Below are 56048 nucleotides of genomic sequence, written 5' to 3'. Positions count from 1 at the left end.
CTGGTGTTCACCGTGATCGACAACTTCTTTGGTGGCGACGGGCGTTTCCACGCGCGCATCGAAGGCCGCGACTTCACGCCGACCGAAAACCGCGTGATCCAGATCATGCTGACCGAGCTGTTCGCCTCGATGGTGGAAGCGTGGGCGCCGGTGCTGCCGCTCAACTTCGAATACCTCAATTCCGAAATCAACCCGCAGTTCGCCAACATCGTGAGCCCCACCGAAACGGTGGTGGTGTCCAAGTTCCATATCGAACTCGATGGCGGTGGCGGCGAAGTGCACCTGACCTTGCCGTACGCGATGGTCGAGCCGATCCGCACCCTGCTCGATGCCGGCGTGCAGAGCGACCGCGTCGACCGCGATCACCGCTGGGCCGAGACTCTGCAGGACGAAGTGCTCGATGCGGAAGTGGAGCTCAGTTCGCTGCTGCTGGAAACGCGCCTGAGCATCGGTGAGTTCCTGCGACTTCGCCCCGGCGATGTGCTGCCGATCCAGCTGCCGGAATTCAGCACCGTGTTTGCCGAAGACGTGCCGGTGTTCCGTGGCCGCTACGGCCAGCACAACGGCCGCAACGCCGTCCGCTTCCATGCCCAGACAGGGCGCCGCGAAATGCGCCTGTCGACCGAAACCACCCTGGAGATTGACCTCGCATGACCCCCAATGACGCCGCCAGCGCTACCCAGCGCGTCGAGTTCGATCAGCTGAGCGCCCCGCTGGGCGAAGGCGCCGAAGTCAATCTCGACATGATTCTTGATGTCCCGGTCACGCTCGCCATGGAAGTGGGCCGCACCCGCATCAGCATCCGCAACCTGCTTCAGCTCAACCAGGGCTCCGTGGTGGAACTGGATCGCTCCGCCGGCGAACCGCTGGACGTGTTCGTCAACGGCACGCTGGTGGCACACGGTGAAGTGGTGGTGATCAACGACCGCTTCGGCATCCGTCTCACCGACGTGATCAGCCCGGCCGAACGCGTGCGCAAGCTGCGGTGAGTTCGATGATCGCCTTGGTCCTTCCTGTTGCCGCCGCGCCCGAGATCAATGTCGGTGGCGAGCTGGTGCGCGTGGTGCTGAGCCTCGCGGCGATCATCGCGCTGATCTTCGTGGCCGGCTGGTTCAGCCGCCGGCTGCAGGCGCGCACGACGCCGGGTGGGCGTCGCCTGCGCTGCGTGGAAACCATGGCCGTGGGTGCGCGCGATCGCCTGATGCTGGTCGATGCGGACGGCAAGCGTCTGCTGATCGGCATGGGGCAAGGCGGCATGCGCACGCTGCACGTTTACGAAGGCGCGGCACCCGCGCCGGAAGCCAGTCCGCAACCGCCGATCGCGCCGTTTGGCGACGTGCTGGCCCGCTGGAAACGCAAGTGATGAAGCACGCTCGTTGGTTTCTCCTGGTCTTGCTGATGCTGTGCCCGGTGCTGCTGTGGGCCGCGCCGGCCATGCCCGCCATGCCCGCCATGCCGCAAATGCCGTCGTCGCCTGCCGGCATCCCTGTGCTGACGGTGCAGAACGCCCCAGGCGGTGCGCAGAACTGGACGTTGTCGCTGCAGTTGCTGGCGCTGATGACCGTGCTGACGCTGCTGCCTGCGGTGTTGCTGATGATGACCTCGTTCACGCGCATCATGATCGTGCTGAGCTTCCTGCGTCAGGCCTTGGGCACGAGTTCCACGCCGTCCAACCAGATCCTGTTGGGCCTGTCGCTGTTCCTCACGCTGTTTGTGATGTCACCGGTGCTCAACCACGCTTATGCCGACGGCGTGAAACCCTATATGGACGGCCAGATGACCGCGGAGCAGGCAGTTCCCGCCGCCGCCGCACCGTTCAAGCATTTCATGCTCGACCAGACGCGCGATGCGGATCTGCAGCTGTTCACCCACCTGGCCAACGAGCAGCCGTACGCCAGCAAAGAGGACGTTCCGTTCCGCGTGGCCATGCCGGCCTTCGTCACCAGCGAGCTGAAGACCGCGTTCCAGATGGGATTCCTGCTGTTCATTCCGTTCCTGATCATCGACCTGGTGGTGGCCAGCGTGTTGATGTCGATGGGCATGATGATGGTGTCGCCTACGATCATCTCGCTGCCGTTCAAGATCATGCTGTTTGTGCTGGTGGATGGGTGGACCTTGCTGCTGGGCACGCTGGCGGGGAGCTTTTACTCATGAGCACACCGCACGCTTTGACTCCCTCTCCCCTCCGGGGGGGGGGCGGGTGCTCGCGAAAGCCCTGCCTATGCTCGCGTCCAAAGAGCACAAGCCCGGCGGTGAGGGCGACAAGCGCTTTCTCGAGCACCCGCCCCTCACCCCAACCCTCTCCCCGAAGGGGAGAGGGGGCAGGAGCGCATGCCATGACGCCTGAGTCAGTCATCGAATTCGGCCAGCACGCGCTCTACGTCGCCATGATGGTGGCCGCGCCCTTGCTGCTCACCGCGCTGCTGGTGGGCCTGATCATCGGCGTGGTGCAAGCCGCCACGCAGATCAACGAAATGACGTTGAGCTTCATCCCCAAGGTGGTCGCCATGGCCGCGGTCGCGCTGATCGCTGGCCCCTGGATGCTGCGCACGCTGGTGCAGTTCACGCGTCAGCTCATCGAGAGTCTGCCTGGGGCGGTGAAGTGACCACGGTGCAGCTCGCTCAATTGCAGGGGCTGATCGGCTCGCTGTTGTGGGCGATGGGCCGCGTCGGTGGGCTGTGCCTGGTCGCGCCGGTGTTCGGTGATTCCGTGCTGCCGCAGCGCTTTCGTCTCGCCATCATGCTGATGCTGACCGTGGTGTTGGCGCCGCTTGCGCCCACCACGATCGATCCGATGACGGCCGACGGCATCACGACCATGGTGGCGCAGCTGCTGATGGGCGCATCGATCGGTTTCGTGTTGAAGCTCGCCTTTGAAGCGGTGTCGCTGGGCGGCCAATTGGTTGGCCAGAGTATGAGCCTGGGCTTCGCCGAAACCGTGGACCCGCGCGGCGGCGGCAGTTCGCCGGTGCTCAGCCAGTTCTACCTGTTGATGACGATGCTGCTGTTCCTGGCCATGAACGGCCATCTGCGCTTGATTTCGCTGCTGGCCGATAGTTTCCATAGCCTGCCGCCGGGGCAGGCGGTGATCGATCCCAAGGGTTTGTATGCCGTGGTTGCGTTCGCCACGCATTTGTTTGGCGGCGCGGTGCGCGTGGCCTTGCCGGCGATGACCTCGCTGCTGATGGTCAATATCGGCTTTGCCGCGATCAGTCGCGCGGCGCCATCGATGAACCTGTTCGCAGTGGGTTTTCCGATCACGGTGACCCTGGGTTTTGTCGCGCTGTGGCTGTCGCTGCGTACGGTGCCGGGTGCCTTCGAGTCCCTGCAGTACACCGCATGGACGCTGATGCACGAACTGGCGGGCGGTTGAGGGATACGCCATGGCCGAGAACGACGATCAGGAACGCACCGAACAACCATCAGAAAAACGCCTGCGCGAATCACGCGAAAAGGGCGATGTTCCCCGCTCGCGCGATTTGTCGGGTGCGGTGGTCGTGCTCGCCGGCGTATCCGCGCTGATGAACGGCGGCGCGGCGGCAATGGAACACGTCAGGCGCATCTATGGGCTGGGACTGACCTACGACCGCGCGGCGCTGTTCTCCGAGCAATTGCCCGGACGCGTGCTCTCGATGGCGATGCACGAGGCGATGTCGCTGTTTGCCCCGGTGGCCCTGGCCACCATGCTGGCCGCGCTCGCTGCACCGCTGCTGCTGGGTGGACTCAATTTCAGCGCCGAAGCGCTGGAGCCCAAGTTCGAGCGCCTCGATCCGATCAAGGGCCTGGGCCGCATCTTTGCCATGCGCGGCCTGGTGGAGCTGGCCAAGTCGCTGCTCAAGCTGCTGCTGATCGGCGGCATCCTGGTGATGGTGCTGAAGAACTGGCAGGACGACCTGATGGCCACCGGCGTCGGCGAAGTGCGCGCCGGCACCTTCAAGGCCATGAGCCTGCTGGGCCACGGTGCGCTGTTGTTCGGCTCCATTCTCGCGCTGATCGGCGGCGCCGATGCGCTGTACCAGAAGTTCGACCACAACAAGCGCCTGCGCATGACGCGCCAGGAGCTGAAAGACGAGTCGAAGGAAAGCGACGGCAATCCCGAGCTGAAGGGCCGCATCCGCCAGCTGCAGTTCCAGATGGCGCGCAAGCGCATGATGCAGGAGCTGCCCAAGGCGGACGTGCTGATCACCAACCCTTCGCACTTTGCCGTGGCTCTGCGTTACGACGAAGGCCGCATGGGCGCGCCACGCGTGATCGCCAAGGGTATGGACGAACTCGCGCTGCAGATTCGCCTGGTTGCCTCCAGCCATCGCATCCCCACCGTGGAAGCGCCGCCGCTGGCGCGCGCGCTGTATGCGACCACCCAGATCGACCGCGAGATTCCCTCGGCGCTGTATGTCGCCGTGGCGCAGGTGCTCGCCTATGTCTTCCAGCTCAAGCAGGCGGTGTCGCGCGGTGATGCACCGCCGTCGGCGCCGCAACCCGATGTTGATCCGGACCTGATGGGTCCCTACAAGTTCTGATGGAACAGTGATGGCAAACGCTACTGCCCTAGGCAATCTCAAGTCGCTTGGACGCCGCGGACTCGGCGCGCCGGTGATCATGCTCGCCGCGCTGGCGATGCTGATGCTGCCGCTGCCGCCGTTCCTGCTCGATATGCTGTTCAGCTTCAACATCGCGTTGTCGCTGGTGATCCTGCTGGCGGTGATTTATGTGATGCGGCCGCTGGAATTCGCCGCGTTTCCCACCGTGGTGCTGATGGCGACCTTGCTGCGCCTGGCGCTCAACATCGCCTCGACGCGCGTGGTGCTGCTGAATGGCCACGACGGCCCTGGCGCCGCGGGCAAGGTGATCGAAGCGTTCGGCGAGTTCGTCATTGGCGGCAATTTCGCCGTGGGCCTGGTGGTGTTCGCCATCCTCACCATCATCAACTTCGTGGTGGTGACCAAGGGCGCGACCCGCGTGTCGGAAGTGACGGCGCGCTTCACCCTCGATGCGATGCCCGGCAAGCAGATGGCAATCGACGCCGATCTCAACGCCGGCCTGCTCAACCAGGAACAGGCGCGCGACCGTCGCCAGGAAGTACGCGAGGAAGCAGACTTTTACGGCTCGATGGACGGTGCCTCCAAGTTCGTGCGTGGCGACGCAACGGCCGGCATCCTGATCCTGATCATCAACATCGTCGGCGGCTTCTTCGTCGGCATCTTCCAGCACGGATTGTCCGCCGGCGAAGCCGCCAAGACTTACACCCTGCTCACCATCGGTGACGGCCTGGTGGCGCAGGTGCCGTCGCTGATGCTGTCCATCGCTACCGCGGTGATCGTGACGCGCGTGTCCAAGTCCACTGACATGGGCAAGCAGCTGGTCGGCCAGCTGTTCGGACAACCGCGCGCGCTCGCCGTGGCCGGCGTGGTGCTGGGCGTGATGGGCCTGATCCCGGGCATGCCGAACATCGCGTTCCTGTTGCTGGGCGGTACCTGCGGTGGTGCGGCGTGGCTGATGATCAAGCGCGATCGCGAAGCGGTCGAGCGCGTGGCCAAGGCCGCCGCCGAAGTGCCGCCGCCGGCCGCGCCGACGGAGCGTCTCGAGCTGGGTTGGGAAGATGTCGCCAGCGTCGATCCGCTGGGCCTTGAGGTGGGCTATCGACTGATTCCGCTGGTGGACACGCACCAGGGCGGCGAGCTGATGGGCCGCATCAAGTCGGTGCGCCGCAAGCTCTCGCAGGAGCTGGGTTTCCTGGTGCCCCCGGTGCATATCCGCGACAACCTGGATCTGGGGCCCAACACCTATCGCATCAGCTTGATGGGCGTGCCGATGGGCGAATCCGAAGTGCACAACGATCGCCTGCTGGCGATCAATCCCGGCCGCGTGCAGGAAGGCTTGCAGGGCATCGCCACGCGCGATCCGGCGTTCGGCCTCGAAGCGTTGTGGATCGAGCCGGGCCAGCGCGAAACGGCGCAGAGCCTGGGCTATACCGTGGTCGATCCGGCCACCGTGGTCGCCACGCATCTGTCGCACATCCTGCAGAGCCACGCGCACGAACTGCTCGGCCACCAGGACGTGCAGCAGCTGCTCGACCGCCTCGCGCAGACCACGCCCAAGCTGGTCGAAGACCTGGTGCCCAAGCGCCTGTCGCTGGGCGTGGTGGTCAAGGTCATGCAGAACCTGCTGGCCGAGCGGGTGCCGATCCGCAACATGCGCTCCATCGTCGAATCCTTGGCGGAGCACGCGGGCCAGAGTCAGGATCCCGGCGCGCTCAGTGCCGCCGTGCGCGTGGCGCTGGGGCGTCAGATCGTCCAGGAGATTTCCGGGCTCGGTACCGAGATCCCGGTCATCACGCTGGCGCCGGAGCTGGAGCAGATCCTGCTGGGATCGCTCGCAAATGGCGGTGTGGCGGGCGCGGCGGTGGAACCGGGGCTCGCCGACCGCCTGCAGCAGGGCGTCGCAGACGCTGCGCGCAAGCAGGAAATGAGCGGCGAACCGGCTGTCTTGCTGGTCGCGCCGCAGCTGCGTCCGTGGCTCGCGCGCTTCACTCGCCATGTGGCACAGAACCTGCACGTACTGGCTTACAACGAGGTGCCGGACAACCGCCGAGTGCGTTTGGTGCAGGCATTGGGTCGCTGAATTTAAGCAGACGAGAGAGGGAAGAGGGATGAGTAGCGAGGGCGCAAACATCGAGTCGTTGGCGAATGGGCAGCACATGCCGCGAGGCATGGCAGCGCACCTTCGCCGCTCGTCCCTCGTCCCTGTTTCACGGAGCAGCAAGGCATGAAGATCAAGCGTTTCGTGGCCCCGGATATGCGCCAGGCCATGCGTGAAGTGCGCGAGGACCAGGGGCCGGATGCGGTGATCCTGTCCACGCGCCGGATGGACGACGGCATCGAGATCATCGCGGCCGTGGATTTCGACGAAGCCCTGGTGCGCGAAGCCGCACGCCACGGTGCGCCGCTGGAAGTGGAAAACCGCGCACCTTCCGCCGCCGCGTCGAGCCGCGATGTGGAAGCCACCGCTGCACGCCGTGCCGACGTCATGCCGCCGCCGCTGCCGACGGCGAGCCGTCGCGAGGACGATGGCGTGATGGTGTCGCTCTCGCGCCGCACCGCCACGACGCCGCGCATGGAGCCGACGATCGAAGCGCCGGTGGCCCGCAAGGCGGCCGTATCGCAGGCCAAGGCGCTGGAAGAAAAAGCTGCGCCGGTTGAATCTGCGCAGTCCAACGTGGCCGGTGAGGTCTCCGCCTCCATCCATCCCTTGCTCGAACGCGCCATGCAGGACACCGCACGCGTGCGCGCCGAACTGGGCAGCCTGCGCGACCTGCTGGAAACACAGCTGTCCAGCCTGATCTGGAACGACCTGGAGCGCCGTCAGCCGATGCGCGCCCGCGTGCTGCGCGAAATGACGCGGCTCGGTATCGAGCCGGATGTGGCTCGTCAGCTCGTCGGTGAGCTGCCGGTTGAAATCAACGCCGAACAGGCGCGCTATCTGCCGCTGGGCGTGCTCAGCCGCAGCCTGTCGATCAGCCCGCGCGATCATTCGGAGCGTCGCGGCGTGACCGCGCTGGTCGGTCCCACCGGCGTGGGCAAGACCACCACCATCGCCAAGCTCGCCGCGCGTGCGGTGATGCGCAACGGCGCCTCGCAGGTCGCGCTGGTCAGCACCGATCACTATCGCATCGGCGCCGCAGCGCAGCTGGAACACTACGGCCGCCTGCTCGGCGTGCGCGTGTATCCCGCCTACGACGCCGACAGCCTGCGCCATGTACTGGAATTGCTGCGCGGCCATCACACCGTGCTGGTGGACACCGCGGGCCTGGCCGGCGGCGATCCGCGCCTGGCGGAACAACTTGAAGTGCTGGGCAATGGCGGCGATCTGCGCGCCTGCCTGGTGATGGCGGCCAATGCACACGCGTCGTCGCTCGACGAAGCGGTGCGTGCCTACCTGCCGGTCAAACCGCACGCCTGCATTCTCACCAAACTCGACGAGGCTCCCAGCCTCGGCGGCGCGCTGTCGGTGCTGATCCGTCACCGACTCGCGCTGGACTACGTCACCGATGGACAGCGCGTGCCCGAAGACATCGCCACGGCGGATGCGCGGGTGCTGGTGTGCCGTGCCGCGCAGGTGCTCAAGGGCACCGCGCCGGCCGATGACGTGGTGATGGCGGATCGTTTCGGACTAGCGGTGGCAAGCGCATGAGCGGTGTCTTTGCAATGAACCAGGCGATGGGGTTGGAAAGCATGCTGCGTGCGCTGACCGAACGACATAGCCGACAGGCGCCGGTCCAGGACCAGGCGTATGGGCTGAGCGGCGGTGCGCCGCGCAAGCGTTGCCGCGCGATCGCGGTGGCCGGCGGCAAGGGCGGCGTGGGCAAGACCACGGTGTCGGTGAACCTGGGCATGGCGCTCGCCGTGCAGGGCCACCAGGTGATCCTGCTCGACGCGGACATGAGCCTGGCCAATATCGACGTGCTGCTCGGCCTCACGCCGACGCGCCATATCGGGCATCTGCTCGACGGCGTCTGCTCGATCGAGGATCTGCTGATGACCGCGCCGCACGGCCTCAAAGTGGTGCCGGCTGGATCGGGCACGCGCCGGCTGGCCCAGCTGGGCGCGGGCGAACACGCGGCGGTGATCCGCGCGTTTGACGATCTGGTCTCGCCGCCTGACTACCTGGTGGTGGATACCGCCGCCGGACTCTCTGACAACGTGGCGATGTTTGCAGCCGCCGCCGACGACGTCGTGGTGGTGGTGTGCGACGAGCCCGCCTCGCTCACCGATGCGTACGCCTTGCTCAAGGTGCTCAGCCGCGATTTCGGCGTGCGCCGCTTCCGCATGGTGGCGAACATGGTGCGCAACCTGGGCGAGGCCAGGCAGCTGCATCAGAAACTCGCACGAGTTTGCGATCGCTTCCTGGATGTGGCGCTGGAATTCATGGGCCATGTCCCGCACGACGAGCGACTGCGTCAGGCCATCCGCCGCCAGAGCGCGGTGGTGGACCTGTGGCCGTCGAGCCGGTCGGGATTGGCATTCAAGCAATTGGCGGGTGCGGTCGATACATGGGGTGAACCCGAGCGACTGGGCCTGGATCGCATCGCCTTTTTCAGCAGGCAGGCCGCAGTAGCAACGGGGTGGTGACATGAGTGTGGCTTCCGAATATCTGCAGCTGCAGCGGCAGAGTGCCGACGAACTGGTTCGCCAGCACGCTCCCTTGGTGCGACGTATCGCCTATCACCTGATGGGTCGATTGCCGCCCAGCGTGGACGTGAGCGACCTGATTCAGGCCGGCATGATCGGTTTGCTGGAGGCCGCGCGCAATTTCACCACCGGCAAGAATGCGAGCTTCGAGACGTTTGCGGGTATCCGCATCCGTGGCGCGATGCTCGACGAATTGCGGCGCACCGACTGGACCCCACGGTCGGTGCATCGAAAAGTGCGCGAAATGGCGGAGGTTGTTCGTCAGATTGAAATCGAAACCGGTTCTGATGCCGATGACGCCGAAGTGATGCGGCGACTGGGCATGGGCGCCGAGGAATATCACCAGGTGCTGGCCGACGCGGCGAGTGCACGCCTGCTCAGCCTTTCCGCACCGGACGATGCGGACGGCGGCGCGGCGTTCGACGTGGCCGATGGCGACAGTCTGAGCCCGGCGGACAGTGTCGAGCACGAAGGCATGCGCGAGGCGTTGGTGGAAGCCATCGGCGGCCTGCCCGAACGCGAGCAGCTGGTGATGTCCCTGTACTACGAGGAAGAACTGAACCTCAAGGAGATTGGTGCGGTGCTCGGCGTGACCGAATCGCGCGTGTGCCAGATCCACGGCCAGGCCATCGTGCGCTTGCGGGCGCGCATGAGCGGTTGGCATGAGGGGCAGGAAAAGAAGGCAGCAAAACGTAAAGGGGCGAGGGGCGAGTAAGACGGGCGCTGCGCCGACCAGGATCGAACCGACGTCCGGTCGTTGCGCCACCGCAACTCGACCCTGTTCAACAAAAGTCACACTACGCGCAGCGGAGAAAGCGTTTGGACAAGAATATGAAGATCCTCGTGGTGGACGACTTCTCCACCATGCGGCGCATCGTTCGCAACCTGCTGGTCGAACTGGGCTTCAGCAACGGCCTGATCCAGGAAGCCGACGATGGCGAAAACGCGCTGACCATGTTGCGCAACAACGCCTTCGACATGGTCGTGACCGACTGGAACATGCCCAATATGACCGGCATCGACCTGTTGCGCGCGATCCGCGCCGAGCCCTCGCTGAAGGGCCTGCCGGTGCTGATGGTGACCGCCGAGAACAACCGCGACCAGATCATTGCCGCCGCCCAGGCCGGCGTGAACGGCTACATCGTCAAGCCCTTCACCGCCGTCACCCTGCAGGAAAAGCTGAGCAAGATCTTCGAACGCCTGGCCGCCAGCGGAGCCACCGCATGAACGCACAAGTTTCCTTGATGGCCGGCGAAGCCATGCCGCCCGAACTGCACGACCTGCTCAACAGCGCCGATGGTGCCGCTTTTGAGAAGGCCCTCGATGCGCTGGTGCGCGAGCGCGAACAGCGCGTGTTCCGCGCGCTTGGCCTGCTGGCCCGCGACCTGCACGACGCCGTGCGCCGCCTCGGCGGCGACCTCGCGCAGGAAGGCGTGCCGGGCAGCGTCGCCGATGCGCGCAAGCACCTGGAAGACGTGCTGGAGATGAGTTCGCAGGCGGCCCATCGCTCGCTGGACTTCGTCGAGCGCATGCGTCCGCAGGCCGAAGCACTGGCCGAGAACGCCAGCGCCGTGATCGATGGCACCACGGAAGGCGAAGTCGCGCACGTGCTGGCCAAGCAGTCGCAGGCCTTCGCTCATGCCTGCCGCGATGGTCTGGCCGATTTCGTGGTGGCGCAGTCGTGGCAGGACCTGTCGGGTCAGCGCATCAAGAAAGTGGTGAATTTCATCGGCAGCGTGGAGCACTCGCTGCTGGAACTGGTGAGCCTCACCGGCGCGCTGGCGTCGGGCGAAGCGGCCGCCGGCCCGGTCAAGGTCACCAGTCAGGACGAGGCCGATCGCCTGCTCAGCGAATTCGGTTTCTAAGGGACGGACGGCCGAATGGATCCCACGTTGGACAGCGAGCTGCGCAATGATTTCCTGGTGGAAGCCGGGGAACTGGTGCAGCGCCTGGGCGATCAGCTGATCGGGCTGGAGGCCTCGCCGCGCGACGCCGAACTGTTGAACGCGGTGTTCCGCGCGTTCCACACGGTGAAGGGCGGCGCGGGCTTCCTCGCCATCGAGCCGATGGTGCAGCTGTGCCATCACGCCGAGGATCTGCTCAACGTGGCGCGCAACGGGCAGCTGCTGATCGATGCCAGCCGCATGGATGCGCTGCTGGAAGCGCTGGACCTGCTCAACGACATGATGGCGGCACTGGCCAGCGGCAGCGCGATGGCGATGCCGCCCGCTGGCCTGCTGCAGCGCCTGACGCCGGGCAAGGGCGCGGCGCCCGCGCCGGCACCCAAGCCGGTGGCTGCGCCGGTCGCGCCGCCGCCCAGCGACGGCACCATCGACGATTCCGAATTCGAGGCTCTGCTCGACAGCCTTTACGGCAGCAGCGGCGCACCGGGTGCGCCCGCGGCGGCGGTGGAATCGGGCAGCATTTCGGACGACGAGTTCGAAGCCCTGCTGGACAACCTGCATGGCAAGGGCGGCCAGCCGGGCGCGACGAGTGCGCCCGCCGCATCCGCAACCTCGGGCACGATCTCGGACGACGAGTTCGAATCGCTGCTCGACAATCTTCATGGCAAGGGCGGACTGCCGGGCGCCAGTGCACCGGCCCCCGCACCCACGCCTGCTCCCGCCGCCGCACCGGCCAAGCAAGCCGCGCCCGCACCGGAAAACACCGTGCGCGTGGACACCGCCCGCCTCGATGCCCTGGTGCATCGCGCCGGCGAGCTGGTGCTGGTACGAAACCGGCTGCTCAGCCTCGCGGCCAAGACCGGCGATGAATCGCTGGAACTGGCCGCCACCGAACTCGATCGCGTGGCCGATGCCTTGCAGAACGCCGTGCTCGGCATGCGCATGCAGCCGGTAGGCCGTTTGTTCCAGCGCTTTCCGCGCATCGTGCGCGATCTCTCGCGCCAGCTCGGCAAGGAAGTGGAACTGATCCAGGAAGGCGAGGGCACCGATCTGGACCGCAGTCTGGTCGAAGCACTCGCCGATCCGATGGTGCACCTGATCCGCAACGCGCTCGATCACGGCCTGGAAATGCCGGACGAACGCGAACGCGCCGGCAAGCCGCGCAAGGGCAAGGTCACGCTGGGCGCGAGCCAGCGCGGCGAGCGCATCGTGATCACCGTGTCCGACGACGGACGCGGCATGAATCCGGAAATCCTTCGCCGCAAGGCGGTGGAGAAGGGTTTGATGGACGAGGCGCAGGCATCGCGCCTCACCGAGAACGAATGCTACGAAATCATCTTCCGCCCCGGCTTCAGCACCGCCGCCACCGTCTCCGACATCTCCGGTCGCGGCGTGGGCATGGACGTGGTGAAGACGCGCGTGGTGGAACTGGGCGGCACCTTGTCGGTGCGCTCGCAGCTGGGCAAGGGCAGCACGCTGGAGCTGGCCGTGCCGCTGACGCTGGCGATCCAGCGCGTGCTGATGGTGCGCGTTGGCGCGCGTCTGCTCGCGCTGCCGTTGAGCAATGTCGATGAAGTATTCGAACTGGCGCCTGGACAGCAGCAGCTGCTCGATGGTCGCGTGGTGGCTTCGCACCGCGGTCGTGCGCTGGCCCTGGCCGATCTTGGCGGCTGGGTGGGTGTGGAAGGTCTGCCGGGTAGCCACGTGGTGGTGCTGCACATCGGCCATATGCGCCTGGGTTGCCTGGTGCACGAAGTGCTCGGTCGTGAGGACGTGATGGTCAAGCCGCTCGGCCCGCTGTTCGAAGGCGTGCCCGCCGTGGCCGGCGCCACGGTCACCGGCGACGGGCGTCTGGCGCTGGTGATGGATCTGGCCGGCCTGTCCGACCAGGACGGTCAACTTCTTTCTACTCTGCGGATGAGCGGCTGACATGGATCTGGTAAGTCTCATCGGCACGATCCTGGCCTTCGTGGTCGTGATCGTCGGTACCATCCTCAAGGGTTCCAGCGTGGAAGCGCTGTGGAATCCGGCGGCGTTCGTCATCGTGTTCATGGGCACGATTGCCGCGCTGCTGGTGCAGAACTCCGGCAAGGTGCTCAAGCATGCGATGTCGATGTTCCCGCTGGTGTACAAGCCGCCGCAGCACCAGCCATCGGATCTGATCAGCCGCATCGTCGGCTGGAGCGAGATCTCGCGTCGCCAGGGCCTGCTGGGCCTGGAGCCGCAGATCGACGCAGAAAGCGATACCTTCGTGCGCAAGGGCCTGCAGCTGCTGGTGGATGGCAGCGAACCCGAGGCCATTCGCGGCGTGTTGGAAGTCGAAGTCGGCGCGCGCGAACACCACGATCTGGCCGGCGCGAAAGTATTCGAACAGGCCGGCATCTTCTCGCCGACCATGGGCATCATCGGCGCGGTGATGGGCCTGATGGCGGTGATGCAAAACCTCGCCGACCCGAGCAAGCTCGGCCATGGCATTGCCGCGGCGTTCGTGGCGACGATCTACGGCGTGGCGCTGGCCAACCTGTGGATGCTGCCGATGTCGGCGCGTCTGAAGGCGCTGATCCACAAGCAGACGCAGATGCGCGAAATCCTTATCGAAGGCCTCGTCTCCATCGCCGAGGGTGCCAATCCTCGCCAGATCGAAGCGAAGCTCCAGGGTTACCTGGCGTAACGGAGGCGCAGCGTTGTGGCCAGGAAGAAGAAACACCACGAAGACCACGTCAATCACGAGGCCTGGGCGATTCCCTATGCCGACCTGATGACGCTGCTGCTTGCCTTCTTCGTGGTGATGTACGCGGTCTCGGTGGTGAACGAGGGCAAGTACCGCGTGATGTCCAATTCCATCATCGAGGCCTTCAACGGCTCCAGCCACGTGATTGCGCCGATGCCGCAGACGCGTGCGCAGCCACATAACGTCGATCCGGCGATCGCCTCGCCGGGGAGCCAGCCGGGCGCCGCAACCATCCCGGTCAGCGTGCCGATACCGGGGCGTCCGCAGATGGTGCGTGCGGTGGACAATCGCACCGCCTCGCCGGCGGAAGAGAAACGCAATCTCGAAGTGATCCGCGACCAGGTCGTGCGCGCGCTGCAGCCCTTGATCGACAAGCAGATGGTGATCGTGCGCAAGACCACCTCGTGGCTGGAAGTGGAGCTGCGCACCGACATCCTGTTCCCCAGCGGCGTGGCGAAGCTGTCGCCGGAGGCCAACGAGGTGCTCAACAGCATGGCCTCGATCCTCAAACCGTTCCCCAATACCGTGCGCATCGAGGGCTATACCGACGATCGCCCAATCAACACCGCGCTGTATCCGTCCAACTGGGAACTGTCCGCGGCCCGTGCGGCGAGCGTGGCGCGCCTGTTTACGGAGCAGGGCGTGGACCCGACCCGCTTGGGCATCATGGGCTGGGGCGAATACCACCCCAATGCCGACAACGCGACGGAAGACGGCCGCAACCGCAATCGCCGCGTGCTGATCGTGGTGCTCAGCGAAGAAGGGGAGCCCAAGCGTCTGGAAAACAATGCGCCAGGCGCAGGCCAGCTCACCGCCGACCAACAGGCTGCTCCGGCGCCGGCGACCACTGCCGCACCGGCACCCAGTGCCGTTGCCACGGCCAGCGCGAAACCCGCCACGCCCGTGCCCACGGTGGAAGTGGTGGCGCCCCGATTGACCGACGAGGTGCCGGTGAACCAGGTGATCCTCGCCAAACCCCAGCGCAGCGCGCCGGAGGACGTCGACACCGGTCCGGAAGTGACGCCACGCGCCAGTCTGCCCAACGTCGCGGCGGGCGCGATCACCGTGGGATCGGCCCACGTGGCCGCGCCCGAGCATGGCCCGTGATTTGCAAGACATGATTTGCAAGCCGGTTGTACCGAACACCCAGGCCACCGCAACGGAGCCATCGCCATGAAACATGTACAGAACGCCCAGCACTGGCTGTCCTTCCGCATTGGCGGGCAGCTCTACGCCGCGCCGCTGACGCAGGTGAGCGAAGTGCTGCGCGATGGCGAACTGACGCCGGTGCCGGGTTCGGCGCGCGACGTGCTGGGCATTCGCCACCTGCGCGGCCGCATCGTGCCGGTGCTCGATGGGCGTCGGCGCCTGGGGCTGTCCGATGAAACTCGCACGGACCCGTTCCAGGTGCGTCAGGTGATGCTCTCGCACGGTACGCATCTGGTCGGTATCCGCGTGGATGCGGTGGGTGATCTGCTGGACGCGGCCGCCGCCGATATCGCACCGCCGCTGCCGGGCGCCATGGCGCGCGACGACGATCCCGTGCACGGCGTGCTGCCCTCGCAGGGTGGTTTCGTGGCCTTGCTGGACGTGCGCCGTCTGTGCCGCCTGCCGCTGGAACACGAAGCGGCCTGACCCAACCGGCATCGGCAAGGCTATCCTTGCGGCTCCGGGGCGACGTCGTCGTTCCGGGGATGCCGCGGTGGAAAGGAGATGCCCATGTCGTCGCAAGCCCCCACTTTGCCCGCCGTGACGGCGAGCCAGCGCGCGGTCGTGATCATTGCCGCGGCATCGGTGCTGGCGCTGCTGTACTTCGGGCGTGAGGTGCTGGTGCCGATCATCCTGGCGCTCTTCCTCAGCCTGCTGATGGCGCCGTGGGTGCGCCTGTATCGCCGCATCGGCCTGGGCCACGGCATGTCGGTGATGATCGCGGTGTTGGCGCTGGTGGTGATCGTGACCGGCACGACCGCGATGATGGGGACGCAGGTGGTGCATGTGGCGCGCAGCCTGCCGCAGTACGAGGCCACCATCCACACCAAGGTGCAGTCGCTGCGCGAACAGACCCTGGGACGCCTGGATATCCTGAGCGGCGAACTGGGCAAGGTGATCGACGAAACCGGGCAGGGTGCGGCACCCGCCGCGACCGTCGTCGCCCCGCCTTACCTGACCAATGCACCGGCCACGCCCAAGCCCGTCTCGACGCCGACCAAGCTGCCCAGCGCGCCGGTGACGGTGATCACCCGGGTGCTGTCCACCGCGTGGGTACCGGTGGAAACCGCGGGCATCGTGCTGGTGGTGTTGATCTTCGTGCTGCTGGAACACGAAGCCCTGCGCGACCGCTTCATCCGCCTCGCCGGCGGCTCGGATCTGCGCGCCACCACCGCGGCGATCAATGATGCAGGCGAGCGGCTCTCGCGCTTTTTCATCTCCACTTTCTCGGTCAACTTTGGCGTGGGCGTGGCGATCTGGCTGGGACTGTTCCTGATTGGCGTGCCCAGTGCGCTGCTGTGGGGCCTGCTGACGGCGGTGCTGCGCTTCGTGCCTTATATCGGCGTGTGGCTGGTGGCCGCCGTGGTGAGCCTGTTCGCGGCGGCGGTGGCGCCGGGTTGGTCGCTGCTGCTGATGACGGTGGCGTTGTACCTGGTGGTCGAGATCATCGTGTCGCAGCTGATCGAGCCGTTTCTGTACGGGCACACGACCGGCCTTTCACCGCTTGCAGTGGTGGTGGCGGCGATCTTCTGGAGCTGGTTGTGGGGGCCGGTGGGCCTGCTCATGTCCACGCCGCTGACGCTTTGCCTGGTGGTCGCGGGCCGTCACGTGCAGGCCTTGAACCTGCTCAATATCCTGCTTGGCGACACGCCCGCGCTGACCATGCCGCAGCGCGTGTATCAGCGCGCCTTGTCGGGCGATGCGAGCGAGATTTTGAGCGAGGCGCGCGAATTCCTGAAACGCAAAAGCTTCGCGGCGTATTGCGACTCGGTGCTGTTGCCTGCGCTGCAGCTGGCGCGCATCGACCTGGCGGCCGGCGCGATCAGCACCGAGCAGCAGACTGCGGTCAAGCGCGCCATCGTGACCGTGGTGGAGACGCTGGACAGCCACGAGAGCAAGTGGGCGCGCTGGCGCCGCCGTAGCTCGGTGCTCGAGAGCGTGAGCATCGGCCGCAGCCTGCGCCAGCATCGCGAAGATGCGTTTGGTCGCTGGCAGGGGCCGCTCGCCGTGGCGCCGCGCTCGGTGGTGCTCTGCCTGGGCCTGGGTTCGGTGGCCAGCGACTTTGCCACCGAACTGCTCACCCGCATCCTGCGCGACCTGAATATCGATGCGCGCCATCTTTCCGTCGAGGATTTCGCCGCCTTCGACGCCGAGCCGCATCCGGAAGCCACGCCCAATGCAGTGTCGATGGTGTACATCGTCAGCACCCATCCGACCAAGGAGCGCGAGAGCTTCGATGAGGCCGTTGCGCTGACCCGCCGTGGGATTCCCGAGGCCTGCCTGGTGGGCGTGTTCTTTCCCGAGCCCTTGGCGGCGACGGAAGTGGAGCCGCCGGTCAATGCCGAGCTCAACGAAGTCGTCACCTCGCTGGAACAGGCGGCGCAGCAGGCGATTGCGCGCTTCCCGGAAGGTGGCGTGGAGCGCGAGCAGCGCAGCGCGACGATCTGAAGCGGCGCCCGCACCACACGCTGGAGCCGCCGCGCGGCGCCTGTCGCAAGATCATGACGCGGTTTTTTGATACGCGGCCGGGGGCGCCGTTCTGCGTATTTCTACGTAGATCGAGTAGGTGGAATTTCGCTTGTCCGGCTCCCGTGATCCGTAGAGGCTGAGGCCGTGCGGGCAGTCCAGCTGCCGCACGAAACGCGCATGCATACGCGCCATGCCTGGAGCTGCCATGAAACGAGTTGCGCTGTATTGCGCCCTGCTGGCTGCGCTGTTTGCCTTGCCACTGCATGCCACGGAAACCGGCGTCGGTCGCTCCATCACGGGCATGCAGGCGACGTCGTACTCGGGTCTGATTCCCCCTGCGCCCGGCCTGACCTGGCAATACGGCTACGCCTATTACGACGGCTCGATCAGCGCTTCCAAGCAGGTGCCTGTCGCTGGCGGCGGCTCGGCGCTCGGCCTCAAGGCGGAGTTCCAATTGGCCACGATCACCGGGCTGTACATCTGGAAGACGGCACCTTCGTCGTGGAACTTCGCCTCGATGATGACCATGCCTTTTGCCTACGTCGACGCCAACGTCAACGCTAGGCTCGGCGGTTTCAGCGCGAGCAAGTCCTCTCACGTGCTTGGCCCGTACGATCTGTTCTTCGCGCCCGTCATCGCCAGCCATCATTTCAGCCAGACGCAGCACATCTCGTTTTCGCTCTACATCTACGCACCCACCGGCGATTACAAAGACGGGCGACTGGCCAATGCCAGCCTCAACACCTGGACCTTCTCGCCCACCATTGGCTACACGGCCTTGTTCGACCAGGGCTCGCTGGAATGGAGCGCCACCACCGCGGTGGACTTCTATACCAAGGACAAGGCGACCAACTACCAGAACGGTTCGGTGTATCGACTCGACACCCTGCTGGTAAAGCGCTTTCCCACCGGGTGGGGCGTGGGCGCTGTCGGTGGCTGGATCTATCAGCTGGAGAACGACACGGGACCGACGGCCGATCTCCTGGGTGGCTTCAAGGGACACGCGCTGGCGCTTGGCCCGATGGTGAACTACCTCAAGAAGTGGCAGGGCGGCCAGGTCGAATTCTCCTTGCGCTGGCTGCACGAATTCGATGTCACCAACCGCCTGCAGGGCAACCCGGCGATGTTGTCGGCGACGATTACGCTGTGACTTTCCTGCGCACGATTCAGGCCTGGCCACCCACGTAACGGCGACAGTGGTCCAGATAGTCGCGCTCGTGCATCGACAGCAGGCCCGTCACGGCCTGCCACAGCCATGACGGTGCATCGAGCGTGCGCGAATGATTGCGCCGCAGTTCCTGACACCAGGATCTGCGTGTAGCGGCATCCATCTGGCGCGCATGGGCATGGCCCACCACGTGAGCGAGAAAGGCCGCCACCCGCCGCGCCTGTTTGCGGTGCAGGCGTGCGATGTCGATTTTCAGATCCTGCGGCAGCAGTTCGCGCACAAACACCGGCTTGTCCAGCAGATGGGCGGGACGCATGCGATTGCCCAGCGCCGGCGACAGATGTTGTGCCGCGAGTACGACGCGCTCGGCATGATCGCGCGGCATCCGGACGTGTTTGGCGCGGGGTGCGATGGAAGCTGCCGCCTCCTTGATGTCGATCAGGCACAGATCATCGCCTTCCACCGCATTGCCATCCACATCCAGCAGGGCGGCATAACGCAGCTTGCCGAGCGAGCTGCAGCCCTTGCGCCAGTACGCGGCATCGAGCACGTTCACATCGCCGGTGGGATCGCGCTGCCGCCACTGTTTGGCGAGTGCGTCCAACTCAGGCTGCCGGAAGATGGCCTGGATGGCTTTGCGCTCTTTGGCGACGATCGGCCAGAACTCCTTGCCCAGGGGCAGCTCGAGCCCGGCCCCGTTGGTGCGCTCGTTGGCGAGCGATTTCCAGCTGCGCTTTGCCGCCTGTTTCATCACCAGCTTGATGGTGCCGGGCATGCCGGGCTCGGCATCGTCTGTTTCCGGAAACGCGGCTTCGTAGCCGTCGAGCATGGCCTCCATCATGTTGGCCGTCGTGATGCCAGGCAGGTCCGAGCCGCGTGCCGCCATGGCCAGCGAGAGTGCGAGCCGCACCAGGTCATGCGCGGGATTGCCGATCACGCTCTGGTCGAAATCGCGTATCTGGATATGCAGCTGACCCTGGTCGTCCGCCACCGGGCCGATGTTGCCGATATGGCAGTCGCCGCAGATCCAGATGGCCGGCCCCACCGGCAGGCGCGGCGCCGCACGCGAATCCAGCCATGCATAGAACTGTGCCGTGTTGCCGCGCACATAGGCATGCGCCGAGCGGGCCATCTTGGTGTTGCGTCGTTGGATCAGTGCGTCCTGGCGCTGCGCTGGCGACACGCTGGACTGGCGGGAACGGGGCATGGGCAATCCTGTGTATGCAGGATCACTGTTGCGGACCAAACATGAAGGACGTGTCGTGTTTTCAGGCGTCGCGCATCTGCGCGCATCGTTCGCAAAAACGTGCGCTCAGTGCGGTGCGTCGGCCGCGTCGTAGATGCAGGACAACACCGCTGCCGCGGCGGCATACAGCGTGGCAGGCACTTCCTTGCGCAAGCGGAGCGAGGCGAGCAGCGCCGCCATCTGCGGATCCTGGTGCAACGGAATGCCGAGCGCACGTGCACGCGCCAGCAAAGTCTCCAGCGATTCCGGCGGGAGACTCACCGGCGTGGCTGGTGCATCGTTGGGGCCGCCGGATAGACGCAGGGTGACGCGACGACGAGCGGGCGGCAGTGCGTTGCTCATGCCATGGTCCTCAGCAGGATCGCGCTGTGCTGATGGGTGGATTGCGGCAGCCCCTGCTGGCAGGAGAGCTGATCGAGGATCAGACCGGTCGCCGACAAGGCCTGGCGCAATGGCCCGAACTGTTGTTCGAGTCGATGCACCGTATCGGCGCGCTCCGCCCACAGGCGCACCGACAGACGCACATCGCGCAATTGCAGTTCACCCTGCAACGGGCCCAGGCCTGGCAGGTCGATGGCGAAGCCGAAGGTCCACGAGGAACCGGTGCCGCCTTCAGCGTTCTGCTGCAGCTGGACCTGCAGGATGTCGCGACCATCTTCGCCCTGCAGCGGAATCTCGATCATCCAGGCAGATGCAGTGGTGGCTTCGAGCTGGGCCACTTCCACGCGCGCCAGGGCCGCATGCACTTCGCCATGCAGGCGACTGAGCAGGGCATCGACATCGTCATCGAGCAGCGACAGCGGCAGCAGCGCGCGTGGCTGTGCCTGCAGGCCGCGTTGTTGCAGTGGCGGTGGCGTCTCGCTGGACGAGCTGCTCGCGCGTCGCGCCGGCAGGTAGTCGTCGAGCAGGCTGGCCAGCCGCAGCAGTGCACCCTTCCAGTCTTCCTGGCTGAGCCCGGCCATATCCAGGTTGGGCTCGGCCAGTTGGGATTCCAGGAACAGGCCGCTGCGCTTGATCGCTTCTTCCAGCCCTTCGCCGCGGGTGATTTCGGTGGGCGTGCGCACCACGTGTTCCAGCGCGGCGAGGGCCGGGCGCAGGTACGCCGGCAGCTGCCGCAACGCCGGGCGCTGGGCCAGCGCGTCGAGCGTGGCCAGCAAGGGTGCATAGCCGTTCTGCTGCGGCAGGCGTTCGCGCATGGCCACTTGTGCCGCCGGCGCGGCGGTCTGCGGCAGCATCAGCTCAAGCTGCGGCTGTGCGCCCAGGGTGAGCACGCGAACCTGGAACTGGGCCGGCAGCTGCTGGCCGGTGGGCGCTTCGGTCTCCACGGCGACGGCGCCGATCTGCAGCACCATCATGCCGTCCGGATTGATCCCCAGCGGACGCGCGGACAGCACCGTGCCGATGCGCCAGCTCTCCGCGGCACTGCCGGAAGCAGCGCCGGCCCAGGCGAGGGCTGCGAGACTGGTGGGTTGGATGATCAATCGTAGCTCCTTGCGAACAAAGCGACGTGCGCGCCCGTCCGTGCCCTAGGCATCGGCGGCCTTCGAGAAAACTTGAGGGCTCATTTTGCGCGGATCGGCGATGCCCCGACGGGACAAAGATCGCTAAAGCGAACAACGGCATGGCCGATAAACCACCCGTAGACGCCCAACGGGCAGGCACAGGATCACACCATGGGCAAGACGACGGGTGAGGCAAAGGCCAAGGCGCGCGTGATCGCGCTGCCGGCCGATTTCCGCCTCGGCAGCGTGGCGGACGTAAAGGCCGAACTGATCGAAGCGTTCGACGCCGCCGCGCAGCTCGATGGCGCGGGCGTGGAGCGGGTGGACACCGCCGCACTGCAGCTGCTGGTGGCGTTCCGCCGCGAGGCGGCGGCGCGCGGCCAGTCGCCGACCTGGCTGGGTGTGAGCGAAGTGATGCGTGACGCGGCCGGCGTGCTCGGCCTCGCACAGGCTTTGGAACTGCCGGCACCGATGCCGGCCTGAAACTGAGGTGGAAGATGGCAAAGATTCTTGCGGTTGACGATTCGGCTTCGATGCGCGGCATGGTGGCCTTCACCCTGCGCAACGCCGGCCATGATGTGAGCGAGGCGGAGAACGGCCAGCTCGCGCTCGATGCGGCCAAGGGCAGCAGCTTCGACCTGGTGCTGGCGGACGTGAACATGCCGGTGATGGACGGCCTGAGCATGGTGCGCGAGCTGCGCACGATGCCGGCGTACAAGGGCGTGCCGATCCTGATGCTGACCACCGAGTCGCACACGGACAAGAAGATGGAAGGCAAGGCCGCCGGCGCGACCGGTTGGCTGGTGAAGCCGTTCGATCCCGAGCAGCTGCTGGCGACCGTCAAGCGCGTGCTGGGTTGATGCCCCTCACCGTCATTCCGGCGAAAGCCGGAATCCAGTGCCTTCTTTTGCCGGTCTAAAGCAATGTCACTGGATCCCTGCTTTCGCAGGGATGACGGTCAAGAGCGACGTTTCTAAAGAGTAGAGATCCCCATGAGCAAGGCCGGTCTGGCGCAGTTTCAACAGGTGTTCATCGAAGAGAGTCTGGAAGGACTCGATACGATGGAGTCGTCGCTGCTTGCGCTGGACGAGGGCGGCGACGGCGAGCTGGTGCACACCATCTTCCGCGCTGCGCACTCGATCAAGGGCGGCGCGGCCACCTTCGGTTTTCCGGAGATGTCCTCGTTCACCCACGAGGCCGAGTCCCTGCTGGATGAAGTGCGCAGCGGCAAGCGCGCCATCGACGGCTCCATCATCGAACTGCTGCTGCGCACGGTGGATTGCCTGCGCGGCATGTTCGCCCGCGCCCAGGTCGGCGAGCCGCTCAACGACACCGTGGCCGAAGGGCTGCGCAACGAGCTGGCCGCCGCGATGGGACGCGGCACGCCGGCTGCTGCCGTGCAGGCGCGCCGCGATGTGGATCAGGCTGATGCCTGGACGGTTCGCTTCCGTCCGCATGCCGGCATGCTCGCCAGCGGCAACGAGCCGCTGCGACTGATCCGCGAGCTGGCCGGCCTCGGCAAGCTTCAGGTCACGCCCGAGTTCGACAAGTTGCCGGCCTTCGCCGCGCTGGAACCGACCGAGTGCCATATCGGCTGGACCATCGAGCTGACCGGTCCGGTCAAGCGCGCCGATATCAAGGGCGTGTTCGATTGGGTCGAGGACGAATGCGATCTAGTCATTGAGGCGAAGCACGTCGTAGCCGAGGTGGCCGCCGCACCGGCGGCACCTGTCGCTGCACCGGCTGCACCCGCTGCGGTGGCCGACGCCGGCGCCGCGCGTGCGCAACGCGAAACCAGCGCCGAGTCCAGTTCGGTGCGCGTATCGATCGACAAGATCGATGGACTGATCAACCTGGTGGGCGAGCTGGTGATCACTCAGTCCATGCTCGACACCTTCCGCGAAGGCGACATCGACGCCGCGCGACTGGCCGTGCTCGAACAAGGCCTGGCCCAGCTGGCGCGCCACACGCGCGAGCTGCAGGAAAGCGTGATGGGCATCCGCATGCTGCCGATCGCCTCCGTGTTCAACCGCTTCCCGCGCATGGTGCGCGACATCAGCCAGAAGCTCGGCAAGCAGGTGAAGCTGGAGCTGATCGGCGAACAGACCGAGCTGGACAAGACGGTGCTGGAGAAGATCGGCGATCCGATGGTGCACCTGGTGCGCAACGCCATCGACCACGGCCTGGAAACGCCGGACAAGCGCCGCGCGGCAGGCAAGGGTGATACCGGCACGCTCACGCTCAAGGCTTCCCATCGCGGTGGCAACATCGTGGTGGAAGTATCCGACGACGGCGCCGGCCTCAATCGCGACGCGATCGTGGCCAAGGCGATCCAGCGCGGCATCATCAGCAGCAGCGAAGGCATGAGCGACGACGCCGTGGCCGAGCTGATCTTCCAGCCCGGCTTCTCCACTGCCGCCGTCACCACCGATCTTTCCGGGCGTGGCGTGGGCATGGACGTGGTCCGCCGCAACGTGTCCGATCTGGGCGGCACCGTGGCGATCCGCAGCACGCAGGGCAACGGCAGCGTGTTCACCATCACCTTGCCGCTGACCCTGGCGATCATCGACGGCCTGACCGCCGCGGTGGGCGAAGAGCGCTACATCGTGCCGCTGGTCTCCATCGTGGAGTCGGTGCAGCTGAAGGCCGACGCGGTGCGCAGCGTGGTGGGTGGCGGCGAGCTGTTCCGCTTCCGCGGCGAATACCTGCCGGTGATCCGCCTGCATGACGCATTCGCTTGCGAGGGCGCGGTGCACGCCATCGACGAAGGCCTGATGGTGGTGGTGGAAGGCGATGGTTCGCGCGTGGGTTTGTTCGTCGACGGCTTGATCGGCCAGCAACAGGCGGTTGTGAAGTCGCTGGAAGCGAACTATCGGCGCGTGCAGGGCGTCTCCGGCGCAACCATTCTCGCCGACGGCTCGGTCGCGCTGATTGTCGACATCGCCGGACTGGTGCGCATGCAGGGTCGCCGGAAAGCGGCCTGATTCACCGACTCGTCATGCCTGCGTGACCAGCTTCGCTGTTGTGAAGCTGCTCGCAGGGATGACGGGAAAAAACCACGACACGTTGATTCCAAGCCGCGACAGGAAGCCGCGGCGCGCTGGCCTGCGGCCCGCGTCAGGGCAGTGCAGGGCATGAATTCGGGCTATCGCAATCCGCCCGTGGCAAAGAAGGTCGCCCCCCATGAAGTCTCCCATCAAGTACATCGATCAACTGAGTCTGGCCGCCAAGGTATGGCTGGTCATCGCCTTTGTGGTGGCGGGCCTGGCGACGCTGACCCTGGTCTCCGCGCTGGATAGCCGCCGCCTGCAGATGGCCTCGCGCGTAAGTGCGCTCGGCGACGAAGTGAATACGGCCATCTCGCTGATCGAGAGCTATCACGCGCGTGCCGTGGCCGGTCAGCTCAGCGACGAAGATGCGAAGAAGCAGGCGCTGGCGGCGGTGTCCGCGCTGCGCTGGAACAAGGGCGCGGGTTACGTGTTCGCGTTCGATTCCAACTTCGTGATGCGCATGCATCCGATCATGCCCAAGCGCGTGGGCATGAGCATCAAGGACGAGGCGGACAGCCAGGGCACCTTCATGTATCGCCACATGATGGATGCCGACCAGCGTGAGGGTTTCGGCGCCACCGAATACATGTGGCCGATGCCGGGCGGCAAGCAGGACGAACACAAGATCACCTACACCAGCTGGTACAAGCCGTGGGACCTGCATGTGGCGTCGGGTGCCTATTTCGTCGACATCAACGAACAGTTCCGCCACGCCTTGATGGTGAGCCTGCTGGAGGCCGGCCTGGTCGGTCTGCTGGTGATCGGCGTGGTGTGGCAGTCGATGCGCAGCATCCGCCGCAGCATCGGCGGCGAGCCCGCGTTTGCCCTGGCCATGGCGGCGCGCATCGCCGACGGCGACCTGGCCGGTCACGGCGAGCTTCGCTTCTCGCCCGACAGCATGCTCGATGCACTGGAACGCATGCGTACCAAGCTGGTGGGCATCGTGCGCGAGGTACAGCAAGGTTCGCAGGTCGTGTCGAGTGCCGCGCAGCAGATCTCGCGTGGCAATGACGACCTGTCGCATCGCACGCAGGAGCAAGCCTCGAGCCTGGAAGAAACCGCCGCGTCGATGGAAGAGATGACCTCGATCGTGCGCCAGAGCGCGGACAACGCCGGCCATGCCGACCAGCTGGCGCGCAGCGCGCGCATGCAGGCCGAGCGCGGTGGCGAAGTGGCGACACGCACCAGTCACGCCATGCGCGAGATCGAAGGCGCCAGTCGCCAGATCACCGACATCGTGCAGTTGATCGACGAGATCGCCTTCCAGACGAATCTGCTTGCGCTCAATGCCGCCGTAGAGGCTGCACGCGCTGGCGAACAAGGCCGCGGGTTCGCGGTCGTGGCTGGCGAAGTGCGCAACCTCGCGCAGCGCAGTGCGTCGGCAGCCAAGCAGATCAAGCTGCTGATCGGCGACACGGTGGAGAAGGTGCAGGCTGGCTCCACCCTGGTGGCCGAATCCGGCCAGGTGCTTGCGGGCATCGTGGACAGCGTCAAGCGCGTCACCGACATCGTGGCCGAGATCGCCGCCGCCGCGCAGGAGCAATCCTCGGGCATCGATCAGGTGAACCGCGCCGTGATGCAGATGGACGAAGTCACCCAGCAGAATGCGGCCCTGGTGGAAGAGGCGGCGGCCGCCGCACGCGCCATGCAAGAGCAGGCCGATGAGCTGGAACGCCAGATCCGCTATTTCCGCCTGCAGGGCGAAGCGCGTGTCGCGACGCGTCCCGCGGTCCCCGCGCGACAGCCGGCACCGACTGTGCCGAAGCCGCAGCTCGCCTCGGCGAGCGCGGGCTGGACCGAGTTCTAAAAAACCGTCGACGGCCGGCATGGCGCCAGCCGTCGGCAGGGTGTTCTTGCGGCGAAGGATTCCAAGGGGCGCCGTTCGCAACATCAACCACAGCTGCGACAGGAAGCCGCGGCGCGCGGGCCGCTGGCCTGCGTCAGAGCAATGCAGGGAATGAATCCGGGCAATCGCAGAACCGTCCTTTTCATTCTGAAGGTCAGTGTCATGAAGTCTCCGTTGAAATTCGTCGATCGCCTGAGCCTGGCGGCCAAGGTGTGGTTGGTCATCGCCTTTGTGGTGGCCGGCCTGATGGCGCTTACCGTGGTATCCGCCATCGACAGCCGTCGCCTGCAGATGGCGGCGCGCGTGCATGCCTTGCAGGACCACGTCGCCAGCGCTACTGCCGTTGCGCAAAGCTTCCACGATCGTGCCAAGGCGGGCGAGTTCAGCGAGGAAGAGGCGCAGCACCGAGCTTTCGAGGTCATCCGCACGATGCGCTGGGGCCAGGGTTCCGGCTACGTCTTTGCGTTCGATTCCAACTTTGTCATGCACCTTCATCCGATCTTCCCGGAGAAGGAAGGCAAGAATGTACGCGAGGACAAGGACCCGGACGGGAAGCCGCTGTGGCAGATGATCGCGGCCGTGGATCGCGCGCAGGGCTCGGGCATCACCCAATACTCGTGGCCCATGCCGCCGGACAAGCAGATCGAGCCCAAGATCACCTACAGCGCATGGTTCCAGCCGTGGGACATGCATATCGGCACGGGCGCCTACTTCGTCGACATCAACGAACAGTTCCGCCACGCGCTGCTGGTGAGCCTGCTGGAAGCGGGCGTCGTCGGTCTGCTGGTGATCAGCGTGGTGTGGCAGTCGATGCGCAGCATCCGCCAGAGCATCGGCGGCGAGCCGGCGTTTGCGCTGGCCATGGCTGCACGCATCGCCGACGGCGACCTGGCCACGGGCGATCACGCCGAGCGCTTTGCAGCGGGCAGCCTGCTCGACGCCTTGCAGCGCATGCGCGGCAAGCTGGTGGAGATCGTGCGCGACGTGCAGCAGGGCTCGCAGGTGGTGTCGACGGCGGCCCAGCAGATCTCGCGCGGCAACGATGACCTGTCGCACCGCACGCAGGAACAGGCGTCCAGCCTGGAAGAAACCGCCGCCTCGATGGAAGAGATGACCTCCATCGTGCGCCAGAGCGCGGACAACGCGGGCCATGCCGATCAACTTGCCCGCAGCACTCGCGCCCAGGCCGAGCGCGGTGGCGAGGTGGCCACGCGCACTCGTCACGCCATGGGCGAGATCGAAGGCGCCAGTCGCCAGATCACCGACATCGTGCAGTTGATCGACGAGATCGCCTTCCAGACCAATCTGCTCGCACTCAACGCCGCCGTGGAAGCAGCGCGTGCAGGCGAACAGGGCCGTGGTTTCGCCGTGGTGGCAGGCGAGGTGCGCAACCTCGCCCAGCGCAGCGCCTCGGCCGCCCGGGAGATCAAGGCGCTGATTGGCGGCACGGTTGAAAAGGTGCAGGCCGGCTCGGCGCTGGTGAGCGAATCGGGCGAGGTGCTCGCCGGCATCGTGGACAGCGTGAAGCAGGTGACGGACATCGTGGCCGAGATCGCCGCCGCCGCGCAGGAGCAATCCTCGGGCATCGATCAGGTGAACCGGGCCGTGATGCAGATGGACGAGGTCACCCAGCAGAACGCGGCCCTGGTCGAGGAGGCCGCCGCCGCGGCGCGCGCCATGCAGGAGCAGGCGGATGAGTTGGAGGTGCGGGTGCGGTATTTCCGGTTGCAGTCGGAAACATCGAAACCGAAAGGCGGTACGCGAGCAGCGCCTGCGTCGCCGGTCACGGTCCGGCCATGGGCTCTAACGACCTGATCCGGCGTCAGCCCTGTGGGAGCGCACCCTGTGCGCGACGGCGCTCCATCGCGCGGTGTCGCCAGGTCGTCGCGCACAGGGTGCGCTCCCACAGGGACACGGCCAGCCCGGCCACAGCGCTCCAATTCGCTCAAGTTTCCCCCATCACCGCCGATCCAGAACCCGATAGGGGGCCTCGCACGCGGCCCCGACCACGAGGCGAACATGTCCGACAACACCCGGAGCGAGGCGCTCCAGTCACAGTACCTCACCGTCAACCTCGCCCACGAGGAATACGGCATCGACATTCTGGCGGTCCGGGAAATCCGCGGCTGGACCCCGGTGACGCGCATTCCGCAGGCGCCGCATTACGTGCTCGGCGTGCTCAACCTGCGCGGTGCGATCGTGCCGGTGATCGACATGCGCCTGCGCTTTGGCCTGGAACGCGAAGCCTATGGAACCACCACGGTCACGGTGATCATCACCGTGGTAGGCCGCAACTTCGGCGTCGTGGTCGACGCCGTGTCCGACGTGCTTGACGTCACGCCGGACGCCATCCGCCCGGTGCCCGACATGGGTACCACCGTGGATACGCAATACCTCAAGGGGTTGACCGCCGCCGGCGAGCGCATGGTGCTGCTGCTGGACGTGGACAAGCTGTTGCAGCCCCAGGACGCACAGATGCTTGAGGCGGCGCTGCCAGCCGTCTCCGATGTCAAAGCCGTGGCCTGACCGACATACGCAGGATTGGAACCAACATGAAGAAGTTCGCACTGAAAGCCCCGGAACTCAATGTCAGGAACCGCATGCGTGCGGTGCTTGGCCTGCTTGGCCTGATGCTGATCGCCGGCGCCGTGATCGGCATCGGTTCGATGCAGCAGCAGAACGATGGCATGGGCAAGATCTATGACGAAGAGATCGTGCCCGCCCAGCTGATCTCGCAGATCTCGCAGCGTTCGCTGATGTCCTTCATCCTGCTGGGCGAGTCGAGCTCGCTGGTCAGCAAGCCCGAGCAGGTCAAGGCCAAGCTGGCCGACTACGAGAAGATGCAGGCGGAAATGGAGGCGCTGAAGAAGCAGTTCGAAGCGATCCCCATGAGCGATGCGGTGAAGAAGCAGTTCAACGACTGGCGCTCCACCGATGCCGACTACAAGGACGCCAAGGATTCGCTGGTCGACGCCCTCAAGCAGGGCGACACCGGTTCGTCCGAACTGCTGGAAATGCAGGTGCGCCCGTTGATGATGCAGCGCCAGGACGTGCTGGCCAAGCTGGTCGACGCGCAGCGCGCCGATGCCAAGCAGATCTACGACGCGCAGGTGAGCCGTTACCACCTCGTGCGCACGGTCAGCATCATTGCCTTGATCGTGGGCTTGCTGGTGGCCGGTCTGATGGCCGTACTGCTGATGCGCTCCATCCTCAACACCCTGGGCCAGGCGGTGAAGGTTGCCCACGCCATCGCCGGCGGCAAGCTCGGCCACAAGATCGACGTGACCCGCAAGGACGAACTGGGCGAGCTGCTCGACGCCCTGCGCACGATGGACGAACGCCTCTCCTCCATCGTCGGCGAAGTGCGTCACGGTGCCGGCTCGGTGAGCTCGGCCGCGCAGCAGATCGCCCGCGGCAACGACGACCTCAGCCAGCGTACGCAGGAACAGGCCTCCAGCCTGGAAGAAACCGCCTCCTCGATGGAGGAAATGACCTCCACCGTGAAGCAGAACGCCGAGAACGCCAGCCACGCCAACCAGCTTGCCAGCGCCACGCGCCGTCAGGCCGAGCACGGCGGTGAAGTGGCGGCGCAGGCCAGTTCGGCCATGCGCGAAATCAACGATTCCAGCCGCAAGATCTCCGACATCGTCAGCCTGATCGACGAAATCGCCTTCCAGACCAACCTGCTCGCACTCAACGCTGCGGTGGAAGCCGCCCGTGCCGGCGAACAGGGCCGCGGCTTTGCGGTGGTGGCGACCGAAGTGCGCAACCTGGCGCAGCGCAGCGCGGGTGCGGCCAAGGAGATCAAGGGTCTCATCAACGACAGCGCGGAAAAGGTGCGCGTGGGTTCGTCGCTGGTGGACCAGTCCGGCAAGGCGCTGGCCGACATCGTCGACAGCGTGAAAAAGGTCACCGACATCGTGGCCGAGATTGCCGCGGCGTCGCAGGAACAGTCGGCCGGCATCGACCAGGTGAACCATGCCGTGCTGCAGATGGACGAGATGACCCAGCAGAACGCCGCGCTGGTGGAAGAGGCCGCAGCTGCCGCTCGTGCGATGCAGGAGCAGGCTGGCGAACTGGCTCGCCAGGTCGGCTTCTTCCAGCTCGGCGAAGGTGGTACCGAAGTGGCGACCGAGAAGGCGCGCTCGCAGTCGGTGATGGCTGAAGCCGAGGCCGTGTTCGCCGCGGTGCGCAGCTCCAACGCCCCGGCGCCGCGCGCTGTTGTCCGGGCTGAAGCCTCGGACGCCGGTTCCTGGAAGGAGTTCTGAGCATGAACACGGCTGCCGCGATGGACAACCAAGCCGGCGTGGCGGCCGTGGGCGGCCCGTTGCTGGGCAATGCCGAGTTCGAGTTCCTGCGCACTTTTGTCTACGAGCAGTGCGGCATCTCGCTGGGTGAGCACAAACGCCAGCTGGTGCAGGGCCGTCTGCTGCGTCGCCTGCGTGCGTTGAAACTGCGCGATTTCCAGGCCTACTGCGAGCTGCTGCGGCGTGATCCGCAGCAGGAGCTGGGCGAGCTGGCGAGCGCGATCAGCACCAACGTGACGGCGTTCTTCCGCGAGTCGCATCACTTTGATCTGCTCACCGACGAGCTGCTGCCGCGCTGGATCAGCGAGAAGAAAAACGGCGGCCGCCTGCGCATCTGGTCGGCCGGCTGCGCCACCGGCGAGGAGCCGTACACGCTCGCCATGGTATTGGCCGAAGCGTTGGAGAAACACGGCGCGCAGCAGATGGATGCGAAGATCCTTGCCACCGATCTGTCGCCGCAGGCGCTTGAGACGGCACGCAAGGGCGTGTACGCGCTCGAGCGCCTCGAAGGGGTCAGTGTGGAGCGTCGCCGCCGCTGGTTCCTGCGCGGCGAAGGCGACTACGCCGACTACGTCTGCGTGAATCCGCGCCTGCGCGAGCTGGTCAGCATCCTCCCGCTGAACCTGCTGCACGACTGGCCGATGCAAGGGCCGTTCGACGCGATCTTCTGCCGCAACGTGGTGATCTATTTCGACAAGCCCACCAAGCAGCGCCTATTCCAGCGCTATGCCGGTCTGTTGCCGGACGGCGGCTACCTGTTCCTCGGCCACTCCGAGTCCATGTACGGACTCAATGACAGCTTCGACCTGATTGGACGGACGGTCTACCGGAAACGCAATACATGAATGTCCTAGCCGCCCAACTCCCCGTGGGCACAGGGTATGACCCGGCCCGCGTGTTGCCGGGCTTCGAACACCTGCGTCGCTTCTGGGATCCGACGCAGTCGTGCATGACGGTCAAGGTGTTGCCGGGCGAGTTCTACGTGAGCGCCCAGCAGGAAATGATTTCCACCGTGCTGGGCTCCTGCGTGTCCGCCTGCATTTACGACCGCGTGCGCGGCCTGGGCGGCATGAATCACTTCATGTTGCCCGAGCCGATCGGCGGCGAGCGCGGCGGCTGGGCCGACACCATCGGTCGCGCGGCACGCTACGGCAACGACGCCATGGAGCAGCTGATCAACGCCATCCTCAAGGCCGGCGGGCAGCGCGCGAACCTGGTGGTGAAAGTGTTCGGCGGCGGACGTGTGCTTGCCACCATGACCGACATCGGCCAGCGCAACATCGCTTTCGTGCGCCGCTATCTCGAAGCGGAACGGCTGGAAGTGGCCGCGGAAGACCTGGGCGACGTGCATCCGCGCCACGTGCAGTTTTTCCCGACCAGCGGCAAGGCGCGCGTGCGCCAGCTGCGTGGCCGCACCGACGCCGTGCTGGTGGACGGCGAGCGCCAGTATCTCAAGCGTTTGGCAAACGATCCGATAAAGGGAGAAGTGGAACTGTTCTGACGCCGCGCGCGTCACTCCAGTTTCCTCTGCAGGCATCAGGCGCCGACACGGGCCGGCGGATGCGGGTGATCCACCCGCGCCGCACCACGAAGGCGAGACGAATACGCGATGGAAAGAGTACGTGTCCTGGTGGTCGATGATTCCGCACTCGTGCGGAAGCTGCTGTCGACCATGCTTTCGTGCGATCCGGGCATCGAGGTGGTGGGTACCGCCGCCGATCCGTTGATTGCGCGCGAAAAGATCAAGCAGCTCAATCCCGACGTGCTCACGCTGGATGTGGAAATGCCGCGCATGGACGGCATCACCTTCCTCGAAAACCTGATGCGCCTGCGCCCGATGCCGGTGGTGATGGTGTCCTCGCTCACCCAGGAAGGCGCGGAAGTGACCCTGCGCGCGCTGGAGCTGGGCGCGGTCGATTTCTTCACCAAGCCGGGCAACGACCTGGCCAGCACGTTTGCCGAGGGCGCGCAGGAAATCTGCGCCAAGGTGAAGCTGGCCGCCCTTGCGCGGCCGCGTCAGCGCACCGCCGTGCGCAAGCTCGATGTGCCGCCGCGCCTGAGCGCCGATGCGGTGCTGCCGCGCGCCCAGAGCGCCGGCACCCGTGGCGGCATGCCGATCATCGCCATCGGTGCGTCCACCGGTGGCACCGAAGCCATTCGCGTGGTGCTTGAAGCGATGCCGCCGGACGCGCCGCCGATCGTCATCACCCAGCACATTCCCGCCGCTTTCAGCGGTCCGTTCGCCGCTCGCATGGACACTTGTTCCGCGATGCGCGTGTGCGAGGCGCGCGATGGCCAGCCGATCCAGGCCGGCCATGCGTATATCGCGCCGGGCAGCCAGCACCTGCTGGTGATGTGGGATGGCGCCAAGTATGTGTGCCGCCTGCACAACGGTCCGCCGGTGAATCGCCACAAGCCAAGTGTGGACGTGTTGTTCCGATCCATGGCCGCCAGCGTCGGCCAGTCGGCGATCGCCGCGCTGCTCACCGGCATGGGCGACGACGGCGCGCGCGGCCTGCTCGAACTGCAGCAGGGCGGGGCACGCACCCTAGTGCAGGACGAAGAATCCTCGGTGGTGTGGGGCATGCCCGGCGCCGCCTGGAAGCTGGGCGCCTCCAGCGAAAAGCTTCCGCTCGAACACATTGCCGCGCGCCTGCTCGCGATGGCGCATCAACCTGTTTCCCGCGCCGCTGCGGCGGCCATCTGATCGGCAGATACCTTATGGATACTCTTTTCTCCTTCATGCACAAGCGCCCGGTGGCTGGCCTCGCCGCCAGTGCGGTGGCGCTGGCGCTGACCATGCTGTGGCCGTCGGCGTGGCTGGGCCCGCTGGTGGTCGTGCTGCTGACCGCGGCGTGGATCATCGAGACGCGTCGTGCCGTGCCGGCGATCGAGCCGGTCATCGACGTCTCGCTGGCCCACCATGAGCCCGTGCGCGAGGCGCTGGAGGAAGTGCGCAGCTCGCTGGTCGACGAACTGGGCCATGCCACGCGCGAACTTCACCAGGCACTGGACCTGCTGCGCGATGCCGTGTCCGAACTCGGCGGCGGCTTCGATGGCCTGTCGCGCAAGACCGGCATGCAGCAGTCGCTGCTGCGCCAGATCATCGACGGCCAGAGCGAAGGCGTCTCTGTGCAGGATTTTGCCGCGCGCACCAGCGATCTGCTCGCCCACTTCGTCGACATGATCGTGCAGATGTCGCGCGAAAGCCTGCGCATCGTCTACCGCATCGATGGCATGGCCAAGGAAATGGACGCGGTGTTCGGCCTGCTCAAGAACGTCAACACCATCGCCGAGGAAACCAACCTGCTCGCGCTCAATGCAGCGATCGAAGCAGCGCGTGCCGGTGAATCCGGTCGTGGCTTCGCGGTGGTGGCCGGTGAGATCCGCAACCTGGCCAGCCATTCCAACCAGTTCAACGAACAGATCGGCAGCCACGTCGAACGCGCCCGTACCGCGATGGAGCAGCTGCGCGGACTGGTCGGCACCATGGCCTCGCAGGACCTGAACGTGGCGCTGTCGGCCAAGGGCGGCATCGACGCGATGATGGCGCACGTCACCGAGAGCGACGCCCGGACCAGCAAGGTCGCCGACCAGGTGGTGGAGATCAACCGCGGCCTGGGCACCGACGTGGCCACCACGGTGCGCTCGCTGCAGTTCGAGGACATCCTGAGCCAGCTGATCAACCAGACCCGCCAGCGCCTGGTCGAGCTGCAGGACATCACCACCGAGTGCACCCGCGATATCCAGGAGCTGGCCTGCAGCCCGATCGATGCCGAGTCGCTGGCGCAGCGCGCCGAGCGCGTACGCAACCGCCTGGCCATCCAGCGCGAGAAGGCACGCCTGCGTTCGCGCGGCCCGGCGCTGCAGAACTCGATGGATGCCGGCGAGATCGAACTGTTTTGAGGAACTGAGCCATGAGCCTGACCGTCCACCACGACCCCGACCTCGACTGCGTCACCCTGCAGCTGGGCGAACGCTTCGACTTCACCGTGCACCGCGCCTTCCACGACGCCTGCCTCGGCGGTCGCGCCGCGCGCAGCTACGTGATCGACCTGGGCGAAGTCTCCAGCATGGACAGCTCCGCCCTCGGCATGCTGCTCCTGCTGCGGGAGCACGCCGGCGCCGATCGCGCGGAGATCCGCATCGTCAACGCCGATACCGGCCTGCGCGGCACCTTGCGCGTGGCCGGCTTCGACAAGCTGTTCGTACTGCACTGACGTCTCGCATCGCCTGCGGGCAGGGCGCTTAGTGCACGCCCTTTGCCTGCGATGCCGGACGATGCGCCTGAAACGCGCGTGACGCGGCATCCGCATGGGCGATGCGCTCCGCCGTCATCGGATGGCTGGCGGCATAGCGCATGCTCTTGTCCTCGCCCTTGATCTCCGGATGCGCGCGTTTCAGCGCCTGCATCGCATGCACGAAGGCCACCGGATCGATGTTCTGCTGCGCCAGCGCGTCGAAGGCGTAGCTATCGGCATCGGCCTCGAACCCGCGCGAATAGTGCGCGTTGATGAGGAACATGGGCACGCCCGCGGTCACGCCGCCGAGCGAGGTGACATCGCCCATCAACATCCCCGCGACGATGAAGACGCCCGAGCTGCGTAAGACCTCGCGCAGCAGATGATGGTGCGCCTGGTGGCCCAGCTCATGCGCAACCACCGCCGTGAAGGCCTGGTCGTCCGGCAGCTCCTTCATCAGCGCATCGGTGAACACCACGCTGCCATCGGGCATGGCAAAGGCATTCGCGCCGATGGCTGGCGCCGTGTAGAAGCGCAGGCGCACCTCGGGCAGGCCGTGGATGCCCTGCACGAAGTGCTGGAACACGGCCTGGTAATGCGCCTGCTGCTCGGGCTTGAGCGTGGTGGGCATCAGCAGGCGGCCTTCCAGTGCGGCCAGCGACTGCGTGCCCATGCTGTGTTCCAGCGTGGCCGGCAGATGTGAGGCGATGCGGTCGGCCGCCCACGGCACGCCGAATTCGAACAGTCCAATCAGCGCCGCCACGATGATCACGACGCCGGCCATCGCCGCCGGCCACTTGCGCTCCAGCCAGTCGACCACGCGTTCAAGGCGATGGTGACGGGGAAACCAGTCATCGGGCAGCAGGTCGTGATCGACCTGCAGGTAAGCACCGTCGGCCAGCCGCAACGCATAGGGCAGGCCGATCACCCGTGCGCTGGGTTCAAAGGCCTCCAGCGGCGACTGCCAGTGCTGCGTGCGATCGCCGGTGTGCCAGAGCAGCACGGAGTGTTCGCGCCATACCGTCACCGGTATGGCGCGAGTGGATCGTCCATCGAAGTAGACGGCCGGGATCATCGTGCTTACAGGCCGATGTCGATGCCCAACAGGCTGTCCATTTCCGTCGCCGCGGCACCGATCTCGCCGTGGGCAAACGCATCGCGCACGAAATCGTCGAGGTCGCCCGCACCCACGATCTCCACGTGATCCGCCCGATAGCGCGCCAGGCGTATGCGCGCCCAGGGCATCGCCAGTCCGATCGTGCAAAGCACGGCCAGGCCGTTGGTGAGGTAGATGCCGAACATCTCCCAATACCCCAGCGTGGAGCGGAAGCGATACGAACCCAGTTGCGCGTTGTTGTAGAGCAGGTTGGTCATGCGCGTGTGCACGTAGGTCCAGGCGCCAAGATAAAGCGGCGCCATGCAGGCGTAGACCGCGGCGATGGCAAGCAGCGGCGGCGCCTTGGGCTGGACCGCCATTTGGCTCTTGAAGGCGAAGAACACGCCGCCGATCAGCATCGCGGAAGGGGCCATCCATGCGAACGCCACGCCGGCGGCTTTGATATAGACACCGTAGTAGTCGCTGACTTCGGCCGCGAACTTGAACGACTTGCCGCCGAAGTGATGGTTCTCGACCATCCATTCCTGCTGGTGGCCCTTGATCCAGGGCATGATCACCGCGATGCCGCCGAAGATCAGCACCGCGCCAAGGCCGGGATGGCCCGCGAGCGACGCGAGGGAGAAGCCCACCAGCGGAATGCCCATCAGGAAATACGCGCCGAAGTACCACTTGTAGGCGCCGCCGTAGTCGTCGGTGAAATAGAAGCGCAAGCCGCGCCAGGAGGAGTAGCGCGCGCGGAACATCAGGCTCTTGACGATCATCCACGGCATGAAGACGGCGATGACCAGCGCGGCAGCGACCTGTGCGGGTTTGAAAAACTGTCCGCCCAGCACATAGGTCGCAAAGATCAGGGCGGTGAGCAGCCGTCCCTTGAGGATCGGTATCGGCTTGGCCAGGTATTCGAACGGCGTGCCGGCAAGCACGGTGTTGGCATGCATGTAGCGGCGCGTGCGCACCGTGGCCCAGGCCGAATAGATGCCCAGCGTCACCAGGCTCAGCGCCACGTTGACGATCCAGATGCGGAAATAGTCCCTGGCGTTGCCGCGGAACTCCAGGCGGCGGCCCTTGCTTACGGGTAAGGCAGGTGGAGCGACGTCAATCTCGGGCAAGTACACGCCCGAGGCCATGGTCTCGTCATGCATAGCTTGGATTCCCCTGATCGCCTCCCCCCCGGGAAGCGAGAGGAGCATAGCCGAGAATCTCGCCCTTCGACGCTAGGAATGCATGTAAGGGTTGCCTGAACCTTGCGTCAGCTGCAGGGCTGCCAGCGCCAGGCTCAGGCTGCCCGGCGCAACAGCTGCTCGGCCGTCCGTTCAATTGACGCTGCCATCGACGGGGCGTAGGTTTCTACGGACATCGGGAGCATCCTTCCCGGGCTTGTCGTGTTCGGTGTTTCCAGGCACACGTCGTCGCTTCCGCCCCCTCGACTTGCGCACACGGCGATCGCCACGTGTGGCAACAGCGCGTGTCGATTCGCAGGTATTCGGATCCATGCAGGGGCATGAGGTGGACGTTCCGTCCACCATGGAAAGGGACGTCCAAACGCAGGTTTCCGCGCGCTCGCGGATGCCTTACCGACCTCGTCGAACTGCTGGAGGACGTGTGATGATGACTTCCGTTTCGTGCAGCATGAAGTGTGCGTTGCTGGCGCTGGCCTGCGTCTTTGCAGGATCGGTATGCGCCCAGGACATGGTCAAGGTCGCACCGAAAAACACCAAGGTGCTGATCGACAACGATCAGGTACGCGTCATTGAGGTCTGGTTGAAGCCAGGCGAATCGCTGCCGATGCATTCGCATCCGGCCAACGTCGTCTACTTCGAGACGGGCGGCAAGGCCAAGAGCACCAGCGCCGACGGCAAGGTGACCGAGATGGAGCGCAAGGCAGGCGAGGCGATCTACAGCGAGCCGATCACGCACAGCAATCAGAACGTAGGCACGACGCCGACCAAAGCCTTGGTGGTCGAGCTGAAGACGGCGAAGTAAGTTCGCCCGGCGATACGGTGAGGGCGGCCGGCTTCGCTTTCAGCAGGAAGCCGGCCGATCCGTTTTCGTGGACGGCGCAGGGGCCGTCAGCAGCGCGAATCGCCTGCTTCGGCAAGGCGTGTATCGTGATCGCCCGCATAACTCACGCCGTTGCGGCCGTCGAACTTGGTGCGATACATCGCCTGGTCGGCCTGGCGCACCAGGTGCTCGAAACGCGTGCCCTGCCGTGCCACCGCGACGCCGATGCTGGCGGTGACGGGGATGGTCTGCTCGCCCATGCGTGCATGCGAATGGGCGAGTGCGAGCCGCAGGCGTTCGGCGGTTTCCAGTCCCTGCACCAGGGTGGCGCCGGGCAGCGCCACCACGAACTCTTCGCCGCCGTAACGACTGGCCAGATAATTCGGCCACTGCACGGCCTTGCGCAGCATCTGCGCCACGTGGCGCAGCACCGCGTCGCCGGCGTCATGGCCCCAGCGGTCGTTGATCTGCTTGAAGTGATCCAGATCGAAAATCAGCAAGGCGAACGGCTGTCCGCGTTCCAGGCAGCGTTCCAGCGACGCGCGGCCTTCGGCCACGATCGCGCTGCGATTGAGCAGGCCGGTGAGGCCGTCCGTACGCGCCGCGCGGCGCAGGTCCACCATCAGTCGTTCGGTGATCAGCTGCAGCAAGGCGAAGTACGAGGCCAGCGTGGTCAGGATGCCGACCACATAGGTCGCCGCCACCGGCATGCCAGCCGTCATCAGATTCTGGCTGGAACCTGGATCCAGCGGAGCGAAGACGCGGGCGAGATAGAACAGGCCATTGGTCACCAGCACGGCGCCGGCGATGCGGCAGCTCTTGCGGATGTCCGGCTCGCTGTAACGAAGCAACAGATACGCATAGGCGAAATTGAACGCCATCGCCTGCAGGCTGCCGGCCAGCAAGCGTGCGCCCAGGTTGGGCGTGGCAAAGGCGAACCAGGCGATGGCGCCGGTATAGACCACGGCAAAACTGCCCGGCCAGCGCCAGCGCATCGGCAAGCCCAGGTGCTGGGCAATACCCTTGAGCGCGAGGACGTTGCCGGTGACCAGCAGACCGTTGCCGATGACGATCGAGATGACATCGGGGATGTGGTTGCGCAACCCGATCAGGGTGACGCCCAGGGTGTTGATCCAGATGCTGGCCACCCAGATACGCAGCACCTTCTGTGTGTTCAAGACCGCCATCAACGACGTGAAACCAACCGATGCGCCGATGCCCATCAGCAGGCAGGCGAGGGTCAGGGTAGGGATGTCGAGATGCATGGCTCTCCCTGGTGCCAGGTCCCTCCCGGCCGAGAAGGCGCCCTGGGCCTCCGATGAGGCGGTGTCTGGGTCTCCTCAGCATATCGGACAAATCCTCAAAAACTTGAACTGCGTCACACTTGCTCGACATCGGCGCAAAAAAAGAGGCCCCGGGAGGAGCCTCGAAGAAAAGCAAGATAAAGCGTAGGGGCTTACACCAAACGAGGTTTACCAGGTGCGCACGTCGGCCACGCCGACGGTGTACTGCTGCATCTCGGGGTCGAAGCGGAACAGACGGCCCAGATCGAACTCCACCGACTGGCCCGGACCGATGTTGGTGGTGCCGGCCGGCCAGCCCTTCTTGCTCTGGATGACCTTGCCCGAGGTGTCCTTGGCGTCGATGCTGATCTGCGCGGCGGCCGCTTCGGCGCAGTGGTTCACCAGCGAGCCGCTGAGGCTCAGGCGGGCGGCGGCACCGGCGCCGACCAGCTTCATCTTGAAGTCCTGCACGGCGAAATCGGTCGGGGCGCAGGCGGCATGGGCGGCCAGCGGAGCGGCCAGGAACAGGACGGCGGCAATCAGGGTCTTCTTCATAAGGGGGTCCATGATGTGGTCAGGTTGGGATGGGTCGACATGACTCACATCGGCGTTCCCGCCGAAATCTTTAGCCCCCGCTGAGGTTTGCGTTCAGGTTGGCGGCTAGGGCTGGGTGTGCTCGATGAACCACAGGCCGGCGAACAGCTTCGGGTCGATCGAATAGCCTTCGGCGGCGCGCGCAAACAGCCACCGCCCGGCCTGCGCCCGCGGCACTTCGTGGACGATGATGTTCTCGCTCTCATCGCCACCACCGTGGCCGACCTTCTCGAGATCCCAGGCGCGCACGAAGGCGATCATCTCGGTGCTCATGCCCGAGGAGGACGGCCCTTCGTGGATGAACTGCAGGCGCGCGCAGCGATAGCCGGTTTCCTCTTCCAGCTCTCGGCCCGCCGCGAGCAGCACGTCTTCATCGCCATGCTCGTGCAGGTCGCCGACCAGGCCGGCGGGCATCTCGATGGTGTGCTTCTGGATGGCCACGCGGTACTGCTCGACGAACAGCAGCTTGTCCTCCGGCGTGACCGCCAGAATGATCACCGCGCCGCCCGGGTTGTTGCGCTCGGCAAACTCCCAGCGCCCGCGCTTGCGCAGGCTGAGCCACTTGCCGACATGAAGGGTTTCCACCGGCGCGTCGGCGTCGGCGGGAATGCGGGAGTCTGGCTGATTCATCGGCGTGGCCGCGCGGCAGGAGGGGAGTCATGCATGTTGCCGCGCCCTCCGTTCGGCCACAACCACACCGTCATTCCACCGCCAGTTCCACTGGCCGCGGTTTGATGCGCACCGCCCACATCACGCCGGCGATCAGCAAGGCGATGCCTGCCAGGGTAAGCGCGCCGGGCGGATGACCGCGCAAGATGAAGGCATAGGCTAGCGCGGCCAGGGTCTCGAACACGATCAGCTGCCCCGCGATCGCCGTGGGCAGACGCTGGCTCGCGGCGTTCCAGCACAGCGCGCCCAGCCACGAGGCGAACAAGCCGATCGCGACCATCAGGCCGATGAAGCGCCAGGGATGCGGACCGAACGGCATGGCGAACGGCTGATCGGCGATCTTCATCACCGACCACAGCAAGCCATAGCCGCACACGGCCAACGGCAGAGTGGCCAGACCCAACGCCGTGGCCCACGCGCGCGCACTGCGATCCGGATGCCGACGCAACCAGGCCGCGTTGCGCAGCGGATACCAGGTCCAGCAAACCACCGCGCCCACCGCGAGCAAACCGCCGCGCACATAGCGCCACAGGTCAGCACCGGAAGGATGGCCAAGCATGGCGATCTCTGCCCGGTTCACGCAGGCGATGCCCATGGCGATCAGCCCCAGCGAGGGCGCCAGCGCGAGCCATGGCAGGTGGCCATCGCGATGGCCGTAGCGCAGATTGGCAGTGACCGCGATGACCACCGGCAAGGTGCCGATGATCATGCTGGGCAGCGGAGCGCCGGCCAGCTGGATCGCGCTGGCCAGGCACAGGTAATAAAGCAGGTTGCCGATCGCGGCGAGCTTGAGCGCTTCCACCCAGTCGGCGCGGCTGAGCACACGCAGTGCGCTTCGATCCATCCACGCCAACGGCAAGGCGATCAGCCCAAAGGCGAGGTAACGGCCTACCGATTGCAGCGCCGCCGGATACTCCGGCAGCAGCAACGGACTGACGAACACCAGACCCCACATCAGGCCGGCGGCGAGTGCATAGAGGGTGCCTTTCAACATGGACGCAGTGTGATGTGTCTCAGAGGTGATGTCTTGTACGAGATTGCGCCCTGCCGAGCGTGCGCACTTTTTTTGTGGGAGCGCACCCTGTGCGCGACAAACCTCGCGAACAGTAGTCGATTGTCGCGAAAGGCCAGTCGCGCACAGGGTGCGCTCCCACAAAAATCTAGGGGGATCGCAGACTACGAGTGCACCGCCCGCTGATGTGCGCGACCGCGGACCGAAGGGCCGCCCTTCGTAGGTTGGTCGCGCACAAGTGCGCTCCTACAAAAACGATGAGGTCGTCCCTTAGCTCAACAACGCCTTCAACCGCGTCCGCGTCAACGGCCCAAAGCGCAGCCTTTCGCACAACGCATCCATCGCGTCCACTTCACCGCGCAACCGCCGCAGGGCATCCGCTTCGGTCGGCACCGGCGCATCCAGCGCAATCCGCGTGAGACGGCGATACAGCCGGGCAGCCTCCGCATGCTCACGCAGTTTCGCCGCGCAACTGGCGGCGCCGCGTATGCGCAGGAACGGCACTTCGTCCACGCGATCGAGCAGGGCATCGAGGCTGCCGAAATGGGCGAGCAAGGCTGCCGCCGTCTTGGCGCCCACTCCGGGCACGCCGGGAATGTTGTCGACCGCATCGCCACACAGCGCCAGATAGTCGGCGACCTGGTGCGGATGCACACCCATGCGCTCGTGCACGCCGGGCGGGCCCCAGCGCAGATTGCGCGCGTAATCCCACTGTTCGTCGAACTCGCCCAGCAGCTGGCCGAAATCCTTGTCGGCGGACACGATCACACTGCGCTTGCCGTGGGCGCGCATGGTCCACAAGGCGCTGCCGATCAGATCGTCCGCCTCGAAGGTGTGGTCGATCAGCACCGGCACGCCCAGTGCCTGGGTCACTTCGCGGCACAGCACGAACTGCCGCTCCAGATCCGGCGGCGGCAGCTCGCGATTGGCCTTGTAGGCCGGATAAATCGCATTGCGGAACGAGGTGGTCAACGAGGCATCGAACGCGACCGCCAGGTGCTCGGGTTTGACCTTTTCCAGCAGCTCGCACAGGAAGCGGGTGTAACCGTGCACGGCATTGACCGGGTGCCCATCGGTATCGTGGAACTCGTCCGGCATGGAATGCCAGGCGCGAAACACATACAGACTGCCATCCACCAGATGGACGGCTGGACGGCTCATGGCGTCCATGTGCTGACCACCTCGGCGAGTACCGGCCGCTCGCGATCGGGCACGTCGATCTGCGGCGTGCCGATATGCACGAAGCCGATCACGCTTTCGTTATCCTTCAGGCCAAGCACGGCCGCCGCATCGCGGTGATAGGCCGCCCAGCCGGTGAGCCACTGCGCGCCAAAACCCAGCGCCTGCGCACCCAACAGCAGGTTGTAGGCCACGCAGCCGGCGGACAGCTGCTGCTCGATCACCGGCACCTTGCTCTCTGGGTCCAGCCGCGCGACCACCACCGCCACCAGCGGCGCAAAGTCGTAGCGCGTGCGGTCCTTCTCGCGCTTGGAATCGGTCATGTCGGGATTGACGCGTAGCGACAGCGCGGCCAGCCGTTCACCGAAGGCGCGCTTGGCATCGCCCTGCAGCAGGATGATGCGAAACGGTTCCAGCTTGCCGTGGTCAGGCACGCGGATGGCCGCTTCGAGCAGCGCGTGCAGCGTGGCCGTATCCGGTCCGGGTTCACCCAGCTGGCGGGAGGGAGCCGAATGGCGCTCGAGGAGCAGGGAAAGTGGGTGGGACATGGGGAGGTCCGGGGAGGCCAAACCATGATGCTAACGCAGGAGGGCAGGAGTGAGAGAACAGGAGTGAGTGGAGAGGAGTGAGGAGTGAGAGAAGGCTGCCTTCTCTCACTCCTCACTCCTCTCCACTCCTGCCTTTATCAGCTGGCCAACCGGAACGACCCCGGCAGCAGCGCCTGCACCGTGGTTTCCTGCACGGCGCCGGCCAGATTGCCTAGCCACACCGGCGTGGCGTCGTCGCACAGCTCGGACATCACCTGGCGGCAGGCGCCGCAGGGGCTGATCGGCGCGGGCGTATCGCCGATCACCGCGATGGCGGCGAAGTCGCCTGGCCGGCAGCCGGCGGCCACGGCGGAGAACAGCGCGGTGCGCTCGGCGCAATTGCACAGGCCGTACGAGGCATTTTCCACATTGCAGCCGCTGAAATAACGGCCGTCGCGGGTCACCAGCGCAGCACCAACGAGAAAGCGGGAATAGGGCGCGTACGCGTTTTCGCGCGCCTGGCGCGCCAGCTTGAGCAGGACATCGGGAACAACGACATCAGTCATCGGGATCTCCATGGCGGGATCCCCTCCGGAACTGCCTACCTACGCGGTTTGCGTACCGGTGGCGGGCCAGTTAACTCCCTTGCAGGAACGACTGCAAGAGGGCGGTGGTCGCTCCGACGGGCCTTCAGATAGGATGCCTGCAGGTCCACCACTCCCGCAGAGGATGCACGATGCCGATCACCGTGGCTGCATTGCGCGAAACCGCCGCCGGCGAACGCCGCGTCGCGATCACACCGGAAGTGGCCAGGAAACTGCGCGGCAAGGACGTGCGCGTGCTGCTCGAACGCGGCGCTGGCGCAGCCGCCGGTTTCCCCGATAGCAGCTACGCCGACGTCGAATTTGCCGATGCCGACAGCGTGCTGGCGCAGGCCGATGTGTTCACCTGCGTGCTTCCTCCCGACGACAACGTGTGGGGCCGCTTGCGCGAAGGCGCCGTGGTGGTTGGCCAGCTGCGCCCCTACGGCGCGGCGGCGCGCATCGTGGCCATGGGCAAGCAGCGCCTGACGGCTTTTGCGCTGGAATTGCTGCCGCGCACGACGCGCGCGCAGGCGATGGACGTGCTCAGTTCGCAGGCGGCGGTGGCCGGTTATCGCGCCATGCTGATCGCGGCCGAAGCCTCGCCCAAATTCTTTCCCATGCTCACCACCGCCGCCGGCACCATCCGCCCGTCGCGCGTGCTGGTGATCGGCGCCGGCGTGGCCGGCCTGCAGGCCATCGCCACGGCGCGTCGACTCGGTGCGCAGACGGAAGGCTATGACGTGCGGCCTGAAACGCGTGAACAGGTGGAATCGCTCGGTGCGAAATTCATCGAGCTGGGCGTGAGCGCCGCCGGCAGCGGCGGTTATGCGCGCGAGCTCACTGCCGAGGAACGCGCGGCGCAGCAGCAGGCGCTGGCCGAGCATCTGAAGAGTGTCGATGTGATCGTGACCACTGCCGCCGTGCCTGGCCGTCCGTCGCCGAAGATCGTCATCCGCGCGATGGTCGATGGCATGAAACCCGGCGCGCTGATCGTGGATCTGGCGGCGGAGGGCGGCGGCAATTGCGAGCTAACCCAGCCGGGCGAGCGGGTGGAGCACAACGGCGTGCTGATCCTGGGGCCGCTCAACCTGCCGGCCGGCGCACCGCTGCATGCCTCGGAAATGATCGCGCGCAACATCTACAACTTCCTCGAACTGATGCTGCAGGGTGGCGCGCTCTCGCCCGACTTCAACGACGAGCTGATCGCCAAGAGTTGCGTCACACGCAACGGCGAGCCTCACTTCCAGGGCTGACGCAACATAAAAAAGCCCCGCATCGCGGGGCTCTCGATTCAGTGCCTGGGGCCGCCTGGCGGTCCCTTGGGCGGCGGGCCCATCGGGCGGTCGCGCATTTCGCTATGCCACTGGCGCAGCAGTTCCTCGCGCTGATCGGGCGACAGCTGCTGGAAACGCTGGAAGGCGGCGTGCAATTGCTCACGCTCCTGCGGCGGCAGCTGCTGGAAGCGCTTGCTGTTCTCGCGAGCCTGTTCGCGCTGCTCCGGCGACATCTTCTGCCACTGGTCGATGCGCTGGCGGATTGCCTCGCGCTGGTCGGGCGGCAGCGATTTCCATTGCTGGGCGCGCTGAAGCATGTGCGCCTGGCGCTCCGGCGGAAACGAATTCCACTTGTCGGCCAGCGGGGCCAGGATGGTGCGCTCGTCCGGGGACAGGCTCTGCCACGGACGGGGCGGCGGCGGCGGGCCGGGCGGCCCGTGCGGTGGCCCAGGCGGCATGTCGCCCCGCGGCAGGTCGGGCGGAAGCGCGCCGCCACCCGGCGGCGGACCATGCCCAAAGCCATCCTGCGCGCCGGGCGGCGGCGGGGCCTGCTGGGCCAGCGTGGTAGTGGCGATGCCGCTCAGTCCAAGGACCACGAACAGCGACATGAAAACACGGCATCGACGCATGGTTACCTGCTCGCCTCGCTATCGCTGTTCTTGGCCAGCCAGCCGTAGAAGTCCAGGTTCTGGTACAGCGTCGGGTCCGCGGCAGCGGCATCGGGCGGCAGTTCGCCGTCGACGTCGACCATCTGGCTGGTACCGGCGGGCTTGGCCGTGGTGGGGCGCTGCACCGGCGATGACATGAACAGGGCGACGAACGCGATGGCGGCAAACGCACCTGCCGGCAGCAGCAGCTGCAGCAGTCGGTGCGCCAGCGACGAATCGTCGGCTTTGGCTAGCGCGTCGCGTCGGGCTGCACGCAGGCGAGCAGCCACGGCCGGGTCGAGCTGGCGTGCAGCCTCGCGATACAGCTCGCGGGCGCGACGTTCGAAGTGGTTGTCAGGCGCATTCATCGCCATGCCTCCAGTTGGTCGCGCAGACGTTGCAGCGCGCGCGACAGGTGTGTTTTAACGCTCCCTTCCGAACATCCCATGGCCTGGGCGGTTTCCGCCACGTCCAGGCCTTCCAGCACGCGCAGCATGAAAGCTTCGCGTTGTCGCTGGGGCAGCAGTTTCACCGCTGCTGCCATATCGGCATACGACTGTGCATCATTGAGGCGCTCCAGCGGGCCGGGGCCGGTATCGGCCGGCTCCCAGGCGGGCAGGTCTTCGCCGTCATCATCCTTGCCGCCCAGCCAGCCCACCATGATCGAGCGCACTTTGCGGCGACGCTGCAGATCCACGATGCGCCGGCGCAGGATGCCCCAGAACAGGGGAGTCCATTCCTGCGCGGGTTTGTCGCTGTAATGCTTGACCAGCCTCAGCATGGCGTCCTGGACGGCGTCCATGGCGTCTTCGCGGTGCCCCAGGTTGAGCTCGGCCATGCGGAAGGCGCGGCGTTCCACCTGGGCCAGGAAGGCATTCATGGAAGCGGGGGCCGCCCGAACGTCGTCGGCCAACAAATCGGTGTCTAGCGTGGAGACGGCGCTGTTCATGCCGTCCTCATCCGGTTCGTCGGCTCGGCCATCGTGAGACTCCATCGGTACGTCCTCTGCTATCAACGTCCGACGCTCGCACGCGTTGACCCGCAACCGTATAGTGCGGCTACACCGATGTCCTGGCGGGGAGGGGTCATGCTCGACGGTTTCCTGGCGCTTTATGTCTTTATGCTGGCCGCTTTCACGGGATACGAGATCATCGCCCGGGTACCGGTCATTCTGCACACGCCGTTGATGTCCGGCTCCAACTTCATCCACGGCATTGTGCTGGTGGGCGCCATGATAGCGCTAGGCCACGCCCAGACTCCGTTCGAGATGACCATCGGATTTATCGGGGTACTACTGGGTGCCGGCAACGCCGCGGGCGGTTACGTGGTGACCGAACGCATGCTGGAGATGTTCAAGACCAGCAAACCCAACGCCAAGGAGGCGAAGTAATGGCCTGGCTGCCGGTACTGATCAAGGCCTGTTACTTCCTCGCTGCCCTGCTGTTCATCCTCGGTCTCAAGCGCATGAGCTCCCCGCGTTCCGCGCGGGGCGGCATCGTCTGGGCCGGGGTGGGCATGCTGGTGGCCGTGCTGGCCACCTTTGCGCTGCCGGATCTGCACAACCGTGGCCTGATCCTGGCGGCCGTGCTGATCGGCGTCTCCGCGGCCTGGTGGTCGGGACGGCGCGTGGCCATGACCGACATGCCGCAGATGGTGGCCCTCTACAACGGCATGGGCGGCGGCGCGGCGGCGGCGATCGGCGCGGCCGAGCTGTTCAGTTACGCGGGCAATGCGGTGACCTTGCTTGATGGCGGTCAGTTCACCGCCAACGGGACCGACACCCCCGGCACGGCCCAGCTGGTGCTGGCCGTACTCGGCGCCCTGATCGGTTCGGTCAGCTTTTCCGGTTCGCTGATCGCGTTTGCCAAGCTGCAGGGCTGGCTGGACCGGCGCTTCGTGTTCCCAGGGCAGCGGGTGGTGAATCTGCTGGTGCTGGGGGCGGCGGTGGTGCTGGGCGGGATGATCGCCAGCGGCCAGCTGAGCATGCCGCTGATCGTCGCCTTCTTCGGCCTGGCCCTGCTGTTCGGCCTGATGATGACCCTGCCGATCGGCGGCGCCGACATGCCGGTGGTGATTTCGCTCTACAACGCCTTCACCGGCCTGGCCGTGGCGTTCGAGGGCTTCGTGCTGCAGAACGAGGCGATGATCATCGCCGGCACCGTGGTGGGCGCCGCGGGTACCTTGCTCACCCAGCTGATGGCCAAGGCGATGAACCGCTCGATCGGCAACGTGCTGTTCGGCAGCTTTGGCGCGGCCGGCGGTGCCGCCCAGGAGATCGCCGGCAGCCAGAAACCGATCGAGGCCAGCGATGCGGCGGTGATGATGGCCTACGCCGAACGCGTGGTGATCGTGCCCGGCTACGGCATGGCCGTGGCACAGGCGCAGCACAAGGTGTGGGAATTCGCCAAGCTGCTGATCGAGCGCGGGGTGAAGGTGAAGTTCGCCATCCACCCGGTGGCCGGCCGCATGCCTGGCCACATGAACGTGTTGCTGGCGGAGGCGGGCGTGCCTTACGACCTGATCGCCGATATGGACGACATCAACCCCGAATTTCCGCAGACCGACGTGGCCCTGGTGATCGGCGCCAACGACGTGGTCAACCCGCTGGCCAAGACCGACCCGTCCTCGCCGATCTACGGCATGCCCATCCTCGATGTGGCCGACGCCCGCCAGGTGATCGTGGTCAAGCGCGGCAAGGGCACGGGCTTCGCGGGCATCGAGAATGCGCTGTTCTATGCGGACAACGCGCGCATGCTCTACGGCGACGGCCAGGCGGCGGCCAGTGAACTGGTTGCCGCGCTGAAGACGCTGGAGAGCTGAGGTCGGATCAGCCGCCCGTCTTCGGCGGCGGGTCGTGGCGGAACGCGACGAACGCCGCGATGCCCATGCCGGCGAGGAACCAGATGTCGTCGACGGGCGTGCAACCCAGTTCGGCCAGCTGAAGCAGCAGGCTGAAACCGGCCGTGCGCATGGAATCGACCAGGCCCAGGCCCATCAGGCCGGAAATCCGTGCCGCGGCCGTCAGCAGGTTGACGTAGAGCACCGCCACGAAGGTGGCCGTGGCGGCCAGCATCGCGGCATGACCGCCGGCGGGACGTACCCAATGGCGCACCGCCTTGCCCAGCAGCCAGCCCGCCAGCAACGCCAGCCAGGGCAGGGGATGGCGCGAGTAGAGCGTGGGAACCATCCAGACCGCGCCCGCAGCCAGGCCCAGCATCACGGCGCTCACCAGCGCAAACAACAGTGAAAAGGCAGCCCGCACCTTCATGAGCGGCAAGCGACAAACTGGACGGCAGACACAGTAACCCCGGGCGTAAAACTCTCATCATAGCGTGCGGCGGCACGTCGCTGTCCCGGGCCTGAAGTCCCGCGATGCCGCATCCCCCTTGAGATTGAGGCCGCGCGACCTGATTTCGTCGGCATGACCGGTCGTCAACCGGCATAATAGGCAGCTTGGCGCAGCGAAGGCCGCGCCCAACGATAAGAGTTGGCAGGATCGGCATGAGCGGTTTCAGTCTTAGCAGCGAACCTTTCACCCTGGAGCGCGACTGCCAGGCAGTCATGGTGCCCCAGGGCGAAACGGTCAGCCTGCCGGCCGGCCAGATCGGTTACATCACCCAGGCGCTGGGCGGCAGCTTCACCGTCTATGTGGAAGGCAACCTGTTCCGTATCGCCGGCAATGACGCCGATGCGCTGGGCAAGGAACCGCCGCCGCCGATCGAACTGGCCAGCGATGCCAGTGACTCCGATGTCGAGGCGCTCGTGTGGCAGCAGCTGCGCACCGTGTTCGATCCGGAAATCCCGATCAACGTGGTCGAGCTGGGCCTGGTCTATGACGTGAGCGTGGAGCATCCGGCTCCCGACCAGCGCAAGGTCTACGTGAAAATGACCCTGACCGCACCCGGTTGCGGCATGGGCGACATCCTCGTCGACGACGTGCGCACCAAGCTCGAACTCATTCCCACCGTGGCCGAGGCCGACGTGGACCTGGTGTTCGATCCGCCGTGGAACCACTCCATGATGTCGGACGCGGCCAAGCTCGAAACCGGCATGCTCTGACGGCGCAACGCCGGCACGTTTCCTCTTGAATCGCTTGCGCGCACGGTATCGCCGCCGCGTGCTGATGGCTTGCGTCCGGTACGTTTGATACAGATCAGCACGGCCCGCTCGTGGCGGCGACAGACTGCGGTCTGCAGTCTGTTTGTAGCCAGGAGCCAAGGAATGTTTCCCGAGTATCGCGAACTGATCACCGACCTCAAGGGGCGTGACCCGCACTTCACCCGCCTGTTCCATCGCCACAACGAGCTGGACCAGGCGATCAAGAACATGGAGCTGGGCGTCACGCCCGCCGGCGGCATGGCGATCGAGCAGCTCAAGAAGGAAAAGCTGCTGCTGAAGGATCAGCTCTACGTGATCCTGCGCAAGGCCGCTGCCAACTGATCCTTCAACCTCTCGCGCTGCGTTCGATCGCGTGGCCATTGCCATGCGTCGACGCTTCATCGCGCTGATCAGCATGGCCCGGATTTAGCCGGGAGTTAGCTTCGTCATCGTGGCGTGTAGAGCCCGCCGTGACGTTCGCGCAATATCTTTCGCATGGTCGATCTCGCGCTGAAATCCGAGCAGCAGCGAGCCAGAATTTTCGAATCGATATAACTCGCGCCAGAGCGCCAATGTGGTGTTCATGCCGATAATGAGAACGGCATCACCACTTTTTGTAAGTGTTTAATTGGACGGCTAATTGTTTGCGTTCCTGTATCTGTTGGTTCGGCGCAAGCGAACGCAGGAAAAAACGTATCCGTTGATCGGATCGCAGTTAATTGCTGTTTTTGGCGGGTTTTCAAACAACCGCTGCTGTCATTGACGCTCCGAATGTTCTTGATTAGCGTCAATCAATCCGCCAACGGGAGGGTTGACGGATGGTCCTTTGGCGACGAGGGCACCGGCATTCGCGCGGTGGGCGTCGTTTAGCGAGTCTTCGTCTGGGCATGCCGTTCCATGGAATGGCAGGGGGAAAGCAGGCCCGGACGTCTATCGGATCGCAACACAGTCACGAGACCTGAGGCCGCGCACAGCGGCGCCTTCATGCATGTGGTGCATCGCACCGCATCGGGTCGGTTCGTCCTCAAAAACGTCAAGGAGACAAGAATGACTGTACGTATCGATTTGCGGGGTAAGGCGATTCGCAAGGCACTGCTGCCGATGGCGATGTCGATGGCCATGGCAGGGTCGCTCCACGCGGCGACCAACGATGCCTGGGTAGGCGTGCGCACGCAGGCGGCCATGAGCCGCTCGTCCGGGCTCAGCACCGCGGCCACCACCGCCGCGGCAAGCAACAGCACCTGGACCCTGAGCATGCACGGCTCACCCACCGTCGACGCGGCCACCGTGTCACCGTTGGAGGCGAGCAAACCGGTGCACGTCGCGCTCAGCCTCAACCTGCGCAACGTGGATGAGCTGGAGACGTTCCTGCACGCGGTGAACGATCCGGCCAGCGCGCAGTTCCATAAGTTCCTCACGCCTGCGCAGTTCAAGGCACGCTACGCGCCGACCGACGATCAGGTGGCGCAAGTGCTGGCGCATCTGCGCCAGTCGGGTTTCAGCCATGTGCAGGTGTCGCCCAACAACATGCTGATCGAGGCCGATGGCAACGCCACCTCGGTCAGTGCGGCCTTCCGCACGACCATGCGCACCTTCGCGTTTGGCGGCAAGCAGCGCATCGCCAACGATTCGGCCGTGCAGGTACCGGCAGCGCTCGGTGGCATCGTCAATGCGGTACTGGGCCTGCAGAACCTCAATGTGCCGCACACCATGCATCACATCGTGGGACCGGTGCATGCAAACGCGAACAACGTCGGCATCCAGGCTGCGGCGGTGCAGACCTCGCACAGCCCGAAGGATTTCCCGGCGATCTACGACGCAGGCAGCACGCCGACGGCATCCGCCACCAAGGTCGGCATCGTCACCTGGGGTGACATGACCCAGACCATCGCCGATTTGAAGACCTTCACCACCGGCGCCGGCATGAGCACGGTGAACACGCAAGTGGTGAAGACCGGCAGCCAGGCCTATGCGGACGATCCCGACGGCGACGGCGAATGGAACCTGGACAGCCAGACCATCACCGGCACCTCCGGCGGTGTGAACACGCTGATCTTCTACGCCGCGCCCAACTGCGCCAACGACAGCTGCCTCACCGACGCGGCGATCACCGCCGCATACAACCGCGCAGTGACCGACAACACCGCGAAGGTCATCAACGTGTCGCTGGGCGAGGACGAATCGGCCGCCAACAGCTCCGGTACGCAGTCGGCCGACGATGCGATCTTCGCGCAGGCGGTGGCGCAGGGTCAGACCTTCTCCATCGCATCGGGCGATGCGGGCGTGTACCAGTGGTCCAGCGATCCCACCGAAGGCGCGCCGGGCTACGTCGCCAATTCCGCGGGCACGGTGAAGATCTCGCTCACCCATTACTCCGTCAGTGAGCCGGCCAGCTCGCCGAACGTGGTGGCGGTAGGCGGCACCACGCTCAGCACCACGGGCACCACGTGGTCGGGCGAGACGGTGTGGAACGAGGGCCTGGCGGCCGTCGATCCGAACAATGGCGACAACAACAAGCGCCTGTGGGCCACCGGCGGCGGCGTGAGTCTGTTCGAAACCGCACCGAGCTGGCAGACCACCGCGCTGGGCTCATCGGTCACCAAGCGTCAGGTGCCCGACGTGGCCTTCGATGCAGCGCAATCGACCGGCGCGAACATCGTGATCCAGGGCCAGACCTACCAGATCGGCGGCACCAGCCTGGCCTCGCCGATCTTCGTGGGCATCTGGGCGCGCATTCTCTCGGCCAACAACAACACGCTGGGCCTGCCGACCCAGAACATGTACGCGCATTTCCCCACCGACGCCACGCCGCTGCATGACGTCACCTCGGGCAACAACGGCTACAGCGGCAACGGCTACACGGCCAAGGCCGGCTACGACAACGCCACCGGCTGGGGCTCGCTCGACATCGCCAAGTTCAACAGCTACGTCACCCAGTACTGGGGCGGTGGCGGCGGTGGTGGCACCGGCGGTACGCCGACGGCGAACTTCAGCTTCGTCACCAATGGCCTGGTCGCCAACTTCACCGACAGCTCGACCGATGCGGGCGGCAGCATTTCCTCGTACGCGTGGACCTTCGGCGATGGCGGCACCGCCAGCACGGCGAGCCCGAGCCACACCTATGGCGCCGCCGGCACCTACAGCGTCACCGAGACGGTGACCGATGGCGTCAGCGCCAAGACCTCGAGCAAGACCTCGTCGGTGACGGTGTCCTCTGGCGGCACGCCCTCGCAGCTGATCGTCAATCCGGGTTTTGAAACCGGCACGGCCACCCCGTGGACGATCAGCTCCGGTGCGCTCTGCAGCAACAGCACCTGCAGCGGCGAGACGGCGCATGCCGGCAGCTGGTTCGTGTGGCTGGATGGATACGGCACGACGCACACCGATACGGCGTCGCAGAAGGTGACCATTCCCAGCGGCAAGAGCTCGGCTTCGCTGACCTACTACCTGCACATCGATACCGCCGAAACCACCAGGACCACGGCGTACGACAAGCTCACTGTGCAGGTGCTCAACAGCAGCGGCACGCTGTTGAAGACACTGGTCACGTACTCGAACCTCAATGCAGCAGCGGGCTATGCGCAGGCGAACTTCGATCTCAGCGCATACATCGGCCAGACGGTGACGATCAAGTTCACCGGCACCGAGGATTCGTCGGAGCAGACCTCGTTCGTGCTCGATGACGTGAATCTCAACGTGCAGTAATCGCTACGTTGCAAAAGCAAAAGGCCCGGTCAGCAATGACCGGGCCTTCTTATTGGGCGATGGCGCAGCAATCAGCCGTTGCTTTCTTCGAATCGATTCGCGTCGCGGTTCTTGCGCACCTTGGACGGATCCCACACGCGGCCGTTCATGGTGATGTACACGCCATCGGGCAGGGTCTGCACGGCAGCCACGGCGCAGCCGATGTTGAACACCGCATCGGAGCCCTGGAAGCGCGCCGGATTGAGTGCGCCGGTGAGCACGATCACCTTGCCCTTGATGCTGGCCAGCTCGCGCGCGGTTTCCACCATGGTGTCGGTACCGTGCGTCACCAGTACGTGGCGATGCGGCTGCGCTTCGATGGTGGAACGCACCAGGGCGCGGTCCTCATCGTTCATGTGCAGGCTGTCCTTGCGCAGGATCGGGATCACGTCGAACTGGAACGCCACGCCCAGCTGGCTGAGGATGTCGCCGATCTGGGGCGAGCCGATCTTGTAATCCGACTTGTCGTCGAAATAGATCTTGTCGATGGTGCCGCCGGTGGTGACGATGGTCAGATGCTGCATGGTCGGGAGTCGCCAGGGTGGGGAAGGGCGGTATTTTAGGGCCTGCGCCCGATCTGCGCATGCTTGGCTTTGCCTGGGGCCCGAAAGCCCTTGTGGGAGCGCACCCTGTGCGCGACTGCCCGTGCCGGACTGAGGCAGGCTGTCGCGCACAGGGTGCGCTCCCACAGGATCAGTAATTCAGTGCGGGCCGAGCAGCAAAGCGGTATCGGTGGCATCGGCGGCCGAGAAACGCGCCAATCCATGTGCCACGAATCGCCTCAGCGCAGCGCCCGTACGCGCATGCTCATGCGGGGCCGACCAGGTGTCGTGGCGGGCCAGCAGGGCCGCCGCCGTGCAGCGGGCGAGGGTGAGCGCCAGTCCACGGGCGCCGGCTTCCAGGGATGCCCGTTCGTCGGCGCGAGCCTGCAGATAGGCGCCGGCAGCGTCCAGCACGCGGTGGATCTCCTGCCGCGCATGCGCATCGATGCTGTCGGCCAGCCATCCTTCGATGGCGGTGCGCAAGGCGCCGAGATTCTCGCCTGCCAGCGCGCGCAGGCTGTCCAGCGACAACACATTGGTGGTGCCTTCCCAGATCGCATACACCTGCGCGTCGCGCAGCAGCTGGGGCAGGCCGGTATCCTCGATATAGCCGGCACCGCCGAAACATTCGAGCGCCTCGGAACACAGCTTCACCGCCAGCTTGCCGGTCCACAGCTTGGCCAGCGGCGTGAGCAGGCGCAGCAGGGCGATTTCGTGAGGCTGCGCTGCACCGTGTTCCACGCGTCCGAGCAGGTGCGCCACTTCGAAGGTGAGCGCAAACGCGCCTTCGAATTCGGCCTGCATGTCTGCCAGCGTTTGCGCATGCAGCGGTTGGTCGATCAAGCGCTTGCCGAAGGCATGGCGACGCGTGGCGTAGTCGCGCACCAGCGAGAGCGCACGCGCCATGCTGGCGGTGGCGCCCACGGCATTCCAGGTGCGCGTGATGTTGAGCATCGGCGCCACCTGGCGCACGCCGTTGGCCAGCTCGCCCAGCGGCCATGCCGGCAGGCCGTCGAGATGGATCTCCGCGGTCGGCAGCTCGTGCGTGCCGAGCTTGTCCTTCAGGCGATCGATGATCAGCTCGGGCTTGCGGCGCTCGCCATCCATCGTCTCCACGTAGAACAGGGCGAGTGCGCCCGGCCCGTTGCCTGCGCCTTCGGGACGCGCGAGTCCCAGCGCCATCTCGCCGACCACGGCCGAACTGAACCATTTGCGTCCGTACAGACGCCACTGTCCGGACGCATCCTGGCGGGCCACGGTTTCAGTATTGCCCACGTCCGAGCCGCCGGCGTTCTCGGTCATCCACTGCCCGCTCAGCCAGAACGTGGACGCATCGCGACTGAGCAGGTGCGGCAGGGCGCGTTCGATCAGCGCCTTGTTGCCTGAGGCCTTGAGCGCGGTGGCGGCGCCGTCGGTCATCGCCAGCGGGCAGCTGTAGAACTCGCTGGCCACGTGATAGAGGTAGACGCGCGCAAATTCCTCCAGCCGGGCGTGCTCATGCGCCTCATGGCCCGATGCGAGCACCGCATATTTCGTGGTGATGCGCGGGCCTTCCTGCCAGGCTTCGGTGAGCTCAATGCGATCGACGCGGTTGCCCCAGGCATCCCATTGCGTGAGCACAGGCTTGCGGCGCGTGCTGCGCGTGGCGCGCTCCCATTCCATCACGGCGTATTCGCCCAGCGCCTGCAGGTCGGGCTCGATGGCGGCCAGGCGTGCTGGCGGCAAGGCGCGGCGCAGCGTGGCGTGGAGCAGCGGATCGGCGCGATACGGGTGAGCGAGCTGCGGTGGGGCTTGCAGGAATCCCATGGGTGGGGTCTCGGCGGAGCGGTGTTTTGGAGTATAGGTCTGCGCGGCGAAGTGATGCGTCTGCTCCCTCTCCCCTGCGGGGAGAGGGTTGGGGTGAGGGGGCAACCTTG

At 65.8% G+C, this 56048-nt stretch carries 56 protein-coding genes (1 of these 56 running past the window's edge); 38 read left to right on the top strand and 18 right to left on the bottom strand.

The genetic code is table 11. The features are described from left to right. From fliM to Y882_RS16715, 19 genes are all read left to right on the top strand, one after another. Positions 1-654 carry the 3' portion of a flagellar motor switch protein FliM gene (gene fliM, locus Y882_RS16805; RefSeq protein WP_046973105.1) on the top strand. It extends 363 nt beyond the left edge of the window, so only the last 654 of its 1017 coding nucleotides appear in the window; its start codon lies off the left edge, out of view; it ends in the stop codon at positions 652-654. After that, on the top strand, positions 651-989 hold the full coding sequence (gene fliN / locus Y882_RS16800) for a flagellar motor switch protein FliN (protein ID WP_046973104.1): 339 nt from the start codon (positions 651-653) through the stop codon (positions 987-989). The genes fliM and fliN overlap by 4 nt, the downstream gene beginning before the upstream one ends. Before the next feature lie 5 nt (positions 990-994). Next, entirely contained in the window at positions 995-1363 is a 369-nt protein-coding gene (gene fliO, locus Y882_RS16795; RefSeq protein WP_046973103.1) for a flagellar biosynthetic protein FliO, read from the top strand. Further along, the gene (gene fliP, locus Y882_RS16790; RefSeq protein ID WP_046973102.1) at positions 1363-2154 is read left to right on the top strand and encodes a flagellar type III secretion system pore protein FliP; all 792 of its coding nucleotides are present in this window, start codon (positions 1363-1365) and stop codon (positions 2152-2154) included. Before fliO ends, fliP begins: the two co-directional genes overlap by 1 nt. A gap of 182 nt (positions 2155-2336) precedes the next feature. Continuing rightward, on the top strand, positions 2337-2606 hold the full coding sequence (fliQ, locus tag Y882_RS16785) for a flagellar biosynthesis protein FliQ (RefSeq protein WP_046973101.1): 270 nt from the start codon (positions 2337-2339) through the stop codon (positions 2604-2606). Beyond that, positions 2603-3373, top strand: a complete 771-nt coding sequence (gene fliR, locus Y882_RS16780) for a flagellar biosynthetic protein FliR (RefSeq protein ID WP_046973100.1) — start codon at positions 2603-2605, stop codon at positions 3371-3373. Before fliQ ends, fliR begins: the two co-directional genes overlap by 4 nt. Before the next feature lie 10 nt (positions 3374-3383). Beyond that, entirely contained in the window at positions 3384-4520 is a 1137-nt protein-coding gene (flhB, locus tag Y882_RS16775) for a flagellar biosynthesis protein FlhB (RefSeq protein WP_046973099.1), read from the top strand. Positions 4521-4530: 10 nt separating this feature from the next. Next, the gene (gene flhA, locus Y882_RS16770) at positions 4531-6621 is read left to right on the top strand and encodes a flagellar biosynthesis protein FlhA (protein WP_046973098.1); all 2091 of its coding nucleotides are present in this window, start codon (positions 4531-4533) and stop codon (positions 6619-6621) included. A 144-nt stretch (positions 6622-6765) separates the two neighbouring features. Continuing rightward, positions 6766-8190 carry a flagellar biosynthesis GTPase FlhF gene (gene flhF, locus Y882_RS16765; RefSeq protein WP_046973097.1) on the top strand — a complete coding sequence of 475 codons (1425 nt, stop codon included), beginning with the start codon at positions 6766-6768 and terminating at the stop codon, positions 8188-8190. Further along, a complete protein-coding gene (locus Y882_RS16760; protein ID WP_425479484.1) occupies positions 8187-9128 on the top strand; it encodes a nucleotide-binding protein in 942 nt (313 codons plus the stop codon). The genes flhF and Y882_RS16760 overlap by 4 nt, the downstream gene beginning before the upstream one ends. A gap of 1 nt (position 9129) precedes the next feature. After that, complete coding sequence (locus Y882_RS16755; protein ID WP_046973096.1) at positions 9130-9903, top strand: RNA polymerase sigma factor FliA; 774 nt, start codon at positions 9130-9132, stop codon at positions 9901-9903. 104 nt (positions 9904-10007) lie between these two features. Further along, a complete protein-coding gene (gene cheY / locus Y882_RS16750) occupies positions 10008-10415 on the top strand; it encodes a chemotaxis response regulator CheY (protein WP_082121164.1) in 408 nt (135 codons plus the stop codon). Then, positions 10412-11053 carry a protein phosphatase CheZ gene (locus tag Y882_RS16745; protein ID WP_046973094.1) on the top strand — a complete coding sequence of 214 codons (642 nt, stop codon included), beginning with the start codon at positions 10412-10414 and terminating at the stop codon, positions 11051-11053. The genes cheY and Y882_RS16745 overlap by 4 nt, the downstream gene beginning before the upstream one ends. Positions 11054-11068: 15 nt before the next feature. Then, positions 11069-13021: a chemotaxis protein CheA gene (locus tag Y882_RS16740; protein ID WP_046973093.1), complete on the top strand. Its 1953-nt coding sequence runs from the start codon at positions 11069-11071 to the stop codon at positions 13019-13021. A 1-nt stretch (position 13022) separates the two neighbouring features. Further along, entirely contained in the window at positions 13023-13763 is a 741-nt protein-coding gene (locus tag Y882_RS16735) for a flagellar motor protein (protein ID WP_046973092.1), read from the top strand. 15 nt (positions 13764-13778) lie between these two features. Further along, on the top strand, positions 13779-14930 hold the full coding sequence (gene motD / locus Y882_RS16730) for a flagellar motor protein MotD (protein WP_046973091.1): 1152 nt from the start codon (positions 13779-13781) through the stop codon (positions 14928-14930). A 66-nt stretch (positions 14931-14996) separates the two neighbouring features. Beyond that, on the top strand, positions 14997-15458 hold the full coding sequence (locus Y882_RS16725; protein ID WP_046973090.1) for a chemotaxis protein CheW: 462 nt from the start codon (positions 14997-14999) through the stop codon (positions 15456-15458). A gap of 84 nt (positions 15459-15542) precedes the next feature. After that, positions 15543-17480 carry an AI-2E family transporter gene (locus Y882_RS16720; RefSeq protein WP_046973089.1) on the top strand — a complete coding sequence of 646 codons (1938 nt, stop codon included), beginning with the start codon at positions 15543-15545 and terminating at the stop codon, positions 17478-17480. A 226-nt stretch (positions 17481-17706) separates the two neighbouring features. Further along, the gene (locus Y882_RS16715; protein ID WP_046973088.1) at positions 17707-18651 is read left to right on the top strand and encodes a SphA family protein; all 945 of its coding nucleotides are present in this window, start codon (positions 17707-17709) and stop codon (positions 18649-18651) included. A gap of 16 nt (positions 18652-18667) precedes the next feature. On the opposite strand, the gene Y882_RS16710 is transcribed toward Y882_RS16715, so the two are convergent. The 3 genes from Y882_RS16710 to fliK form a co-directional block, all read right to left on the bottom strand. Beyond that, entirely contained in the window at positions 18668-19876 is a 1209-nt protein-coding gene (locus tag Y882_RS16710) for a DUF2252 family protein (protein ID WP_046973087.1), read from the bottom strand. 105 nt (positions 19877-19981) lie between these two features. Beyond that, on the bottom strand, positions 19982-20257 hold the full coding sequence (locus tag Y882_RS16705; protein ID WP_046973086.1) for an EscU/YscU/HrcU family type III secretion system export apparatus switch protein: 276 nt from the start codon (positions 20255-20257) through the stop codon (positions 19982-19984). Next, positions 20254-21396: a flagellar hook-length control protein FliK gene (gene fliK, locus Y882_RS16700; RefSeq protein WP_046973085.1), complete on the bottom strand. Its 1143-nt coding sequence runs from the start codon at positions 21394-21396 to the stop codon at positions 20254-20256. Before fliK ends, Y882_RS16705 begins: the two co-directional genes overlap by 4 nt. Before the next feature lie 192 nt (positions 21397-21588). Here fliK and Y882_RS16695 point away from each other — a divergent pair, with 192 nt between their 5' ends. From Y882_RS16695 to Y882_RS16640, 12 genes are all read left to right on the top strand, one after another. Further along, positions 21589-21900 carry an STAS domain-containing protein gene (locus Y882_RS16695; protein WP_046973084.1) on the top strand — a complete coding sequence of 104 codons (312 nt, stop codon included), beginning with the start codon at positions 21589-21591 and terminating at the stop codon, positions 21898-21900. A 14-nt stretch (positions 21901-21914) separates the two neighbouring features. Then, positions 21915-22277, top strand: a complete 363-nt coding sequence (locus Y882_RS16690; protein ID WP_046973083.1) for a response regulator — start codon at positions 21915-21917, stop codon at positions 22275-22277. 132 nt (positions 22278-22409) lie between these two features. Further along, positions 22410-24401, top strand: coding sequence for a chemotaxis protein CheA (locus Y882_RS16685; RefSeq protein ID WP_046973082.1), 1992 nt, complete (start codon positions 22410-22412; stop codon positions 24399-24401). A gap of 199 nt (positions 24402-24600) precedes the next feature. Continuing rightward, positions 24601-26274, top strand: coding sequence for a methyl-accepting chemotaxis protein (locus Y882_RS16680; RefSeq protein ID WP_046973081.1), 1674 nt, complete (start codon positions 24601-24603; stop codon positions 26272-26274). A gap of 201 nt (positions 26275-26475) precedes the next feature. Continuing rightward, the gene (locus tag Y882_RS16675) at positions 26476-28128 is read left to right on the top strand and encodes a methyl-accepting chemotaxis protein (RefSeq protein ID WP_046973110.1); all 1653 of its coding nucleotides are present in this window, start codon (positions 26476-26478) and stop codon (positions 28126-28128) included. Between the two features lie 204 nt (positions 28129-28332). Continuing rightward, complete coding sequence (locus Y882_RS16670) at positions 28333-28839, top strand: chemotaxis protein CheW (protein WP_046973080.1); 507 nt, start codon at positions 28333-28335, stop codon at positions 28837-28839. A gap of 26 nt (positions 28840-28865) precedes the next feature. Further along, positions 28866-30581, top strand: coding sequence for a methyl-accepting chemotaxis protein (locus tag Y882_RS16665; protein WP_046973079.1), 1716 nt, complete (start codon positions 28866-28868; stop codon positions 30579-30581). A gap of 2 nt (positions 30582-30583) precedes the next feature. Beyond that, positions 30584-31465 (top strand): CheR family methyltransferase, encoded by an 882-nt coding sequence (locus Y882_RS16660; RefSeq protein ID WP_082121161.1) that lies wholly within the window; start codon positions 30584-30586, stop codon positions 31463-31465. Beyond that, positions 31462-32121: a chemoreceptor glutamine deamidase CheD gene (gene cheD / locus Y882_RS16655; RefSeq protein WP_046973078.1), complete on the top strand. Its 660-nt coding sequence runs from the start codon at positions 31462-31464 to the stop codon at positions 32119-32121. The genes Y882_RS16660 and cheD overlap by 4 nt, the downstream gene beginning before the upstream one ends. 108 nt (positions 32122-32229) lie before the next feature. Continuing rightward, positions 32230-33327: a protein-glutamate methylesterase/protein-glutamine glutaminase gene (locus Y882_RS16650; protein ID WP_046973077.1), complete on the top strand. Its 1098-nt coding sequence runs from the start codon at positions 32230-32232 to the stop codon at positions 33325-33327. 14 nt (positions 33328-33341) lie between these two features. Further along, entirely contained in the window at positions 33342-34526 is a 1185-nt protein-coding gene (locus tag Y882_RS16645) for a methyl-accepting chemotaxis protein (protein ID WP_046973076.1), read from the top strand. Between the two features lie 11 nt (positions 34527-34537). Further along, positions 34538-34840, top strand: a complete 303-nt coding sequence (locus Y882_RS16640) for an STAS domain-containing protein (protein WP_199728084.1) — start codon at positions 34538-34540, stop codon at positions 34838-34840. Between the two features lie 28 nt (positions 34841-34868). Here Y882_RS16640 and Y882_RS16635 read toward each other — a convergent pair whose 3' ends face one another. Together Y882_RS16635 and Y882_RS16630 are read right to left on the bottom strand one after the other, a co-directional pair. Continuing rightward, entirely contained in the window at positions 34869-35936 is a 1068-nt protein-coding gene (locus Y882_RS16635) for a M48 family metallopeptidase (RefSeq protein WP_046973075.1), read from the bottom strand. A 5-nt stretch (positions 35937-35941) separates the two neighbouring features. After that, positions 35942-37120 carry a YjgN family protein gene (locus Y882_RS16630; RefSeq protein ID WP_046973074.1) on the bottom strand — a complete coding sequence of 393 codons (1179 nt, stop codon included), beginning with the start codon at positions 37118-37120 and terminating at the stop codon, positions 35942-35944. A 463-nt stretch (positions 37121-37583) separates the two neighbouring features. Between Y882_RS16630 and Y882_RS16625 the strand changes: the two genes are divergently transcribed. Further along, a complete protein-coding gene (locus tag Y882_RS16625) occupies positions 37584-37961 on the top strand; it encodes a cupin domain-containing protein (protein ID WP_156171543.1) in 378 nt (125 codons plus the stop codon). An 86-nt stretch (positions 37962-38047) separates the two neighbouring features. Here the strand turns inward: Y882_RS16625 and Y882_RS16620 are convergent, their stop codons facing one another. The 7 genes from Y882_RS16620 to cdd form a co-directional block, all read right to left on the bottom strand. Continuing rightward, positions 38048-39244, bottom strand: coding sequence for a GGDEF domain-containing protein (locus Y882_RS16620; RefSeq protein WP_046973072.1), 1197 nt, complete (start codon positions 39242-39244; stop codon positions 38048-38050). A gap of 207 nt (positions 39245-39451) precedes the next feature. Beyond that, the gene (locus Y882_RS16615; RefSeq protein ID WP_046973071.1) at positions 39452-39817 is read right to left on the bottom strand and encodes a hypothetical protein; all 366 of its coding nucleotides are present in this window, start codon (positions 39815-39817) and stop codon (positions 39452-39454) included. A gap of 105 nt (positions 39818-39922) precedes the next feature. Beyond that, the gene (locus Y882_RS16610; RefSeq protein ID WP_046973070.1) at positions 39923-40486 is read right to left on the bottom strand and encodes an NUDIX hydrolase; all 564 of its coding nucleotides are present in this window, start codon (positions 40484-40486) and stop codon (positions 39923-39925) included. A gap of 70 nt (positions 40487-40556) precedes the next feature. Next, positions 40557-41519 carry a DMT family transporter gene (locus tag Y882_RS16605; RefSeq protein ID WP_046973069.1) on the bottom strand — a complete coding sequence of 321 codons (963 nt, stop codon included), beginning with the start codon at positions 41517-41519 and terminating at the stop codon, positions 40557-40559. A gap of 288 nt (positions 41520-41807) precedes the next feature. Then, positions 41808-42707 (bottom strand): 5'-3' exonuclease, encoded by a 900-nt coding sequence (locus Y882_RS16600; RefSeq protein ID WP_046973068.1) that lies wholly within the window; start codon positions 42705-42707, stop codon positions 41808-41810. Next, the gene (locus tag Y882_RS16595; protein WP_046973067.1) at positions 42695-43264 is read right to left on the bottom strand and encodes a nitroreductase family protein; all 570 of its coding nucleotides are present in this window, start codon (positions 43262-43264) and stop codon (positions 42695-42697) included. The genes Y882_RS16600 and Y882_RS16595 overlap by 13 nt, the downstream gene beginning before the upstream one ends. A 137-nt stretch (positions 43265-43401) precedes the next feature. Next, positions 43402-43809, bottom strand: coding sequence for a cytidine deaminase (gene cdd, locus Y882_RS16590; protein WP_046973066.1), 408 nt, complete (start codon positions 43807-43809; stop codon positions 43402-43404). Positions 43810-43979: 170 nt separating this feature from the next. On the opposite strand from cdd, the gene Y882_RS16585 reads away from it, so the two are divergent. After that, positions 43980-45080: an NAD(P) transhydrogenase subunit alpha gene (locus Y882_RS16585; RefSeq protein ID WP_046973065.1), complete on the top strand. Its 1101-nt coding sequence runs from the start codon at positions 43980-43982 to the stop codon at positions 45078-45080. Between the two features lie 38 nt (positions 45081-45118). Here Y882_RS16585 and Y882_RS16580 read toward each other — a convergent pair whose 3' ends face one another. Genes Y882_RS16580 through Y882_RS16570 form a run of 3 tightly spaced genes read right to left on the bottom strand, consistent with a single transcriptional unit; the run spans position 45119 to position 46697 of the window. Next, entirely contained in the window at positions 45119-45730 is a 612-nt protein-coding gene (locus Y882_RS16580; RefSeq protein ID WP_046973064.1) for a DUF3106 domain-containing protein, read from the bottom strand. A 2-nt stretch (positions 45731-45732) separates the two neighbouring features. Beyond that, a complete protein-coding gene (locus tag Y882_RS16575) occupies positions 45733-46116 on the bottom strand; it encodes a hypothetical protein (RefSeq protein WP_046973063.1) in 384 nt (127 codons plus the stop codon). Beyond that, positions 46113-46697 carry an RNA polymerase sigma factor gene (locus tag Y882_RS16570; RefSeq protein ID WP_046973062.1) on the bottom strand — a complete coding sequence of 195 codons (585 nt, stop codon included), beginning with the start codon at positions 46695-46697 and terminating at the stop codon, positions 46113-46115. The genes Y882_RS16575 and Y882_RS16570 overlap by 4 nt, the downstream gene beginning before the upstream one ends. Positions 46698-46835: 138 nt before the next feature. Between Y882_RS16570 and Y882_RS16565 the strand changes: the two genes are divergently transcribed. Both Y882_RS16565 and Y882_RS16560 read left to right on the top strand, forming a co-directional pair. Continuing rightward, complete coding sequence (locus Y882_RS16565) at positions 46836-47138, top strand: NAD(P) transhydrogenase subunit alpha part 2 (protein WP_046973061.1); 303 nt, start codon at positions 46836-46838, stop codon at positions 47136-47138. Next, entirely contained in the window at positions 47138-48568 is a 1431-nt protein-coding gene (locus Y882_RS16560; protein WP_046973060.1) for an NAD(P)(+) transhydrogenase (Re/Si-specific) subunit beta, read from the top strand. The genes Y882_RS16565 and Y882_RS16560 overlap by 1 nt, the downstream gene beginning before the upstream one ends. Before the next feature lie 7 nt (positions 48569-48575). Here Y882_RS16560 and Y882_RS16555 read toward each other — a convergent pair whose 3' ends face one another. Beyond that, on the bottom strand, positions 48576-49016 hold the full coding sequence (locus tag Y882_RS16555; protein WP_046973059.1) for a hypothetical protein: 441 nt from the start codon (positions 49014-49016) through the stop codon (positions 48576-48578). A gap of 233 nt (positions 49017-49249) precedes the next feature. Between Y882_RS16555 and sufT the strand changes: the two genes are divergently transcribed. The 3 genes from sufT (at position 49250) to Y882_RS16540 (ending at position 53551) form a co-directional block, all read left to right on the top strand. Beyond that, positions 49250-49807: a putative Fe-S cluster assembly protein SufT gene (gene sufT, locus Y882_RS16550; protein ID WP_046973058.1), complete on the top strand. Its 558-nt coding sequence runs from the start codon at positions 49250-49252 to the stop codon at positions 49805-49807. 162 nt (positions 49808-49969) lie between these two features. After that, complete coding sequence (locus Y882_RS16545) at positions 49970-50188, top strand: HP1242/YdcH family protein (protein WP_046973057.1); 219 nt, start codon at positions 49970-49972, stop codon at positions 50186-50188. A gap of 705 nt (positions 50189-50893) precedes the next feature. Further along, complete coding sequence (locus tag Y882_RS16540; RefSeq protein WP_046973056.1) at positions 50894-53551, top strand: protease pro-enzyme activation domain-containing protein; 2658 nt, start codon at positions 50894-50896, stop codon at positions 53549-53551. A gap of 71 nt (positions 53552-53622) precedes the next feature. Here the strand turns inward: Y882_RS16540 and Y882_RS16535 are convergent, their stop codons facing one another. Beyond that, complete coding sequence (locus tag Y882_RS16535) at positions 53623-54114, bottom strand: asparaginase domain-containing protein (protein ID WP_046973055.1); 492 nt, start codon at positions 54112-54114, stop codon at positions 53623-53625. Between the two features lie 177 nt (positions 54115-54291). Continuing rightward, positions 54292-55938, bottom strand: coding sequence for an acyl-CoA dehydrogenase family protein (locus Y882_RS16530; protein ID WP_046973054.1), 1647 nt, complete (start codon positions 55936-55938; stop codon positions 54292-54294). Positions 55939-56048: the final 110 nt, after the last annotated feature.

The organism is Dyella japonica DSM 16301 (assembly GCF_001010355.1).
GTDB lineage: Bacteria > Pseudomonadota > Gammaproteobacteria > Xanthomonadales > Rhodanobacteraceae > Dyella > Dyella japonica.
Note: the sequence above shows the minus strand (reverse complement) of the source record. Positions and strands in the feature narration are given on the sequence as shown.

Bases quoted from the DNA above. Each gene is read 5' to 3' on its own strand.
- Y882_RS16745 (WP_046973094.1), top strand. From the start codon at position 10,412: ATGAACGCACAAGTTTCCTTGATGGCCGGCGAAGCCATGCCGCCCGAA.
- Y882_RS16610 (WP_046973070.1), bottom strand. From the start codon at position 40,486: ATGAATCAGCCAGACTCCCGCATTCCCGCCGACGCCGACGCGCCGGTG.
- Y882_RS16715 (WP_046973088.1), top strand. From the start codon at position 17,707: ATGAAACGAGTTGCGCTGTATTGCGCCCTGCTGGCTGCGCTGTTTGCC.
- sufT (WP_046973058.1), top strand. From the start codon at position 49,250: ATGAGCGGTTTCAGTCTTAGCAGCGAACCTTTCACCCTGGAGCGCGAC.
- Y882_RS16690 (WP_046973083.1), top strand. From the start codon at position 21,915: ATGGCAAAGATTCTTGCGGTTGACGATTCGGCTTCGATGCGCGGCATG.
- Y882_RS16725 (WP_046973090.1), top strand. From the start codon at position 14,997: ATGAAACATGTACAGAACGCCCAGCACTGGCTGTCCTTCCGCATTGGC.
- Y882_RS16660 (WP_082121161.1), top strand. From the start codon at position 30,584: ATGAACACGGCTGCCGCGATGGACAACCAAGCCGGCGTGGCGGCCGTG.
- Y882_RS16605 (WP_046973069.1), bottom strand. From the start codon at position 41,519: ATGTTGAAAGGCACCCTCTATGCACTCGCCGCCGGCCTGATGTGGGGT.
- fliO (WP_046973103.1), top strand. From the start codon at position 995: ATGATCGCCTTGGTCCTTCCTGTTGCCGCCGCGCCCGAGATCAATGTC.
- Y882_RS16560 (WP_046973060.1), top strand. From the start codon at position 47,138: ATGGCCTGGCTGCCGGTACTGATCAAGGCCTGTTACTTCCTCGCTGCC.
- Y882_RS16575 (WP_046973063.1), bottom strand. From the start codon at position 46,116: ATGAATGCGCCTGACAACCACTTCGAACGTCGCGCCCGCGAGCTGTAT.
- Y882_RS16585 (WP_046973065.1), top strand. From the start codon at position 43,980: ATGCCGATCACCGTGGCTGCATTGCGCGAAACCGCCGCCGGCGAACGC.
- Y882_RS16620 (WP_046973072.1), bottom strand. From the start codon at position 39,244: ATGCATCTCGACATCCCTACCCTGACCCTCGCCTGCCTGCTGATGGGC.
- Y882_RS16685 (WP_046973082.1), top strand. From the start codon at position 22,410: ATGAGCAAGGCCGGTCTGGCGCAGTTTCAACAGGTGTTCATCGAAGAG.
- Y882_RS16645 (WP_046973076.1), top strand. From the start codon at position 33,342: ATGGATACTCTTTTCTCCTTCATGCACAAGCGCCCGGTGGCTGGCCTC.
- Y882_RS16530 (WP_046973054.1), bottom strand. From the start codon at position 55,938: ATGGGATTCCTGCAAGCCCCACCGCAGCTCGCTCACCCGTATCGCGCC.
- Y882_RS16665 (WP_046973079.1), top strand. From the start codon at position 28,866: ATGAAGAAGTTCGCACTGAAAGCCCCGGAACTCAATGTCAGGAACCGC.
- Y882_RS16735 (WP_046973092.1), top strand. From the start codon at position 13,023: ATGGATCTGGTAAGTCTCATCGGCACGATCCTGGCCTTCGTGGTCGTG.
- Y882_RS16755 (WP_046973096.1), top strand. From the start codon at position 9,130: ATGAGTGTGGCTTCCGAATATCTGCAGCTGCAGCGGCAGAGTGCCGAC.
- Y882_RS16670 (WP_046973080.1), top strand. From the start codon at position 28,333: ATGTCCGACAACACCCGGAGCGAGGCGCTCCAGTCACAGTACCTCACC.
- Y882_RS16760 (WP_425479484.1), top strand. From the start codon at position 8,187: ATGAGCGGTGTCTTTGCAATGAACCAGGCGATGGGGTTGGAAAGCATG.
- Y882_RS16600 (WP_046973068.1), bottom strand. From the start codon at position 42,707: ATGGACGCCATGAGCCGTCCAGCCGTCCATCTGGTGGATGGCAGTCTG.
- Y882_RS16555 (WP_046973059.1), bottom strand. From the start codon at position 49,016: ATGAAGGTGCGGGCTGCCTTTTCACTGTTGTTTGCGCTGGTGAGCGCC.
- Y882_RS16680 (WP_046973081.1), top strand. From the start codon at position 24,601: ATGAAGTCTCCCATCAAGTACATCGATCAACTGAGTCTGGCCGCCAAG.
- Y882_RS16720 (WP_046973089.1), top strand. From the start codon at position 15,543: ATGTCGTCGCAAGCCCCCACTTTGCCCGCCGTGACGGCGAGCCAGCGC.
- cdd (WP_046973066.1), bottom strand. From the start codon at position 43,809: ATGACTGATGTCGTTGTTCCCGATGTCCTGCTCAAGCTGGCGCGCCAG.
- Y882_RS16630 (WP_046973074.1), bottom strand. From the start codon at position 37,120: ATGCATGACGAGACCATGGCCTCGGGCGTGTACTTGCCCGAGATTGAC.
- Y882_RS16535 (WP_046973055.1), bottom strand. From the start codon at position 54,114: ATGCAGCATCTGACCATCGTCACCACCGGCGGCACCATCGACAAGATC.
- flhA (WP_046973098.1), top strand. From the start codon at position 4,531: ATGGCAAACGCTACTGCCCTAGGCAATCTCAAGTCGCTTGGACGCCGC.
- flhB (WP_046973099.1), top strand. From the start codon at position 3,384: ATGGCCGAGAACGACGATCAGGAACGCACCGAACAACCATCAGAAAAA.
- Y882_RS16710 (WP_046973087.1), bottom strand. From the start codon at position 19,876: ATGCCCCGTTCCCGCCAGTCCAGCGTGTCGCCAGCGCAGCGCCAGGAC.
- Y882_RS16675 (WP_046973110.1), top strand. From the start codon at position 26,476: ATGAAGTCTCCGTTGAAATTCGTCGATCGCCTGAGCCTGGCGGCCAAG.
- Y882_RS16570 (WP_046973062.1), bottom strand. From the start codon at position 46,697: ATGAACAGCGCCGTCTCCACGCTAGACACCGATTTGTTGGCCGACGAC.
- Y882_RS16640 (WP_199728084.1), top strand. From the start codon at position 34,538: ATGAGCCTGACCGTCCACCACGACCCCGACCTCGACTGCGTCACCCTG.
- Y882_RS16650 (WP_046973077.1), top strand. From the start codon at position 32,230: ATGGAAAGAGTACGTGTCCTGGTGGTCGATGATTCCGCACTCGTGCGG.
- Y882_RS16705 (WP_046973086.1), bottom strand. From the start codon at position 20,257: ATGAGCAACGCACTGCCGCCCGCTCGTCGTCGCGTCACCCTGCGTCTA.
- Y882_RS16580 (WP_046973064.1), bottom strand. From the start codon at position 45,730: ATGCGTCGATGCCGTGTTTTCATGTCGCTGTTCGTGGTCCTTGGACTG.
- Y882_RS16695 (WP_046973084.1), top strand. From the start codon at position 21,589: ATGGGCAAGACGACGGGTGAGGCAAAGGCCAAGGCGCGCGTGATCGCG.
- Y882_RS16565 (WP_046973061.1), top strand. From the start codon at position 46,836: ATGCTCGACGGTTTCCTGGCGCTTTATGTCTTTATGCTGGCCGCTTTC.
- fliP (WP_046973102.1), top strand. From the start codon at position 1,363: ATGAAGCACGCTCGTTGGTTTCTCCTGGTCTTGCTGATGCTGTGCCCG.
- Y882_RS16540 (WP_046973056.1), top strand. From the start codon at position 50,894: ATGACTGTACGTATCGATTTGCGGGGTAAGGCGATTCGCAAGGCACTG.
- fliN (WP_046973104.1), top strand. From the start codon at position 651: ATGACCCCCAATGACGCCGCCAGCGCTACCCAGCGCGTCGAGTTCGAT.
- cheD (WP_046973078.1), top strand. From the start codon at position 31,462: ATGAATGTCCTAGCCGCCCAACTCCCCGTGGGCACAGGGTATGACCCG.
- Y882_RS16740 (WP_046973093.1), top strand. From the start codon at position 11,069: ATGGATCCCACGTTGGACAGCGAGCTGCGCAATGATTTCCTGGTGGAA.
- Y882_RS16615 (WP_046973071.1), bottom strand. From the start codon at position 39,817: ATGAAGAAGACCCTGATTGCCGCCGTCCTGTTCCTGGCCGCTCCGCTG.
- Y882_RS16545 (WP_046973057.1), top strand. From the start codon at position 49,970: ATGTTTCCCGAGTATCGCGAACTGATCACCGACCTCAAGGGGCGTGAC.
- fliQ (WP_046973101.1), top strand. From the start codon at position 2,337: ATGACGCCTGAGTCAGTCATCGAATTCGGCCAGCACGCGCTCTACGTC.
- Y882_RS16635 (WP_046973075.1), bottom strand. From the start codon at position 35,936: ATGATCCCGGCCGTCTACTTCGATGGACGATCCACTCGCGCCATACCG.
- Y882_RS16595 (WP_046973067.1), bottom strand. From the start codon at position 43,264: ATGTCCCACCCACTTTCCCTGCTCCTCGAGCGCCATTCGGCTCCCTCC.
- flhF (WP_046973097.1), top strand. From the start codon at position 6,766: ATGAAGATCAAGCGTTTCGTGGCCCCGGATATGCGCCAGGCCATGCGT.
- Y882_RS16625 (WP_156171543.1), top strand. From the start codon at position 37,584: ATGATGACTTCCGTTTCGTGCAGCATGAAGTGTGCGTTGCTGGCGCTG.